Source organism: Actinosynnema sp. NPDC050801 (assembly GCF_040673975.1).
In the GTDB taxonomy this organism is placed as follows: domain Bacteria; phylum Actinomycetota; class Actinomycetes; order Mycobacteriales; family Pseudonocardiaceae; genus Actinosynnema.
The window spans coordinates 45,034-102,704 of the sequence record NZ_JBFAQZ010000014.1 but is presented as its reverse complement, the minus strand read 5'-3'; the positions used below and the strand labels follow the sequence as shown (position 1 = coordinate 102,704).

Sequence of the window (57,671 nt, the reverse complement as noted above, 5' to 3'; positions counted from 1 at the left end):
AGGTCCAGATCGGCGTGCAGTGGAACCGCGCGATCGCGTTGCGGCTGGTCGGCCGGGCCAAGGAGGCCAAGGAACGCACCGGCAAGGCGTTGCGGGACTACCGCGAGCTCCTCGGCCCGCACCACCCGTACACGCTGGGCTGCGCGCTCAGCTTCGCCGCCGACCACCGCCGGGTCGGCGTCGACCCCGAGCTGGCGGTCGAGCTCGCGCGCACCGCGTTGAACGGCTTCCAGCAGCACGTCGGGCTGCGCGACGACCACCCGTTCGTGGCGCTGTGCAAGCTGGGCCTCGGCCAGGCGATGCGCGCGGCGGGCGACGTCACCGGCGCGGTGGACCAGGTCGAGGCCGCGGCGCGGACCTTGCGCTCGCGGCTCGGCGACACGCACCCGTGGACGCTGGCGGCGGCCATCGACGAGGCACGGGTGCTCGCCGCGGCCGGCGAGGCGGACCGGGCCGCCGAACTGATCGCCGAAACCCACACCGACTGCCTGGAGTTCCTGGGGCACGATCACCCGCACACCGCCGTGGCGGCGCACGACGCGCGGCTCGCGGCGCACCCGACCGACCAGGACTGGCGGGAGTGCGATGTCGACATCCCGCACACCTGAGCGCGCAGGAGGGACCGGCGTGGAGCTGCACGAGGACCAAGCCGAGCACGTCGGCCCCGAGTTCGACCTGGCCAGGCAGGCGTGCCGGGAGACGATCACCGACAGCCCGGCGCTGCACTACCTCGCGCACTACAGCAGCGGCGTGTTCGACTTCGGCGTCGACGCCCTCGGCGACCCGGCGCCCGCGCCGGACGCGTTGCCCGGCGGCACCCGCCGCGAGGAGCTCAAGCGGCTCGGCAGGCACCTGACGTTCCAGGTCGCCACGGTGGACCGGACGTTGCAGGAGGTGCGCACGGGCCGGGTCATCCGCGCCGTGCTGCACACCGAGGAGGGCGCGCTGTTCTGCGACTCCGTGGTGCCGACCGAGCACGTCGTCGGCCTGGTGCTGGACCACGCCGGCGCGGGGCCGCTGTTCGGGCACCCGGCGGTGGACGAGGCGGACCGCGCCGTGGCCGGACTGGCCACCCGGCTGCGCGCCCAGCTCAGCCTCGGCTCGCTCAACCCGGGCGGGTGGGAGAGCGCGGTGGACGTCGTGCCGGTGGCGACCGAGGAGGACGTGCGGCCGCACGTGACGGCGGGCGACGGGCCGCTGACCGCGTGCCTGGCCGCCGTGCGGCCGGAGGACCTGCACCTGGTCGCGCACGTCGTCGACGGCGAGGTGCGGGCGATGGTCGACTGCCTCGCCGACCCGTCGCTGGCGCCGTTCTTCAAGCAGATCACCGTGGACGCGCGGCGCCGGTTCTACCACGGGTTCGTGCAGGAGCTGGGCGCGTTGACGACCAAGCTGAACCGGGCGGTGAAGCCCGTGGTCGGCGGGTTGATGGAACGGTTCGTGCTGGACGTCGAGATGGGCGCGATCTACTACTACCGGTTGCGCGCCGGGGAATACCTGGTAGGCGTGACGATCGACCAGGCACGGGTGCGAGCGGCGGATGATCGAATGTCCGCGTTGGCCGTCGAACTCACTCCAATCGGTCCTTGAACGCCCGCACACGCCTGCCTACCGTGGAATGGTGACGCCCGTGATCCGTTCGGCCGCGCTCCTCTCGGCCCTTGGCGCGGGATGGCTCGCCGCGTGGCAGTTCGGACTGCACGAAGTCGACCAATCACCGGTGTACGGGTTCTTCATCACCGCGCTGCTCGGTTTCGGTTTGTACGCGAGCACCAGCGGTATTGTGATCGCGGAATTCCGCAGGCAACTCCGCACGGTGGTCATCGCGGTCACGCTCGGTGTGCTCGCGAAAGTGGCGCTGATCTTCGGCGTGATGTTCCTCGTCTTCCGCGAGCCGAACCACCTGATCCTGGCCGTGGCGGTGGCGCAGATCGACCCGCTGTCGGTGGCCGCGATGCGGGCCAAGTCGCGGATGTCGGACTCGGCGAAGGCGCTGTTGTCGGCGTGGGCGTCGTTCGACGACCCGATCACCGTGCTGCTGACCGTGTACATCACCGCGTTCGCGTTGCGGGGCGGTGCGGTGGGCGGTGCGGGGTCGTTCGCGGTCAACCTGGTGCTGAACCTGGCGTTGGCCGGGGTGGCGTTCATGCTGTGGACGGTGGTGCGCGGGCGGGTGCGGCGGGCCGAGGCGGGCGGTCGTGCGGTCCGGTACGCGGTGCGCGCGTTGATGGTGGTGGCGGTGCTGGCCGTCGGTTTCGTCGCGGTGCAGTACGCGTTGCTGCTGGCGTTGGCGTTGCTGGGGCTGTTCTTCCGGCCGAACCTCGGGCGGTGGGTCGACGGGCTGGCGGAGGCCGGCATGTTCCTGGCCATCGCCGCGGTCGGGCTGGTGCTGGCCGCCGAGTTCAGCTGGGTGCTGGCCGGGGTCGGCGCGGTGCTGGGCGTGGCGGCGTTCGGCGCGCAGGCCGTGGTGGCGTTCGGGCTGACGGTGCCGAAGCGGTGGCGCGGGGACCGGGTGCGGTTGGCGTTGGGCCAGCAGAACGGGCTGACCGCGATCATCCTGGCGTTGCTGCTGGAACCGTCGTTCCCGGGCGCCATCGCCGTGGTCGCGCCCGCCGTCGTCGTGGTGAACCTGCTGCACGCGTTGGCCAACGGCGCCTACGACCGCCTGCCCTTCCTGCCCGCGGTCGCCCAGCGTGAGTTCGACGTCTCGGCCATTCCCGCCGTCCGCCGGCCGAGGCCCGCGCCCCGCGTGCCGCTCAACCCGGCCCCCGCACCACAGGTCGCAGCGCCCTACCGGGTGAAGCCCACCCCCTGACCGTTGAACTCACCCGTCCCGAACGTAGGACACGCCTGTCCTGAACGTAGGACACGCACGCGAGTCCTACGTTCGCGTCGCGCGTGTCCTACGTTCAGGTACCCCGAGTTCGACGTTCAGGTCAGGCGGGACGAGCGGAAGACCGCGCGGCGGACGCGGGGGCTCAGGTCGCGCAACGCCGCCTGCACGCGGGTCCGGCGTGAACCCTGGCTCACCTCGGCCACCAGGCCGCCCACCCGCGCCGACCACGGCGGCAGCTTGAACAGCGGTTCCAGCAGGAACAGCGGCAGGAACTCGACGATCCCGTCGTAGATGCCGCACAGCTCCTCCAGCCGGTCCTCCGCGTCGGTGTCCCCGGGCGACTGGTACCACTGCGACACCGCCGCCCGGAACGCCTGCACGGCCTTCTGCAGGAACATCGCCTGCGTCGCGGCCAGGGTGAACTCCGGCGTCCGCAGCCGCCGGTGCACCGCCTCCTGGGTGTCGGACGGCCCGTGGTCGAACGCCTCCTGGAACATCGCGTCGGCCTGCGTCAAGTCCTCCAACGCGTCCACCGCGTCCCGGAACAGCCGCTCCACCTCACCCGGCAGCCTGCTCGTCGACGACGAAGCGGCCGCCGACGTCGACCCCTCCCGCGTCGACGTGCCGCTGACCAACACCCCGAGCTGCCGCTGGATCGCGCCGAGCTGCCGGTCGGACGACGCCCGCACCCCGTCCACGTGCTCGGTCAGGTGCTCGATGAACCCGTAGATGCTCGACTGCTGCTTGGCCAACTGCTCCATCCGCAACCGCAGCGCGGTCAACGGGTCCGCCTCACCGCCCAACCGCCTGCTCGTCGCGCCCACCAGCGCCTTGAAGTCGTCGGCGAACGTCCGGTCGACGTACACCAGCGGCTCGCGGCCGAGCAGCTCCCGCAGCTGGATCGCCACGCCGTCCGCCACCACGCCGTTGACCACCAGGATCAGCTCGGCGTCCGGGTCGGCCTCGCGCACCGCCGAGACCCGCCGCAGCACCACGCCCAGGTCGGCGTTGTCCAGCAACGACCGGGTGATCAGCACGGCGCACCCGCCGGTGTGCTCGGGGAAGGTGACCCAGAAGTCCACCAGCGACTCCGCGGCCACGCCGAGCAGGTGCCGGTGCAGGTAGTCCCACCCGTTGGCGTCGAGCAGCCTGCGCACCACGCCGTCGATGTCGTCCGCGCTCAACGACCCGAACAGGTCGCGCGCCGCCTGCCGCACCATGTCCTCGGTGACCGCGAACTCGTGACCGGGCGTGCGGGACACGTCGTCGGCCATCCGGAACACCCGGTGGCACAACCGGATCACGTTGCGCGCGTTGCCCCGCGCGATGTCCCGCAGGTACCGCGTGGTGTCCACGGTGAACGGCGTGAGCTGCGGTGCGCCGAACACCTGCTCCTGCGCCAGCTTGACGAACTCGCGCACCTCGCCCTGGCTCAGCCCGGACATCACCACCGTGTACGGGATGCGCTGCCGCACGGCGGGCGGCAGCACGGACGTGAAGTCCGGCAGCCCGCACAGCACCAGGCACGCCCCGGCCTTGGCGAACACCTGCAACAACGTCTGGAACGCGGCCATGGTGCGGGCCTGCGGGCGGCTGTCCGCGGAGAAGATCTTGTCCAGCTCGTCGATGGCCAGCACGAACCGCCGCTGCCTGCCGCCGAACAGCAGGGCGAACACGCCCATGGCCTCCAGCGCGGCCACCTCGGTGTCGATCGGCGTGGCGATGCCCCGCTCCACCAGCACCTGGTCCGGCGCGCCGCCGAGCAGCCACGACCACACCGAGTGCTCGAACCCCGGCCGCAGCAGCAGGGTGAGCGCGGTGCCGAAGTCCTTGTTGTTGGTGACCTCGCGCAGCGTGTCCTGGACCTTGCGCAGCAGCGCGCTCTCCATCAGGCCGAGCCGCTCGACGACCTCCTGCGGCTCCAGCTGCCTGCTGCCGAGCCACTCCAGCATGTCGCTGGTCAGGCCGCTGCTCTGGAGCGAGTCGGCGACGATGTCCGCGTAGTACTCGCTGACCTGCGCGCGCACGCCCTCGCGGCCGAGCTTCTGCATGAACCGGCGGTACAGCTCGATGAAGCTCTCCGCGGTCGCGTCGAGGTACAGCGCGTGCGTCGGGTCGGCCAGCACCTGCCTGGCGTGCCGGACCAGCCGCACGGCGAGGTGCGTCTTGCCCGTGCCGTAGTCGCCGAGCACGGCCACCACGGTCCCGGTGCGGTCGCGCCCGCCACGGGCGGGTGGCGCGTCGAGGTAGGAGGTGAGGTGCGCCAGCGCCTGCCGCGTCGCGTCGGTGGTGATCGCCACGTCGACCGCGTCGGGGTCGGCGTCGAAGTCCGTGATCCGGGCGACCGCCATCGGCGAGAAGGGGTTCTTCCGCGGGGGCGGGAGATCGCTGCTACCGCTCATGGCCCATTCCCCAGTCCATTCCGGGACCTCGTGTTCAAGAACGCTCTGATGTCCTCGACGGTCACCAGATCGGCTTCGGTGTAGCCTAGCCCCGTTTCGAGTTTGTGCTCGTAGGTGCCGTGTAAAAACCTCTGCAACATCGCGACCGATTGGCAGTGCTTGGCCACCAATTCGATCGCGTCATCACTCATCCGTGGAAAAGCTCCCACTTCCGCGTGACGTGACAGCCGGTCTTCGACGAATCGCTGTGCGTCACCGGGATCGAGCGGACCGAGGTGCAGCGTGATCGGTGGCACCCAGGTTTCCAGTTGGCGCACGACGTCCGCCACTTCGTCCGTGCCCAGGTACGCCGATTCGGTCAAGAACAACACTTTCGCGTTGCTGAGCACCCGCGCATAGCGGATCACCTCGTCCACCAGCTCGTTCGGACTGGGCAGCAGCACGATCAGCGCCACTTCCGCGCGCAGCGCCCGACCCAGGCGGGGGAAGACGCGGCGCGGCACGCTGCGGTCGTCGGCCAGCCGGTCGGCCGCGTCGGGCCGCAGCGCGTCGTGGTCGACGAGCAGGTCGAACATCTGGTCGCAGACCTCGACCGTGCGCTCGTCGATGGACAGCTCCTGGTCGGTCGGCAGGCAGCCGGTCAGGTCGAGCACGACGCCGCGCATCCCGCGCCGCGCGAGCTCGCCGGCGACCCAGTCCGCGCACCGGTTGACCAGCGCGGTCTTGCCGCAGCCCGACTCGCCGGTGACCAGCACCAGGCGGCCGTACTCCAGCAGCACGCCCAGGTCGCCCATGTCCTGCCGGAACTGCTGGAACGCGTCCTCGGCGCCGTCCACGGCCACGTAGTAGTCGCGGTGCGAGGGCCGGTGCCACGGGCGCAGCGGGCGCATCGGCGTGCTCTCCCACCCGGGCAGCGGGAACGGGTTGACGCGCGGCGCGGTCACCACGCCGCCACCGTCCCGGTCGCCACGACGCCCTCCCGGTCACGCGGCAGCGCGGCGGCTCGACCGGCCCGCCCGCGGTCCATGCCCACCCCCGTCGCCTCGCGGCGGCACACCGAAAGCTTCACCCTACCGACGCAGAGTCGCACACGGGCGCGATTCCGTGAGCCCTGATACCCGATCGGCCCATTCGCATTACTACTGTCGGGAATGGACGGAATAGTCGGGTGATCGCCTCACCAAGCGGCGGGCGCGTAGTCCTTCAGGAAGCAGCCGTACAGGTCTTCGCCCAGTTCACCGCGCACGATGGGGTCGTACACCCTGGCCGCGCCGTCGACCAGGTCCAGCGGCGCGTGGAAACCCTCGGCGGCCAGCCGCATCTTGGTCGGGTGCGGCCGCTCGTCGGTGATCCAGCCGGTGTCGACGGCCGTCATCAGGATGCCGTCGGTGGTCAGCATCTCCTCGGCGCTGGTGCGGGTCAGCATGTTCAACGCGGCCTTGGCCATGTTCGTGTGCGGGTGGCCCGGCCCCTTGTAGGCGCGGCTGAACTGGCCTTCCATCGCCGAGACGTTGACCACGTACTTGCGGCGCGCGGGCGCGGCGGCCATCGCCGGGCGCAACCGGGAGATCAGGATGAACGGCGCGGTGCTGTTGCAGAGCTGCACCTCCAGCAGCTCCACCGGGTCGACCTCCTCCACCCGCTGCACCCAGCTGTTGACCGCCGCCTCGTCGGGCACCAGGCCGCCCGCGTCGATCTCCCTGGACCCGGCGGTCAGCGCCAGCGCCGTCACCGCCGGGATGGTCTCGGCCAACGTGCCGGCCAACGCCACCGGGTGCGCGGACATGGTGTGCCCGAACGTGACCAGCTCGGGCAGGGTGCCGGACGGCAGTTGCCCCGCGGTCAACGGCTCGGACTCGGCCGCGACCAGCGGCGCGTAGGCCCCCGCCGACCGGCGCACGGTCTGCGCGGCGTTGTTGATCAGGATGTCCAGCGGTCCGGCGGCGGCCACCGAGTCGGCCAGCTGCACGACCTGGGCCGGGTCGCGCAGGTCGATGCCGACCACGCGCAGCCGGTGCAGCCAGTCGGCGCTGTCGGGCATGGAGGCGAACCGGCGCACCGCGTCGCGCGGGAACCGGGTGGTGATGGTGGTGTGCGCGCCGTCGCGCAGCAGCCGCAGCGCGATGTACATGCCGATCTTGGCGCGGCCGCCGGTGAGCAGGGCGCGCTTGCCGGTCAGGTCCGCGCTCTGGTCGCGCTTGGCCCGGTTCAGCGCCGCGCAGTCCGGGCACAGCTGGTGGTAGAACGCGTCCACCTCGGTGTACCGCTTCTTGCACGTGTAGCAGGACCGGGCGCGCAGCAGCGTGCCCGCCATCGCGCCGGGCTCCGGCTCGCGCAGCAGCAGGCCGCGGGTCTCGTCGTCGATGCGGGACGGCGAGCCGGTCGCGGTCGCCTCGATGACGGCGCGGTCGGCGGCGCTGACCGAGGCTCGGCGGTCGGCCTTGCGGCGCTTGCGCAGGCTCTTCCAGATGCCGGCGGTGGCCCGGCGGACGGCTACCGCGTCGGGGTGCTCGGTGTCCAGTTCGTCCACTTGGGCGAGCACCCTTAGGGCGATTTCCAGTTCGGCGGGGTCAATCGACACGCCCAGCACTCTACCTGCGACGAAATTCGCCCCCGGACGGGTGAAATTCACGTGAGGCACCGCTAGGGTGCCCGGCATGCCTACAGCGGGTACCGGCCCACGGGTGCGGCGACTGGCCCACCCGGACGCCGACATCCGGGCGCGTGCCCTCGGCCTGCCCCGCGGCCGCCCGGTCCTCGCGGTGTTCGGCTCGGCCGACGCCCTGGACACCGGACTGGCCGCCACCGTGCTCCCGGTGCTGCGTGCGGTGCTCGCCGCGGCCGCCAGGGCGGACGCGGTCGTGGTCACGGCGGGCGCCGACGTCGGCGTCACCCACCTGGTCGGTCTGGCCGCCGAGTCGCTGGACGGCCGGTGGCCGCGGCTGGTGGGCGTCGCGCCATCCGGCCGGGTGGCCGCGGAGGACGCGGAGCCGGCCGGGTGTGAGGTACGGCTCAACGTGAACCACGACACGGCGGTGGTCGTGCCCGGCTCGAAGTGGGGCGAGGAACTGCCCGCCCTGTTCCGCGCGGTGGACGCCGTGGCCGGGTCGAAGCGCCCGGCGCTCGCCCTGCTGATCGGCGGTGACGACGTGGCGCGGGCGGCCCTGGTGGACCACCTCGGCCGCGACCGGCCGCTGCTCGTGCTGGCCGGTACCGGGTCGCTGGCCGACGAGATCGCGCTCGGCGAGGTCCGCGACACCGAGGTCCGCGACACCGAGGTCCGCGACACCGAGGTCCGCGACACCGAGGTCCGCGACACCGAGGTCCGCGACACCGAGGTCCGCGACACCGGGGTCGGCGAGGTCGTGCGGACCGACGCCGGCAGCGCTGCCACCGAGGTCGTCGTCGCCCCGGCTGCCGACATCACGGTGGACACCGCCGTCGCGACCGAGCAGCACACCGTCGCCGTGAAGCGCGACGACGACCTCGCCGTGCTGGTGCGCAGCGGTCAGGTGGCCGTGGTCCACCTGGACGAGGGCGCGGACAAGGTGGTCGCGGTGCTGCGGCGGGTGTTGGGCAACCGGCCCGGCGCCAAGCTGCACGCCGACGTGCCGCCGCCGGCGGTGTGGCCGAGGGTGCGGTTCCGGGCGCCCGAGCCGCACCCCGTCATCGACCCCGGCTACGTGCTGGACTACCCGCTGCTGGCCGACGCGATCCACGAGGCCAACCAGGTGGTCGCACCCGTGCTGCACGAGTGCGAGGTCGCCGCCCTCAGGTCACGCGAACGCGCGCGCCTGCTGGTGGTGCTCGCCCTCGCCGCCGGGTTCGGCACCACGGCGTTCGCCGCGTTGCAGGTCTGGCTGCGGGACGCGCCGTGGCCCGGCGTGCTGCTCGCGGTGTCCGGCGCGGCCGCGGCGGTGCTCGCGGTCGTGGCCCGCGCCGGTGAGGACCCGGACGCGCAGGTCCGCGCCGAGCAGTTGCGCGCCTTGTACTTCGACCACCTCGCCGCACCACCCGCCGTCGACGACGCCGAGCGCGAAGAGCGCGCCCGCGAGTTGGCGACGGCCGTGGCGCGGCTCCGGCACGAATCGGTGAGCCGTTCATGACCAGCGTCGGATCGTCCGCTCCGCCGACGGTGGTCGACGACCACCGCGAGCAGTTCCTCCGCGCCTACCTGCGCCACCGGATCGGTGAGCGGCTCGCCGGGTTCGAGCAGGCCCAGGCCCGCTACACGGCCGCCCGCCGCTGGACCACCGGCCTCACCGTGCTGCTGTTCACGGCCGCGGCGGCGCTCGGCGCGGTCGCCGTGGCCGACGATCGGCAGCGCGCGCTCTGGGCGTTCCTGGCCACGGTCGCGGCCGCCCTGGCGACGGCGATCACCGGCTACGAGTCCGCGTTCTCGTTCCGGGCGCTCTCCCGCCGCTCCGCGAACGGGGTGGCGTTGCTGCACCTGCTCCAGGCGCACGGCGCGCCGGAGGGCGAGGACGGCGTCAACGCGTTCCGCACCGAGGTGGAGAGCGTGCTCCGGCACTCGGAGCGGTAGGCGGTGGTGGCGACCGTCGACGAGGTGCGCCGGCTCGCCCGGTCGCTGCCGCGCACCGAGGAGGCGGTCGTCCGGGACCGGGTGAAGTTCCGGATCGGGCGGATCGTGTACCTGGCGCTGTCGCGGGACGAGCGGACGCTGGGTTTCGCGTTCCCGAAGGACGAGCGGGCCGCGCTGGTGGCCGCCGAACCGGCCAAGTTCCACCTGCCCGCCCCGTCCGACCTGCGCTACAACTGGGTCGAGTGCACGCTGGCGGAGATCGGGTCGGACGAGATGACCGAACTCGTGGTGGACGCTTGGCGAATGTGCGTGCCCAAGCGCGTGGCCGCCGAGCACCTCGGTCGATAGGTTCTGGCGATGGGCCGTTCGGTGGCAGTGGTTTCCCGCCCCGACGTGCCGTGGCGATAATCTCCGGCGGCCACGCCCGAGCGTTCGCCACATACAACGTCGGAATCGGTCGACGCCGGGGGAGCGCCGTGGAACACGTGGAGCCTGCCGCCGCGGTGGGGCGGTAGCCGTGGAGATCCGCCGACTCGACCCCGCGGACCTGGTCCGGGACAGCGGGCTGGTGTCCCGCAGGCTGATGCCGTGGCCGCTGGTCAACGCGCCGTTCGACGGCTCGTGGTGCTTGGTGCAGCCGGGCGCGGCGTCGAGCACGCACGCCCACCGCGAGCACGAGGTCTGGGTGGCCGTGTCCGGTGCGGCGGAGATCGTCACCGACGACGGCCGGGTGCCGTTCGCGGCCGGCGACATCGTGCACTTCCGGCCCTACGAGCGGCACCGGCTGGTCAACGACAGCGAGGCCGACTTCCAGTTCTTCGCCGCCTGGTGGGACGTGGAGATGGCCGAGCGCTTCAGCGCCCGCGACGAGGACGCGTCCTGAATCGCCCGTCCGGCGGAACCACGGCAAGGGAAATGTCGCCACAGTCGCGGCAGTGTTGGTGAAACTGCAACGCGGCTGGGGGTGGAGTGGAGTTCCGGATCCTGGGCCCGGTCGAGTTCCGGCCGGGCGGCGCGCAGCGGCACGCGTCGCCGTTGCGCCGCAAGCCGAGCCAGGTCCTGGCCGTGCTGGCGGTGCACTGCGGGAAGCGGGTGCCGGTGAACCGGCTGCTCGACCTGGTGTGGGGTGACGGCCTGCCGCCACGCGCGCGCAAGTCGCTCCAGGTGCACATCTCCGCGCTGCGCGGCGCGGGCGTGCCCGTGACGCACCAGGACGCGGGGTACGTGCTGCACGCCGAGCCGGACCAGGTCGACGCCGTCCGGTTCCGCGACCTGACCGCATCGGCCGCCGCCACCGCGGACCTCGAACACCGGCGCGAGCTCTACGCCCGCGCCCTGGCCCTGTGGCGCGGCACGCCGCTGGCGGGCGCGGAGTCCGAACCGCTGCGGGCCTGGCTCTGCGCGCCGCTGGAGGCCCACCACCTGGCCACCCTCGAAGCGGCCATCGACACCGACCTGGCGCTGGGCAGGCACGCCCAGGCGGTGGAGGCACTGACCCCGCTGGTGGCCGAGCACCCGTTCTCGGAGAACCTGCGCCACCAGCTCATGACGGCGCTGCTGGCCTGCGGCAGGCGGACCGAGGCGCTGCGCGTCTTCCAGGACGCCCGCCGCACGTTGGCCGCCGAGCTCGGCGTGCCGCCGGGGCCGCAGCTGCGCGAGCTCTACCGCGATGCGCTGGGCGTTTAGGCGCCGCTTTACCGCACGTCGTTAGCTTCACGCCGCCGGATGCCCGGCTAACGAGGACCCGGGTCGTGGGCCGGTGCCGGGCGGCACAAGACCCACGGCCCGGACCCTCGCGACGGCAGCGGTCAACTGGCCGCCACGGTCAATCCGGTGGCGGCGAGCTTCGCCGTCCGCGCGCCGTGACCCCAGGTCCGTTCCTGGTAGGCGCGCAGCAGCGCCGCGTGGATGTCGTCGACGTACTCGGCCGCGGTGCCGTCGCGCCGCCACACCACGGTGACGCGCCGGTGCACCGGGTTGCCCACGATCGGCTTCAACACCACGCCCGGCAGGTCGTGCCCGGTCGGGAAGAAGCACGCCACCGTGTGCGCCGAGCGCACCAGCTCCGCGGCCGACGCCGGGTCGACGCCGAAGTGCGCGCACCGCGGCGTGAACCCGGCCGCCTCGCAGGCCAGGTGCAGGTTGAGCCGCCCGCCGCCGTAGCTCTCGTCGGGCACGGCCCACTCCTCGTCGGCCAGTTCGGACAGCCGAATCTCACCGCGCGCCGACAACCGGTGCCCGGCCGCGATCCCGACCAGCATCGGTTCGGTCACCACGGTGCGGCAGTCCACCTGTTCGGGAATCCGCAGGGGGCTCTGCGGGAACTCCGTGACCAGTGCGAGGTCGAGCTTCCCGGTGCGGACCAGGTCCAGCACGGCGTCGCTGGTGCGTTCGATGTGCGTGGTCTGCGGGTGCGTGGGCAGCAACGAGCGCACCACGCCGACCAGCAGCGGGGTCAGCGATCCGGCCACACCGCCGAGCCGGATGCCCGTCACGTCGCTCTCCGCGGCCAGCTTGCGCGCGGTGACCAGCAGGTCGTCGAACCGTTCCACCAGGTCACGGGATCGCAGCACGACGTGTCGGCCGAGTTCGGTCAGTTCGACGCCGTCGGTGCGCCGCACGAACAACGGGCCTCCGAACCCTCGCTCGATGCGGCGCAGCTGCGCGGTCAGACCGGCCTGCGCGATCTTCAGCAGTGAGGCGGCTCGGCTGATGCTGCCCGCTTCCGCCACGGTCAGCACGACGTGGAGGTGCCTGAGCTCCATGTTCACTGCGGCAGCCTAGGGCAACCGAACGAACCGAACTTCTCCGTGCGTGTGGAGCAGGGGGCTACGCCGCGTCGCCGGGCCGGGGGTCCGGTTGCTCCAACAGGTGCATAACTGGCGAGTTATCGCCACCTCACACCTCCCGCCGCGCTCGCTGGTTCGACCACTCTGCTGACTGGTCATCGCCGAACGCCGAGGAGGAGTGAGCGACATGAGGAAAGCGTTGCGGCTGCGACGCCTTTCCCGTCCGCGCGACGACAGGTACCTCTTCGTCCCGCTCGACCACAGCGTCTCGGACGGTCCGGTGGTGCCGCGCGACCGGTGGCACGAGCTCATCGACGCGGTCGTCGTGGGCGGCGCCGACGCCATCATCGTCCACAAAGGACGGGTGCGCACGATCGACCCGGACGTGCTGGCGGGCTGCGGGCTGGTCGTCCACCTCAGCGCCGGCACCGCGCACGCCGCCGACACCAACGCCAAGGTGCTGGTCGGCGAGGTGGACGAGGCCCTGCGGCTGGGCGCCGACGCGGTGAGCGTGCACGTCAACATCGGGTCGGACACCGAGGAGCGCCAGCTCACCGACTTCGGCGTGGTCGCCAAGGCGTGCGACGAGTGGAACGTGCCGCTGATCGCCATGGTCTACCCGCGCGGGCCGCGCATCGCCGACCCCAACGAACCCGCACTGCTCGCGCACGTGGTCAACATCGCGGTCGACCTGGGCGCCGACATCGTCAAGACCAACCTCGCCCTGCCCGCCGAGCGGATGGCCGACGTCATCGCCAGCTGCCCGATCCCGGTGCTGGTCGCGGGCGGTCCGGCGACCGGCGGCAACGTGGTCGACCACGCCCGCACCGCGATGGCGGTGGGCTGCGCGGGCCTCGCCGTCGGCCGCCGCGTGTTCACCGCGCCCGCGCCGATGCCGCTGGTCGCGGAACTGGCCTCGATCGTCCACCACCACACCGGATCGGACCTGGTCCGCGCGATGACGGGCGTCGTGGCCTCGTCATGACCACGCCGCCGACGGCCGCCGTCGTCCACCGGACCGGTCGGGCCTCGGCCGTCGCCTGCCGATCGGGCTCTCACCACCCCTTGGAGAACCGTTGAAGTTCGCCTGGATCGACCTCCGCACCGTCACCGAGGCGCACCGCGAGGCCGTCGTGGACGCCGCCGTGCACGCCCGCCTCGCCGGCGTCGTGTCCGACGACCCCGCGCTGCTGGACACCCTGCCGCCCACGATCACCCGCGTGCTCGTCACCGACGCGCCGGTCGAGAGCCCGCACCTGGTCACCGCGGTCGTGGACGACCAGGACGCGCTGGACCGGCTCACCACCGACGCGGCGTTCGTGCAGGTCCGCGACGACCGCACGCTCAAGCTGGCGTGCGCCGCGGCGGTGCGGCTCGGGCACACAGTGGTCGCGTTCACCGACCCGACGAAGATCCCGCTGGAGATCGTCATCGCCGCCGCCGACGGCGCGCCCGGCAAGCTGGTCACCGTCGTGGCCGACCTCGAAGAGGCCGCGATCGTGCTGGACGTGCTGGAGCACGGCTCGGACGGCGTGCTGATGGCCCCGCGCGACGCCAACGACGTGTTCAAGCTGGCCCGGCTGCTGGAGGCGACCACCGCGCCGCTGGACCTCACCACGCTCACCGTCGACGGCATCACCCACAACGGCCTGGGCGACCGCGTCTGCGTGGACACCGCCTCCCACTTCCAGGAGGACGAGGGCATCCTCGTCGGCTCCTTCTCCTCCGGCTTCATCCTGTGCTGCAGCGAGACCCACCCGCTGCCCTACATGCCGACCCGGCCGTTCCGGGTCAACGCCGGCGCCCTGCACTCCTACGTGCTCGGCCCGGACAACCGCACCAACTACCTGTCCGAGCTGCGCTCGGGCAGCACGGTGCTCGCCGTCAACTCCGAGGGCCGCACCCGCAAGCTCACCGTCGGCCGGGCCAAGCTCGAATCCCGCCCGATCCTGACCATCACCGCGCACTCGCCCGAGGGCGTCGAGGTGAGCCTGACCGTGCAGGACGACTGGCACGTGCGGGTGCTCGGCCCCGGCGGGAAGGTCCGCAACGTCACCGAGCTGCAACGCGGTGACGAGCTGCTCGGCTACATCGCGACCGAGCAGCGGCACGTGGGCATCCCCATCGGCGAGTTCTGCAAGGAGACCTGAGCCAAGATGCGCGAGTTCGTCACCGACCTGTTGCGCCGCCAGGGCGACGACGTGCCGGTGTTCAGCCACGAGCACACCGTGACCCACGGCGAGTTGCGCGCCGCGGTCGCCGCGGAGGCGGGCCTGTTCGCCGCCTCAGGGGTGGGCGAGGGGAGCACGGTCGCGCTGCACGTGCCCCCGAGCTTCACCCACTGGGAGGCGGCGCTGGCGCTGTGGAGCCTCGGCGCCCGGGTCGTCTCGGTCGACCACCGGCTCAAGCCCGCCGAGGTCGACGTGCTCCGCGACCTGACCAGGCCGCAGTTCGTCGTGCGCGCGTCCGGCCGGTCGGACGGCGCCTTCCGCGAGCGCCACGAGCTGGTGATCGAGCCCGTGGCCGACGGGCGGCCCGCGGCGACCCGGCACCGGCTGGTCCAGTTCACCTCGGGCTCCACCGGTCGGCCCAAGGTCGTCGGGCGCAGCACCGAGTCGATCATCCGCGAGGTGATGCGGATCGGCGCGGCCGAGGGCATGCCGCAGCGCGGCGAGCGGTTCCTGATGCTCAACTCCACGGCGCAGAGCTTCGGCATCGTGGGCGGGTTGCTGCACGCGTTGGCGGCCGGCGTGCACCTGGTGTTCGCCGAGCGGCCGTCGGCCGAGCACGTGCTGCGGACCGCCGCGCGGCACGAGGTCGACTTCATCACCGGCGTGCCGTTCCACTTCGAGCTGCTCGCCGCCGCCGCGGACCGGAGCGCGCTGCGGACCGTGCGCGGTGCGTTCGCGGGCGGTGAGCTGATGCCGCCCGAGGTCGCCGACCGGTTCGCCGCCGCCTACGGCTTCATGGTCGGCGAGTGCTTCGGCACCACCGAGACCGGCGCGCTGGCCATGGACGTGGCGGGCGCGACCCGGCCGTCGGTGGGCAAGCCCCTGTCCGACACCACGATCCGGGTGCGGGACGGCCTGGTCGAGGTGGCGCTGGACCAGTCGCCGTACCTGGACGGCGGCGAGCCCGGCCGTTACCTGGACGGCTGGTTCCGCACGGGTGACCGGGGCGAGTTCGACGCCCGCGGCAACCTGCGGCTGCTCGGCCGGGCGGACTCGCTCGTCGTGGTGCGGGGCAGCAACGTGGACCTGACGCAGGTCGAGGCGGCGCTGCGGTCGCACCCGCTGGTCACCGAGGCGATCGCGGTGCACGACGCGGCGATCGAGGCCTACGTCTCGACCGGGTCGGAGGCGCTCACCCCGGACGTGCTGGCCACGTGGTGCGCCGAGCGGCTGGCGGAGTTCAAGCAGCCGGCGCGGTTCCACGTGCTGCCGGCGTTGCCGCGCACGCCGAGCGGGAAGCTGGTGCGCAACCCCGAGGTGCTCGCCGACGCGCGGTGATCGGGTGTGTGGGAAGGTGGGCGGGTGGAACAAGTCGTGCTCCTGGACGAGTCCGGTGCCGGGATCGGTGTGGCCGAGAAGGCTTCGGTGCACCACGCGTCCACCCCGCTGCACCTGGCGTTCTCGTCGTACCTGTTCGACGGGGCCGGCCGGCTGCTGCTGACCCGGCGTGCCCTGCACAAGAAGACGTGGCCGGGGGTGTGGACGAACTCGTGCTGCGGCCACCCCGCGCCGGACGAGTCGATGGTGTCGGCCGTGACGCGCCGCCTGGTCGACGAGCTCGGCCTGGCCGAGGTGACCCTCGACCTGGTGCTGCCCGCGTTCCGCTACCGCGCGGAGATGGAGAACGGGGTCACCGAGAACGAGATGTGCCCGGTGTTCCGCGGCCTGGTCTCCGGTGACCCGGTGCCCAACCCGGACGAGGTGGACTCGTTCGAGTGGGTGCCGTGGGCGGAGTTCGCCCCGGCCGTCCTGGCCGGCGCCCGCCCCGTCTCGCCGTGGTGCGCCCTCCAGGTGGCCGAGCTGTGGACCCTGGGCCCGGACCCCCTGACCTGGCCCACCGCCTCACCGACCACCCTCCCCACCGCCGCCCGCCTCACCTGACCACTCACCTCGCGCGTTCTGAACGTAGGACACGCGCGACGCGAACGTAGGACACGCGCGCGAGTCCTACGTTCAGGTCGCGCGTGTCCTACGTTCAGAACAGGCGTGTCCTACGTTCAGGTACCCCGAGTTCAACGCTCAGGAGTGAGAGAGCGCTCTCTCTGCCGGTGTTACGGGATGACCGGAACTCGGTCCTTTCCTTGACTGATACAGGGGGCCGTCTTACGTTCCGCTGTGAGAGCGCTCTCCCAACCTCCCTGCAACGCCCTACGAAAGGGGAGTCGTGATCCCCACCATTCGCCGATGGCGTCGTCTGGTCACCGCTACCACGGTCGCGGTGCTGACCGCGTCCGCACTGACCTTCGTCACCACTCCCGCCTCCGCGGCGCCGGAACTGCTGTCCCAGGGCAGGCCCGTCTCCGCCTCCTCCACCGAGAACGGCGGCACGCCCGCCTCCGCCGCCGTCGACGGCAACGCCGGCACGCGCTGGTCCAGCGCCGCGGCCGACCCTCAGTGGATCCGGGTCGACCTCGGCACGTCCACCGCGATCAGCCAGGTCGCGCTGAACTGGGAGAACGCCTACGCGCGCTCCTTCCAGCTCCAGGCCTCGGCCGACGGCAACGCCTGGACCACGATCGCCACCGCGTCCGGCAACGTCGGCGTGCAGAACCTGACCGTCTCGGCCACCACCCGGTTCGTCCGCGTCTACACCACCGCCCGCGCCACCCAGTACGGCGTGTCGCTGTGGGAGTTCCAGGTGTTCGGCGTGCGCAACGCCAGTGGCCCGATCGTGCGGGTCGCCGAGTTCCTGGCCGACTGCCCGTACAGCCACCGCCTGCCCGACGACCCGATCGTGGCGCCGAACCTGCCCGGCGGGTCGCACATGCACAGCTTCTTCGGCAACACCACCACCAACGCCCGCTCCACCGTCCAGTCCCTCCTGGCGGGCACGAGCAACTGCAACCCGGGCACCGACCTGTCCTCCTACTGGGTGCCCACGATGTACCAGGACAACCAGCCCGTGGAGCCGACCGGCACCACGTTCTACTACCTGGGCGAGGGCGTGCGCGACGACGTGATCGCACGCATCCAGCCGTTCCCGCTGGGTCTGCGGATCGTCGCGGGCAACGCCAAGGCCACCCAGCCCGACGCCAGCACGATCTCGCGCTGGTCCTGCCTGCACGCCGGGCACGTGGGCGCGTCCAAGGACTTCGTGAACTGCCCGGCCGGCACGATGCTGGAGTCCTACCTGGACTTCCCGCAGTGCTGGAACGGCCGCGACCTGGACTCGGCGGACCACAAGAGCCACATGGCCTACCCGGTGAACGCGGACTGCCCGTCGACCCACCCGGTGCCGGTGCCGAAGCTGCGCCAGGTGCTGCGCTACCCGGTGAACGGCGACCCGTCGCGGTTGCGGCTGGCCTCCGGCGCGGGGTTCACCATGCACGGCGACTTCTTCAACGCGTGGCCGGAGGCCGAACTCGCCCGCCGGGTGCGCGACTGCATCAACCCGATCATCAAGTGCGGCGCGGACGGCCGCCCGTGAAGCGCCTGATCACCGCCATCGCACTGCTCGGCGCGCTGGTCGTGCCCGTCGTCACCGCGCGGGCGGCCGAGTGCGGCACGGCCAACGCCGCGCTCAACGCACCGGTCACCGCCTCCTCGGTGGAGACCGGCAGCCCGTTCGTGGCCGCCTCGGCGGTGGACGGCAACGCGGGCACCCGGTGGTCCAGCGCGTTCAGCGACCCGCAGTGGCTGCGGGTCGACCTGGGCGCGAGCCGCGAGGTGTGCGGCGCGACGTTGCAGTGGGAGGCCGCCCACGCGACGGCGTTCCAGGTCCAGACCTCCGCCGACGGCAACGCCTGGACCACGGTCTACCAGACCACGACCGGCGCGGGTGGCACGCAGAACGTCACCTTCGCCGGCACGGGCCGCTACGTCCGCGTCCACACCACGGCGCGCGCCACGCAGTACGGCGTGTCGCTGTGGGAGTTCGCCGTCCGGACGGGCACGACCGGTGGCAACCCGCCCGGCGAGCAGCTGCTGTCCTACAACAAGCCCGCGTCCGCCTCGTCGTTCCAGGACGACGGCGCCTGCCCGGGGTGCACGCCCGCCAAGGCGCTGGACTTCAACCCGGCCACCCGGTGGGCCACCAACGCCACCACCGGCTGGGTCGACCCGGGCTGGATCTCGGTCGACCTGGGCGCGACCGCGCAGGTCAGCAAGGTCGTGCTGCAGTGGGACCCGGCGTTCGCCACCGGGTTCGAGATCCAGACCTCGGCCACCGGGTCGAGCTGGACCACGATCCACACCGTGGCGAACGGCACCGGCTTCAAGCAGACGTTCACCGTGTCGGGTACGGGTCGGTACGTCCGGGTGAACCTGACCAAGCGCAGCGGGCAGTACGGCTACTCGCTGTGGGAGTTCCAGGTCTACGGCACCGGCGGCAACCCCACGCCGCCACCGCCGCAGGCCCCGGACCCCGGCAACCCGCTGCGGCTGGTGTGGAGCGACGAGTTCAACGCGCCCTCGGGCACGAGGCCGGACGCGGGCAAGTGGCGGCCGGAGATCGGCACCGGGCAGAACGCGGAGCTGCAGTACTACACCGACAACCGCAATGCGTTCACCGACGGCGCCGGGAACATGGTGCTGGAGGCCAGGCGGGAGGTCACGCCGGGCTCGGCGTGCCCGGTCGACCCCGTCAGCGGCTCCGGTACGTGCCAGTACACCTCCGCCCGCCTGATCACCGAGGGCAAGGCGTCCTGGACCTACGGCCGCATGGAGGCCCGCATCAAGGTCTCCGGCACCAAGGGCCTGTGGCCCGCGTTCTGGATGCTCGGCAACGACATCTTCCAGGGCACGCCGTGGCCCGCGAGCGGCGAGATCGACATCATGGAGCACCTCGGTCGCGAGCCGAACACGGCGTACCAGACGATCCACGGCCCGGCGTACTTCGGAGGTGGCGGCATCGGCCGGATGCGCGACATCGGCCAGGACTTCGCCAACGCCTTCCACACGTTCCACGTGGACTGGAACAGCCGGGGCATCACGTTCGGCATCGACGGTGTGACGGTCATCTCCATCGACAAGGCGACCGTCGAGGCCACGCGCGGTCCGTGGGTGTTCGACAAGCCGTTCTTCATCCTGCTCAACAACGCGGTGGGCGGTGAGTGGCCCGGTCCGCCGGACGCCACCACGGTCTTCCCGCAGCGCATGCTGGTCGACTACGTCCGCGTCTACCAGTGACGGGGTGGGTGCGGCCACGCCTCGCGTGGCCGCACCTCCCGGTATAAAGACGGACGTGGACCGCAGACCAGTCACGTTGGAAGAGGTCGCGCGGATCGCGGGGGTTTCCCGGGCCACGGTGTCCCGGGTCGTCAACGGGGTCGCCACGGTGGACCGTGAGCTGCGCCAAGTCGTGGAGAAAGCGATCTCCACGACCGGGTACACGCCGAACCGCGCGGCGCGTTCCCTGGTCACCCGCCGGGCGGGTGCGATCGGGCTCGTCCTGCCGGAGGAGGGCCGCACCGTGCACGACCCGTACTTCGGTCGGGTGGTCAGCGGTGTCCTGCCGGTGATCCGACCGCTCGGCGTGCAGCTCGTGCTCACCACGGGGGACCACCGCGAGGTTGTGGACGACATCCGGCAGCACCGGCTGGACGGCGTGATCCTGATCCACACCCACGGCGCGGACCCGCTGCCTCGGCAGCTGATCGAGGCGAACCTGCCGGTGGTGCTGGCCGCGCGCCCCGTCCGGCCCATGTCGATCACCTTCGTCGACGTCGACCAGGCCGCGGGCGCGGGACTGGCCGCCGACCACCTGGTGTCGTCCGGGTGCCGACGGCTGGCGACCATCACCGGTCCGCTGGAGACGCCCGCGGGTCAGGACCGGCTGCGCGGCTTCCGCGAGGCGGTGGCCCGGCACGGCCTGCCCGAGCCGGTGGTGGTGGAGGGCGACTTCTCCCGCGAGGGCGGGGCCGAGGCGGCCCGGAAGCTGCTGGCCGGACGGCTGTCGGGGCTGGACGTCGACGGCCTGTTCGTGGCCTCCGACCTGATGGCGACCGGCGCGCTGCCGGTGTTGCGCAACGGCGGTCGGCGGGTGCCCGAGGACGTCAAGGTGGTCGGCTTCGACGACAGCAGCCCGGCGGTCGAGTGCGACCCGCCGCTGACCACGGTGCGCCAGCCGGTCGAGGACATGGCCGCCGAGATGGCCCGCCTGCTGGTGGAGCGCGTCGACCGCCCGGACCGCCCGGTGAGCTCCGTCGTGTTCGCGCCGACGCTCGTGGTCCGCCAGTCCAGCTGATGTCCCTCCAGTCCAGCTGATGTCCCTCCAGTCCAGCTGATGTCCCTCCAGTCCAGCTGATGTCCCTGCGGCGGGGTGGTCGCCGCCGGGCCGGCCGTTTTATCCGGCTAACGTGAGACATGCGGTTCAGGTTGTCCTGGGTTGCACACTTCGCCCGGCCGAGTGAGTCTGGTCGCCATCAGGGCAGAGGGCGGGGCGGCTGTCGGCGAGCTGTCGATTCGCCGGCTGCGGAACAACGTGGTGGTCGCCGTCCGTTCTGTCCGTTGTGCTGACCGCTGAGCCCACCCCGACCCGTTCCCCGGCCCGCTTCGTCGCCCTCGGGGGCGCTGTCGCCGTGCTGCTGACCGTCGCCCTCGTCGGCGGGATGGACCTCTACCGGCTCGGCGAGTCGGGCAGACACCTGCGCCGCACCATCAGCGAGTACGCCCTCGGGCCGCAGCGCTGGGTGTTCGACACAGCCGTGCTGCTGCTGGTGGCCGGGTCGGTCGCGATCCTCGCCGTGCTGGTGCGGCGCGGGGTGGCGAAGTGGAACTCGGTGGGCGCGGTGGCGTTCGCGGCGTGGTCGGTCGGGTTGACGCTGGTGGTGGTCTTCCCGAAGAACGACTGGGCGCTCGGCCCGAGCACGAGCGGCAGCATCCACCGCTTCGGCAGCCTGGTCGCGTTCGTCGCCCTGCCGATCGCCGCGACGCTGCTGGCCCGGCCGTGGCGGCGCGACCCGGTGTGGGGCGCGCACGCCCGCCGGACGTTCCGGCTCGGCCTGCTGTCGGCCCTGGCGTTCACGCCGATCCTGTACGCGATCGGCGTGAACGCGGTCGTCGGCACCTCGTGGTGGCGGGTGTTCCCGCTCGGGTACGTGGAGCGGGTGCTGGTGCTCACCGAGGTGCTGGCGGTGCTGGTGGCCGGCGCGTGGGCGATTGCGGCGGCCCAGCGACCCGTCAAGGCGCCCGAAGCCCAGGAGCTCGAAGCCCGGGAACCCGGGGTTCAGGAGCCCTGGGTTCAGGAGTACAGGCCGTCCAACACGTCCCGGTAGCGGGTCTCGATCTCCTTGCGGCGCATCTTCAGGCTCGCGGTGAGGGTGCCGTCGTCCACCGAGAAGTCCTCCGGCAGCACGGCGAAGGACTTGATCGTCTCGTGCCGGGCCAGCTTGGCGTTGGCGGCCTCGACGGCCCGGCCCACCTCGGCGTCCGCGTCGAGGTCGGCGGGCGCGAGGTCGGGGTCGATGGTGACCAGCGCGACGCAGTACTTGCGGCCGTCGCCGTGCACGAGCACGTTGCCGATGTACGGGCTGTTGGCCTTGACCAGGCCCTCCACCGCCTGCGGCGCCACGTACTTGCCGCCGGAGGTCTTGATCAGCTCCTTCTTGCGGTCGGTGATGCGCAACCGGCCCGCCTCGTCCAGCTCGCCGATGTCGCCGGTGTGCAGCCAGCCGTTCTGAAGCGTCTCGGCGGTCTCCTCGGGCAGGCCGCGGTAGCCGCGCATGATCCCGCGACCGCCGATCAGCACCTCGCCGTCGTCGGCGATGCGGACCTCGGTGCCGACCAGCGGCTTGCCGACCGTGCCGAGCTTGTTCGCACCGGGCCGGTTCACGAACGACGCGGCCGACGACTCGGTCAGGCCGTAGCCCTCCAGGATCGTGATGCCCGCGCGGTCGAAGAACTCGCCGACCGGCCGCGACAGCGGCGCCGAGCCGGACACGAAGTACTTGATCCGGCCGCCGACCCGGTCGCGCAGCTTGCTGAACACCAGCTTGTCGGCGATCTTGCGGCGCAGCGCCCACTCCGGGTGCTCGGCCACGGTCAACGCCCAGTCGAACAGCTTCGCCTTCACCCCGCCCGCCTCGCGCATCGACGCGACGACCCGCTGGTGGATCTTCTCGAAGATGCGCGGCGCGGCGGCCACCACGGTCGGCCGCAGCTCCAGCAGGTTGGCCGCGATCCGGTCCACATCGCCGTCCACCGCGGTGGGCACGCCGGTCGCGAGCATGCCGACCTGGAGCACCTTGCCGAACGCGTGGGACATCGGCAGCCACAGGAAGTGCAGGTCCTGCGGGGTCAGCACGCCCAGCTCGCGGATCGCCTCGGCGGTGTAGAGCCAGTTGTCGTGGGTCAGCTCGACGCCCTTGGGCGTGCCGGTGGTGCCGGAGGTGTAGATCAGCGTGGCCAGCCGGTCCGGCGTCAGCTCGTCCACCATCGCGTCGTAGTCGCCCTCCCCGTCCGAGCCGGGCACCGGGTCGGGCTCCCAGTCGGGCGTGACGACCTTCGCGTCGACCTTGCCCGCCAGCTCGGGGTCGGCGACGACGAGCACGCTCTCGGAGTCGCGGACGATGTGCGCGACGACGTCCGGCGTGCTGCTGGGGTAGATGGTCGTCGTCACGCCGCCCGCGGCCAGCACGGCCAGGTCGGTGAGGATCCAGTCCACGCTGGTCGCCGCCATGATCGCGACCCTGGCCTCGTCGCGCACGCCGAGCCCGCGGAACCCCAGCGCCCGCCTGCGCACGTGCTCGCCGACCTCGGCCCAGGTCAACGACGTCCACGTGTCGCCGGTGCGGTGGCGCATGGCCTCGGCGTCCGGGGTCTCGCGCACGCGTTCGCGCAGCAGATCGGGGATGGAATGGGCCACGGTGACCTCCTGGGGAGCGACGCTCTAGAGCGGTACTCTAACCCCATGGGATCGACTGGTCGGCGAGCCGTGCTGGACGCGGCGCTCGCGCTGGTCGACGAAGGAGGGCTGGACGCGGTCACGATCAGCGCGCTGACCGCCCGTTCCGGGGTGTCCAACGGCAGCGTCTACCACCACTTCGGCAGCCGGGCGGGTCTGTTCTCGGTGCTGTACGGGGAGAGCTTCGCGCACTGCGTCGCCGCGATGGTCCCGGCGCTGGACGCCGGTGACGCGCAGCGGGCCGTGCGGGCGGTGGTGGCGCGGTACCTCGGGTGGGTCGCCGAGCACCCCGGCCGGGCCCGGTTCCTCTACGCCGCGCCGGCCACCGCCGACCCGGTGGTGAAGGCGGAGGTGTTCGAGCCGGTCGCGCGCTGGTTCGCGGTGCGGATGGCGGCGGGTGAGGTCCGCGAGATCCCCTTGTGGGCACTGGATCCGGTGGTGATGGGTCCCGCGCACGAGTGCGCCCGGCGTCACCTGATGGGCGCGCTCGACCTGGCCGCGGCCACCGATGTGGTCGGTGATGCGGTGTGGGCGGCCGTCGCGCCCGTAGGGTGATCGCATGGCCACTTGGGGCGACCTCGCCGCATACGTGCACGACACCTATGACGTGATCGCGGAGAACGAGGACGAGATCCGGATCCTGTTCAACTTCGAGCAGTTCGACGAGGACGACGAGCGGACCCAGGTGGTCATCCTGGTCCGCGAGGTGCTCGACAAGCTGCACGAGTGGGTGCAGATCGCGTCGCCGATCGGGCTGGCGGCGAACGTCGACCTGCACGCGTTCCTCACCGAGGTCGGCAACTCGACCATCGCGTGCGGCGCGGCGATCATGGGTGACCACGTGGTGCTGCGGCACTCGTTGCCGTTGGTGGACCTGGACATCCACGAGTTCACCGAGCCGCTGGCGCTGCTCGCCGGCACGGCGGACCGGCTGGAGGAGACGTTCTTCGGTGGGGACGACTACTGATGCGGGAATGAGCACTGGTGCTAGGTTAGCCTTACCTAAGTGCGAGGAAGGGCTCACCGCGTGTCCACACGGCCTGTGTCTGTAGCCGGGTACGAGTGCATGACCGTCCAGGTGCGTGCGGGTCTGGGTGAACGACGGCTGGTCGCGGCCGTGCGGTCCCTGTTCGTGCGGCACGAGGTGTTGCGGGCCGACGGTGTCACGGCCGAGTCGTGCGTCCACCGGGTGGTGCTGCCGCCGGGTCTGGTGCCGTTCGCCGCCGTGCAGGACGTGCCCGGTCGGGCGCCCCTGCGGGTCGTGTGGTTCGACGGTGGCGCGGTGGGTCGGATCGTGCTGGCCGTGCGGCGTGACGTGCTGGTCGGGCTCCCGTGGCACGTGCTGCTGCCGGGTCTGGTGTCGGCGTGGAGCGCGAGCACCCACCTCCGGGTGCGTCGGCCGGTGCCGGTGTCGGGGCTGCCGGTGGCCAAGCTGCCGGTGTCGACGCCCTGAATCGTTGACACGTGGTGCCCGGGGGTGCTGTGATCCACGCGACAGATAGGAAACTTTCCTAACTGAGCCGCCGCCAGCGTGTTCCACCTCACCCCGTGACCCGTGGGAGGCACCCTGTGGCACCCCGATGGCCCGTACTCACCCTGCTCGCGCCGCTCGTCGCGGCCGTCTTCACCGTGCCGACGGCCTCGGCGGACGTCGGCGCGGCGGCCGTCACCGAGCACCAGGCGGAGAGCGCGACGATCTCCGACGGCCTGGTCGAGTCCAACCACGCGGGCTACACCGGCAACGGCTTCGTCAACTACGACAACGAGTCCGGCTCGTACGTCGAGTTCACCGTGACCGCCGCGACGGCCGGCCCCGCGACCCTGTCCTTCCGGTACGCCAACGGCACCACCGCCAACCGGCCGACGAGCGTCACGGTCAACGGCGGCGGCACGGCCGGCATCACGTTCCCCGGCACCGGCGCGTGGTCGACCTGGGGCACCGGCTCCACGACCGCGTCGTTGGCCGCCGGCGCGAACCGCGTGCGCGTCACCGCGACCACCGCCAACGGCGGCCCGAACCTCGACCGGCTCACCGTCGACACCGGCACGGTCGGCGCGGGTCGGCCCGCCGACGTCAACGGGCAGCTGCGCGTGTGCGGCGTGAAGCTGTGCAACCAGTACGGGAAGCCGATCCAGCTGCGCGGCATGAGCACGCACGGCATCCAGTGGTACGCCCAGTGCGTGAAGCCCGCGTCGCTGGACGCGTTGGCGGGCGACTGGGGCGCCGACGTCCTGCGGATCTCGATGTACGTGCAGGAGGGCGGGTACGAGACCGACCCCCGCCGGTTCACCGACCTGGTGCACGGCTACATCGAGGAGGCGACCCGGCGCGGCATGTACGCGCTGGTCGACTGGCACCAGCTCGACCCGGGCGACCCGAACGCGAACATCTCGTCGGCCCGCACGTTCTTCACCGAGGTCGCGCAGCGCCACCGGGACAAGACCAACATCATCTACGACATCGCGAACGAGCCGAACGGCGTGTCGTGGGCGGGGATCAAGTCCTACGCCGAGCAGATGATCCCGGTGATCCGGGCGCAGGACCCCGACGGCGTGGTGTTCGTCGGCACGCACGGCTGGGGATCGCTCGGCATCTCCGACGGGCGCAGCGAGCAGGACATCATCGCCAACCCGATCAACGCCACGAACTTCATGTACACCTTCCACTTCTACGCGGCGTCGCACCAGGACGAGTACTTCGCCGCGTTGCAGCGGGCGGCGGCGCGGCTGCCGATCTTCGTGACCGAGTTCGGCACGCAGACCTACACCGGCGACGGCGGCAACGACTTCGCCTACAGCCAGAAGTACCTGGACTTCCTGGCCGCGAACAAGATCGGCTGGACGAACTGGAACTTCTCCGACGACTTCCGCTCGGGCGCGGTGTTCAAGGAGGGGACGTGCGCCGGTTCCACGTTCACCGGCACGGGTGTGCTCAAGCCGGCGGGCGTCTGGATCCGCGACCGGATGCGGACGCCCGACGACTTCCCGACCAGCTGAGGGTTGCCACCCGTCGGCGGCACCGGGCGCCGGTCCGCCGCGATGCGGTGCCGCCGACGCGGTGGACCAACCCCCTTGCACCACCAGGACCACGGCCCGTGAGCAGTAGGTCTACGCGGTAACGACGTCGTGCCGGGCCCCGATCACCGGCGTGACCGGGGCCGTCCGAGGCCCCGCGACACCGGGCGGGCCGAATGTTCCCCACCGACACGGCAAGGCGCAGGGCCGGCACGGCGACGGCCCGGGTGTTCGCGGTAGCCGTCCTCATCCTCGCGCTGGTGGTCGCTCCGACCACGTGGCGCGCACCGACGGCGGTCGCCGCGACGGCGACCGCGTTCACCGACGTGCCGGAGACGGCGACGGTCGGCGCGCGGTACACCTTCTCCGGCACCGTCACCGACGAGAGCCCGGTGGCCGGCGTCGAGGTGTCGACCGACGCGGGCGCGACGTGGGACGCGGCCACGTGGCAGACCGGGCGGACGACGTGGAGCCACACGTTCACGCCGTCGGCGTCCGGCACCGCGCAGCTGCACGTCCGCGCGCTGGACGCGGCGCTCGGCACCGTCGACGAGGCGTCCGCGCAGACGTCGGTCGCCGCCAGGGTCTGCCCGTGCGGCCTGTGGTCCGACGCCGACGTGCCGTCGACGGTCGAGGCGGCCGACAGCACGGCCGTGGAGCTGGGCGTGAAGTGGCGGTCGACGTACGACGGCCACGTGCGGGGCGTGCGGTTCTACAAAGGACCGAACAACACCGGCACGCACACCGGTTCCCTGTGGACCGCCCACGGGGTGCGGCTGGCGACCGGCACGTTCCGCGGCGAGACGGCCGGCGGCTGGCAGACCCTCGTCTTCCCGGAACCCGTCGCGGTCACCCGCGACACCACCTACGTCGCCTCCTACTTCGTCCCGGCCGGGCGCTACTCGTACGACCACGGGTACTTCGACCGGTCCTCGCGCTACCTGGAGCCGCTGACCGGGCTCCAGACCGGGGTCGACGGCCCCAACGGCGTGTTCCGCGCGGGCGGCGGTTTCCCCGACACCGCCTCCGCCGCCACGAACTACTGGGTCGACGTGGTGTGGGCGCCGGAGCCGGGCGCGGACACCAGGGTGCCCGACCTGGTCCGCACCGGGCCGGTCGACGGCGCCGGCAGCGTCGCCCTGTCCGAGGCCGTGACGGCCGTCTTCGACGAGCCGGCCGCACCGGAGTCCGTTGAGTTCACGCTCACCGGCCCGGAGGGCCCGGTCGACGGGGGACCCTCGCAGTCCGGCACCGGGCGGACGGTCCACTTCCAGCCGCACCGCCCGTTGGCCGCGGGCACGACGTTCACCGCGTCGGTGCGCGTCAGCGACGCCGCCGGCAACCGGACCGACGCGCACACCTGGCGGTTCACCACCGGCACGCCGCGCGCGGCCGGGTGCCCCTGCACGCTGTGGGACGACTTCACCACCCCGGCCGTCACCGCCGTGCCCGACGGGCAGCCGGTCGAGCTCGGGGTCAGGGTCCGGTTCGCGGGCCGGGGCGAGGTGCTCGGCGTGCGGTTCTACAAGGGCGAGGGGAACACCGGCACCCACACCGGCTCGCTCTGGACGTCCGCGGGAGTGCTGCTGGCCACCGGCACGTTCACCGACGAGACGACGACCGGGTGGCAGGCGCTGACGTTCGCCGCGCCGGTGCCGGTCCAGGCCGCGACCACCTACCTGGTGTCCTACTACGCACCCCACGGCCGATACGCGGCCACCCAGCGGCACTTCGAGGCGCAGCCGACGACCCACGGCCCGATCACCGCGCCCGGTGACGGCGCGAACGGCGTGTTCCGCTACGGCGGCGGCTTCCCGAGCGCCGGCCACCTCGCGTCCAACTACTGGGTGGACGTGGTGTACCGCAACGGCCTCGACGGCGACCACACCCGACCCACCCTCGACACCCGCACGCCCGGACCGGACGCGACCGACGTGCCGCTGGAGGGTGCGCTGACGCTCGGGTTCAGCGAACCGGTCGACCCGGACTCGGCCGTCGTCACGCTGGCCGACGGCGCGGGCGCGCTGCTGCACGGCACGTCGGCGTTCTCGGCCGACCGCAGGACCCTGACCTGGATGCCGAACGGTCGGCTCGCACCGGGCACCCGGTACTCGGCCCGCGTCGAGGCGGCCGACGTCAACGGCAACACCCTGGAGTCCGCGGCCACCTGGACGATCACCACCCGGGCCGCGGCGGCCTGCCCCTGCTCGCTGTTCAGCACCGCGACCGTGCCGCGCACCCCGTCCGCGAACGACGACGGCTGGTACGAGTTGGGCGTCCGCTTCGCCACGACCCGCGGCGGCTGGGTGAACGGCGTGCGGTTCTACAAGGGCGAGGGCAACACCGGCACCCACACCGGCTCGCTGTGGACGTCCGCCGGCGTGCGGGTCGCGACCGGCACGTTCACCGACGAGACCGCCACGGGCTGGCAGACGCTCGTGTTCGCCGAACCGGTGCCCATCGCCGCCGACACGACCTACGTGGCCTCCTACACCGCGCCCAACGGGCACTACGCGGCCGACCACGAGTACTTCACCCGCCGCGGCCCGGTCGTCTCGGCGCCGTTGAGCACGGTCACGGTCGGCACGGCGGGCGTGTTCGCCCCGGGCGGCGGTTTCCCCCACCGGTCGCACCTGGGCAGCAACTACTGGGTGGACGTCGACTTCACGCCGTCCACCGACACGGCGCCGCCGGCGCACACCGGGCACACGCCGACCGACGGCGCCGGGGACGTCCCGCTGGACGGCGCGCTCACCGCCACCTACGACGAGCGGGTGAGCGCGGTGGGCACGACCTTCGGCGTGGTGGACTCCCGCGGCGTCACCATGCGGGGTTCGCTCACCCGCGCCGACGGCGACCGCACGCTGGTCTGGACGCCGGCCGCACCGCTGGTCCGGGGCACCACGTACACCGCGACCGCGCGGGCGGTCGACGTCTTCGGGAACGCGGCGACCGAGGCCGTCACGTGGTCCTACACCACCGGGAACCCGCCGTGCCCCTGCTCGTTGTTCAGCGAGGCCGCGGTGCCGGAGGTGCTGGAGGGCTCCTACTTCGGTGGCGCGGGCATCGGCGTCAAGTTCGTCCCCGCCGTCGACGGCTTCGTGACCGGGGTGAAGTACCACAAGTCGCGGGCCAACGGCGGCACGCACACCGCCGCGCTGTCGTTGCCGGACAACACCACCCTGGCCACCGGGACGTTCACCGCGGAAACCGAGTCGGGCTGGCAGCGGATGACCTTCGCCACCCCGGTTCCGGTCACCGCGGGCACCACCTACCTCGCCTGGTACACCACCTTGCAGGGCCGCCAGTCCGAGACGCGGGACTACTTCCGGTCCGGTGGCGTCACCACCCCGCAGCTGACCGCGCCCGGCGGCCCCGGCTCGCCCAACGGGATGTTCGGCCGCATCCAGGGCTACCCCGACTTCCCGCGGACCGCGGACAACCACAACTACTGGGTCGACGTCGTCTTCACGACGGCCTGACCGATCGGAGGACCACGGCGACGCGGGGTGCGGCGGACACCGGTGGTGCGGGAGCATCGGTGGGGGACGCGACATCCGGGGGGCGCACGTGCGGGACAAGTCGGGCAGCGGTGACACGGCGGCGGTGGTCGGTTTCGGGGTGGCCGCGGCGCGCGGCGGCAACACCGAGGAGGCGGAGGTCTGGTACCGCGCCGCCGCCGACCGCGGTGACGTCGACGGCATGAACCTGTTGGCGCTGGCCTGCGAGGGGCGCGGCGCGCTCGCCGAGGCCACGCGCTGGTACGCCCGCGCGGCGGGCGAGGGCGACACGGTCGCGATGCACGGCCTGGCCCGTCTCGCCCGGCAGGACGGACGCCTGGACGACGCCGAGCGCTGGTACCGGGAAGCCGCCGAACGCGGTGACCAGGAGGCCATGATGGCGTTGGCCGACCTGATCTCGGCGGCGGACCGGTCGGGTGACGACGAGTGGTACCGCCGTGCCGCCGAGTCGGGCAACCCGCGGGCCCTCGCGGTGATCAGCACCCGGCTGCGGGCCAGGGGTGAGACCGACGAGGCGGAGCGGTGGTTGCGCCGGGCCGTGGAGACGACCGGTGAGCCGTTCTTCATGGCTGAGCTCGGCTCGGTGCTCGCGGGACGTGGTGCGGTGGACGAGGCGGAGACGTGGCACCGGCGTGCCGCCGAGGCCGGTGACGTCGACGCGATGGCCGGGCTGGGCGCGGTGCTGGTCGTCGCGGGTCGGGCGGCCGAGGCCGAGGAGTGGTACCGGAAGGCGGCCGGCGCCGGTCGGACGTCCGCCATGGCCGACCTCGCGGTGCTGTTGGTGCACCGGGGCGAGACCGCCGAGGCCGAGATCTGGCTGGAGCGGGCGTCGAACGCGGGCGGGGTGGAGGTGGACCACGACCTGTGGGCCTCGCTGCCGCCCCTGGATCCCGCTGCCCTCGGCCGCCTGCGACGTGACGCCGCCACCCGCCGCCGGGTGCTCGTCGTGCTGGGCGCCCTGGCCCGGCGGCGCGACGACCTCGACGAGGCCGAGGACTGCTTCCGGCGTGCCGCGGACGCGGGTGACACGCAGGCGATGTACGAGTTGGGGATGCTGCTGACGCGGTGGGGGAGTGCGAGCACCCGTGCCTCGGCCCACCGCCCGGGCCGGCGGGTCGAGCCGTCGTCGGAGCGGGCGGAGACCTGGTTCCGCCGGGCGGCCGAGGGCGGCCACCCGGACGCGATGTTCAGCCTGTCCGCGCTGCACAAGGGGCTTGCGGAGGGCGAGCGGTGGTGGAACCGCGCCGTCGAAGCCCGGCAGGCCGACGCCATGAAGGCACTGACCGCCCTGCAATCACCACCTGACCACCCCTGACCCCGACCCCGGCCGCGCACGCCCCACCTGACCGCGTGCCACCTGACCGCGCACCACCTGACCGCGCGCCACCTGGCCAGTCACCGCCCGCCCGGCTGCTCACCGCCCGACCGCGCACCGACCGACCATTCGCCGCCCGGCTGCTCACCGCCCGGCCACTCACCGCCCAACCGCGTACCGCCCGGCCACTCACCACCCGGCCACTCACGGCCCGGCCGGCCGCGCACCACCCGACTCGAATGCTTCGCAGGGGTCCTCGCCCAGGGGACCCCTGCTTTTATTCTGCCGGCGGGGTCCGACAATTTCCGGCGTCAGGACACCGGCCAGGTGTGCACGGGTTCGTTGCTGTGCATCAGGTCCCGGTACGTGCGCAGCATCCGGCGCAACGCCTCGGGCCGGTCCAGGGCGGTGTGGTCGTAGTGGCGGTGGAACGAACGCGCCTGCCACGTCGCGCCGTTCACGCCGGTCAGGCAGCGCTGCTCGATCACACCAAGCAGGCGGTCGCGTTCGGCCGCCTCGACCTTCATCCGCACCAAGCCCTCGTGCGCCATCGGCAGCAGGCGGCGCAGCACCAGTTCCGCCACCGGCACCGTGCCCAGACCCGGCCAGTACACCTGCGCGTCGATCCCCGCCCGCGCGCCCGAGGTGAAGTTCTCCTCCGCCGCGCTGAACGACATCTGCGACCACAGCGGCCGCTCCTCCTCGGCCAGCACGCGCACCAGGCCGTAGTAGAACGCGCCGTTGGCCAGCATGTCGACCACCGTCGGCCCGGCCGGCAGGGTCCGGTTCTCCACCCGCAGGTGCGGCTGGTCGCGCACCACGTCGTACACCGGCCGGTTCCAGCGGTAGACGGTGCCGTTGTGCAGCCGCAGCTCCGCCAACGACGGCGTGTCCCCGCGCTCCAGCACCTGCAACGGGTCCTCCTCGTCGCAGATCGGCAGCAACGCCGGGAAGTACCGCACGTTCTCCTCGAACAGGTCGAAGATCGACGTGATCCACCGCTCCCCGAACCACACCCGCGGCCGGACGCCCTGCTCCTTCAGCTCGTCGCTGCGCGTGTCCGTGGCCTGCTGGAACAACGCGATCCGGGTCTCCCGCCACAGTTCCTTGCCCATCAGGAACGGCGAGTTGGCGCCGATGGCGACCTGGACCCCCGCGATGGCCTGCGCCGCGTTCCAGTACGCCGCGAAGTCCTCGGGCGAGACCTGGAGGTGGAACTGCGTGCTCGTGCACGCGCCCTCCGGCACGATCGAGTCCGCCGTCATCTGCAACCGCTCGACCCCGCTGATCGCGATCTGCAGGTCCTCGCCCCGCGCGGCCAGCACCTGCTCGTTCAGCAGCGCGTACCGGGGGTTGCCCGACAGCGCGCTCACCGCCAGGTGCTTGGGCTGCAACGTCGGCAGGATCCCGATCATCACCATGTGCGCGTCCACGCCGCGGGCCTTGTGCTCGGCCTCGTTCAGCGATCGGCGCACGACCTCCTCGAACTCGGTGATCCCGCCGCCGGTCAGCAGCCGGGGCGCGACGTTGATCTCCAGGTTCCACTGGCCGAGCTCGGTCACGAAGTCCGGGTCGGCGATGGCCTCCAGCGCCTCGGCGTTGCGCATCGCCGGGTCGCCCGCGTCGTCGACCAGGTTGAGCTCGATCTCCAACCCGGTCGTCGGCCGGTCGAACTCGAACCGCGACTCGCGCAGCATCCGGGCGAACACGTCCAGGCAGCGGCGCACCTTGGTGCGGTACCGCGTCCGGTCATCGCGGGTGAACTCCTGTCGCCCGACGTCGTCGCCCATACCGCCGCCTCCCCAACCCCGATCAGCGCGCGGGTACCGCGATCGCGGTGACCACAAACCCCTCCCGGGCCAGCCAGCGACCGGTGAACCCGTCCAGCGGCACGCCGTGCACCACCGGCGGCTCGATGAGGATCCGCGCGGTGAACGTGCCGTCGTCCGGGTTGATGGTCACCTCCGCATCCTCGAACCCCAGCCACGTCCGCGCCAGCGGGAACCATGCCTTGTACACCGTCTCCTTCGCGCTGAACAGCAGCCGGTCCCACGCCACCTTGTCGCCGGCCGCCCCCAGCTCGACCATCCTGGCCAGCTCGCCGGGCACCGCGATCGCCTTCAGCACCCCGTCGGGGGTCGGCTCGTTCGGTTCGGCGTCGATCCCGATGGTCCACACCTCGGACGTGCGGGCGACGGCCGCGGCGCGGTAGCCCTTGCAGTGCGTGATGCTGCCCACGACCCCGTCGGGCCAGGTCGGCTCGCGCTTCGGACCGGGCAGCAGCGGCGCGGGCGGGAACCCCAGGCCGGCCAGCGCCGTGCGCGCGCAGTGCCGACCGGTGGTGAACTCCCTGCGCCTCTTGTCCACCGCCCGGGCGATGTGCTCTTCCTCCTCGGGGAACAACACCACCCCGTCGGGGTCGCCGAACGACTCGAACGCGGACACCGGCGGCGCGAGCAGGTCGGTGATCATCGCGCGTCCCCCTCGCGCAGCACGTCCAGCAGCGGCGCCGCGGTCCAGCCGCGTGGCTGCCACTCGCGCGGGTAGCCCAGCGACACCTCGTCGAAGCGGACGCCGTCCTTGCGGATCGTGCGCGGGATGTGCAGGTGGCCGTAGACCATTGCCGCGGCGCGGAACCGCAGGTGCCAGTCAGCGGTCCGCTCCGTGCCGCACCACAGGGCGAATTCGGGGTACCGCAGCACGAACGTGGGATCACGGACGAGTGGCCAGTGGTTGATCAGCACGGTGCGCAACGAAGGGTCCACGGCGCGCAACCGGCGTTCGGTCTCCTCGATCCGCGCCGCGCACCACGCCTCACGGCTCGGGTACGGGTCGAAGTGCAGGAAGTACTCGTCGGTGCAGATGACACCGGCCTCCTGGGCGGCGGCGAGCGCGGACGCCTTGTCCGTGGTGCCCGCCGGGCGGAACGTGTAGTCGTAGAGCGTGAACAGCGGCGCCACCGCCACCGGCCCGCCCTGGCCCTCGAACACCGCGAACTCGTCCTCGGGCGTGAGCACGTCGATGCTCCGGCACAGCTCCACCAGCTGCTTGTAGCGCACCTCGCCGCGCGCCTGCGCCGGGTCGTCCTTCGTGGTCCACAGCTCGTGGTTGCCCGGCGACCACACGACCCGGGCGAACCGGCCGCGCAGCACGCCCAGCGCCCACTCCACGTCGTCGAACCTCTCCGCCACGTCACCCGCCACGATCAGCCAGTCGTCGGGCGAGCGCGGCCGGATCCCCTCGACGAAGTCGCGGTTCTGCTGATAGGTCACGTGCAGGTCGCTGGTGGCGAGGAGACGCGGCGGCGTGGTCACGCTTTCGAGCGTATCCGTGGTCGGCAGCCTCCGGGGAGTGACGACCGCTCATCCGCTCGTCGCTCCTGCGTTGCCGTTCGGCGGAGTTCGGGTGGCCGCGTGACGCTGGACCACTCCCGTTCGTCGCGCGTTCCCTTACCAGGGGGCTTCGGTGTTCCTAGCGTGATGGGCATCACGACAGTCCTGGGCGGAGGACCTGATGACCAACTACGTACGACCAGCGCAGCCGTTCGGTCGAACGGTGGGCGCGGAGATCGCCCGCCAGGTGCAACAGCACTCGCACCCCGCGGTCGCTCCCAGGCGCACGGACGACGCCGCCCTGGCCATGTTGCTGCGCGCCCGCCAGCGCGGCGACGCCCAGCGGCAGGAGCCGTGGGTGCGCCGGGCGCCGGAAGCGCCTCCCCGTCCGCCGCACGCCGACGTGATCGAGCAACTGGCCGTGCGCCTGGTGCCGCCGTCGCTGTGGGCGGTGGTGGAGCCGCTGCTCCCACCCGCGAAGGTGCGTCGCCAGGGCGGCGGCCGGGGCCGGGTGTCGGACCGGGCCATCTTCACCGCGATCGTGTTCGTCCTGACCAGCGGTTGCGCTTGGCGGCACCTGCCGCCGACGTTCGGCGTGACCGTGCCGACCGTGCACCGCCGGTTCCAGGAGTGGAGCGAGGCGGGGCTGTGGCTGCGGCTGCGGCGGGTGGCGATGGAAGGCGCGGCGACCGACGCCGAGTGGTTGCGGCTGGTGTTGGAAGCAGCGGAACGACGCGGCGCGCGCGCCGCTGGTTGAGCTCAACGGGAACGACGGTGGCAACGCGGACGTCCCACGAAGTGAACCGGGACGTCCGCTGCGCCGTTCGTCCCTATGGAGGTGTAGTTCATGAAGGAGCTGTCCAGACGTGAGATCGCCCTGCTGAGGGCGACCGTCGCGAACCGGGTCGACCTGACCCGCAGCGCCGAGCCGGACGTGCGGGTGGACGGTCTGCCGTTCTGCGACCCGACCACGGCGCGTGCGCTCGTGCACGCCGGGTTGATCGAGGCGGCGAGCCCGGTCGCGCCGGGTGACCGCGCACCCGCCCGCCTCACGGCCGCCGGCGCCGCGGCCCTGGGACTGGCGGTCCTCGCGGCCTGACCGACGCGCTCAGCCGAGCAGGTTCGCCAGCTTGGCCGCCAGGTCGGCCAGCACCCGTTCGCCGTCGTGCGGCGGCAACTCGCTCAGCGTGGTCTGCGCGGGCACGCCCTGGAACCGGTTGAGCGCGGGCGTCTCGTCGAACAGGCTCGGCCCGACCAGCACCGGGATGACCCGGCAGCCGCCCTCCTCGGCGGCGGCCAGCAGTCGTGGCAGCTCCTCGGAGTTGATGTAGTCCGAGGCCAGCGAGTCCGCGCTGACCAGCACCAACGCCACCTTGGCGCGGGCCAGGGCGGCGGTGATCTCCCGGTGCCACTGGTCGCCGAGCTCGATCCGGCGGTCCGACCAGACGTCCAGCCGCAGTGGCTTGAGGTGCACCTGGAGCCGGTTCAGCCAGTAGGCGTCCTGGTGGCTGTAGCAGACGAACACCTGGTCACGGGCCACGGGCAAACGCTTGCCGGCCAGTTCGAGCAGGTCGTCGCGGCGCAGTTGGCCGAGGTAGAACCGGAACTGCGGGTCGTCCGCGACCAACCGCCGCCCGCGCGGATCGTGGAACAGGTGGTCGCCGCGCAGGCCCTCGAACAGCTCCGCGCGCTGCCCGTCCAGCTTGAGGATCCCGTCCGGGGTGCGGGCCAGCTCCAGCAGCAGGTCCACGCACACCGCCTCGTCCGGCCGGTCGCGCGTGACGAAGTCGACCACCACGTCGTGGTACTTCAGCTTCAGCCGTTCGGTGACCTTGGCGCGGGCGTGGGCGAGGTCCGTGCGCACCGACTTGCGGCTGGGCTCGGTCTGCTCGACCCCCGCCGTGACCGCGATCTGCCAGCACAGCATCTGCGCGGTGAGCAGGCTGCCCGCCGAGGCGCGGGAGATCTCGGCCTTGCGGTCGAACGCGATGTTCAGCGCGTTCTCGCCCTGCTCGATCATCTTGATGACAAGACCTTCGACGGCCGCCCCGAGCCGGAACACCCGGATGCGCGTCGCGACGTCCGTGCCGACGGAGACCAGGTTGCGCGCCGTGCCGGGGATGCCGAGGAGCACCAGCTGTCGCCCGGAGGAACCGTTGTCCGCCAACAACTTCAGGTAGTCGGCCAGCCTGTTCTGGAGGTCCTCGGGTAATCGCTGGAAGTCGTCCACCGCGACCAGCCCGGTGTGCTTCTCGGGTAACGCGGTGATGGCGGGCAGGTCGGCCGGGTTGCGCGCGCTGAGGACCGTGACGTCGCCGAGCCTTTCCTCGTCCAGCGCGACCGCGTTGCGCAGGAGAGTCGTCTTCCCGATCCCGGACGGCCCTTCGAGCACGATGCCCAACCCCGGTTGGCGCAGGGACATCCGGAACTCGGCGAAGTCGTCCGGCTCCACGAACGTCACCGTCGGCACACCTGCCACGGTGAACACCTCGCCCAGGCTCCGGGGTTCCGCCACGGTCTTCGCGTCCACGGGCAGCGGCGGCTCACCACGCAACTGCTGCACCGCGAACCGCACCCCTTCGACCACGCTGAGCAGCGCCTCGTCCTGGCTCGGCCAATCGACCACCGGCCGACCACCCGTGGGCAGCGGCGCCAAGGAGCCGAACGGCTGCTCCTCCCACGACGTCGGCCGGTACACCACAGGCAGCACCACGGCGGCTTCACGCCGATGCCGTTCCATGGCCACCCCGAGTTCACGGCTGGCCCCGTACCCGGTGGCCAGCAGGTGGCGACTCACGATCAGCAGCACCAGGTCCGCGTCCCGGACCGCAGGCACGACCACGGTGTCGAAGTCGAAGCTCTCGTCCACGAACCGCAGGTCCACGTGCGACAGCGTCCCCTCCGACAGCAGTCCCGCCAGCGACTCCCTCAGTGCCTTGGCGAACACGTGGTCCGGCTTGGTGACCACCACGGCGAGCTTCGGCGCCCGGGGCTCACTGCGGACCACGGGCAGGGTCGCCGGACCGGGCTCACCGGGGTATCCCGGCGCCTCCTTCGCCCCGACCGCGATGCCGAGCGCGGCGAACAGCCGATCACGGGCGGCCTGCGATTCCAGCCCGACGAGGTCGCACGTGCGGTCGAACAGCTTCGTCGCGGTCCTCACCGCCACTTGGACCGCGACGACCTCACCAGGCAGTTCCAGCGCGGCGGAGACCTCCTCACGCGACAGGTTCTGCGACAGGACCACCAACACCCTGTCGACGCGGTCGAGCACCGGCGTGAAGTGCACCCGTGACAGCCGCAAAGCTCGCGCGTCCAAGACGGCGGAGTACCCGGCCTGCCGGAGCTGGTAGGCGATCCACTCGGCCCACTCGGCGTCCTCCGAGTCGTACAGGACCGCGAAATCCGCCCACTCGGCCTGCACCGCGCCAGGCTCACCTGTGCGGATCCAGGCGACGGCACGGGTCCCCTCCACCTCGATGGCAACCTTCCGGAATGCGGCGGCTCCCGCGGTGTGCTCGAAGGCTCTCTCGAAGAACGACTCGGAGACGATGAGGCTCAACCGGTGGGGCGCTGTCCTCGCAGCGACACGCATCGCCGCCGAATCGAGGAGCCGGTAGGCGAAGGCGACCTCCGAGCCGATGAAGCCGAGGTCGGCGATCAGCACCTCGCCGAAGTCCAGCGCGACGCGCATGCGCAGGTCGAAGAGGGTCTCGTCGAGGCGCCGTGCGAGCGCGGCGAACCACTGTTGCGCGACGATCCCCATCGGCACCTCTGCGGGGAGCGCGAACAACATCCCGTCACCGCGGTTCTCGTATTGCGCCTCCTCCCAAGGCAGGCCCACGTCGCCGAACGACGCCCGCACCAGCTCGAACACCACTCGTTGGACCGATCGCAGCCTGTGCGCGCCGCCTTGGCCCATGGCGGAGACGTCGATGGCGATGATGGTGCCGTGCAGTGCGTATCCAGTCGACCCTGCCATCGGCCCCACCCTCGTCCGTGCGGCTAGGCGTGCACGCCCGCCTGGTACTTCGGCACCCTCACGCTGATCTTCGTCCCCAGCCCCTGTGCCGTTTCCACGACCAGACCGTAGTCGTCGCCGTAACAGCGCCGGAGCCGCTCGTCGATGTTCCCCAGCCCGATCCCGGCGGTCTCGCCGACCTGGCCGGCCAGCGTGCGGCGCAGCGCGTCGGGGTCCATGCCGATGCCGTCGTCCTCGATGGTGATGTGCGCCTCCGCGCCCGCGTCCGCCGCCAGGATCGAGATGTGCCCCGGCCCGACCTTGCCCTCCATCCCGTGCCGCACCGCGTTCTCCACCAGCGGTTGCAGGCACAGGAACGGCACGGTCACCGGCAGCACCTCGGGCGCGATCTGCAACGTCACCTTGAGCCGTTCGCCGAACCGGGCCCGTTCCAGCGCCAGGTACTGGTCGATCGACTTCAGCTCCTCCGACAACGTGGTGAAGTCACCCGCCCGGCGGAACGAGTAGCGGGTGAAGTCGGCGAAGTCCAGCAACAGCGTGCGAGCGCGCTCCGGGTCCGTGCGCACGTAGGACGCGATGGCGGACAACGAGTTGTAGATGAAGTGCGGCGAGATCTGCGCCCGCAGCGCCCGCACCTCCGCCTCGACCAACCGGGTCCGCGACCGGTCCAGCTCGGCCAGCTCCAGTTGGCCCGACGCCCACCTCGCCACCTCGTTGGTCGCCCGCACGAGCCCCGCCGACGCCTCACGGCTGTACGCCGCCAGCACGCCGACCACCCGCCCCTCCACGGTCAGCGGCGCCAGGACGGCCGTGTGCACGGGGCAGTCGGGCGCGTCGCACGTGATGTCGAACGCGCGGGTGCGGCCGGTGTCGAACACGTCGGCGGCCAGGGTCATCGCCTCGGCCGCGTGGTGCTCGCCGTCGCCCTCCCACGCCACGACCTCGGTCTCGTCGGTCAACGCCAGCGCGGGCGTGCCCAGCAGCGTGCGCAGGTGCTTGGCCGACTTCTTCGCCGCCTCCGGCACCAGCCCGGCGCGCAGCGGCGGAGCGGCGGACCACGCGGTGTGCAGCGTCTCGAACGTGATGCGCTGCTCGTGGGTGAGGAAGTCGTTGCGGGTGCGGGAGGTCCACCACAGCGTGCTCACCACGGCCAGGCCGACGAGCAGGATCGCGCCCGCCGTCCACAGCGCGGTCACAACCGGTCCTGACTGCGCAGACCCAGGTTCTCCGGCGCGTGCAAGCGCACCATGACGTGGTTCACCCCCGGTGGCACCTTGCGCGGTGTCAGCAGCGACACCACGTACATCACGACGAAGCCCAACGGCACGGTCCACGCGGCGGGCCGGGCCAGGAACACGTGGTACCACTCGTCGCGGCCACCGGCGCTGATCGTCACCAACCCGGCCACCAGCGCGGGCATCCCGCCCGCGACCATCCCGGCGACCGCGCCGACCGTGGTGATGCGCGTGCTCCAGATGCCCAGCACCAGCAGCGGGCACAGCGAGGACGCGGCCACCGCGAACGCCAGGCCCACCATGTCCGCCACCGGCACCTTGCCCACCAGCCACGTCATGCCCAACGGCACCAGCACCGCGAGCACCGTCGACACCCGGAACCCGCGCACACCGCGCAACCGCAGCACGTCCCGGCTCAGCACGCCCGCCAGCGACACCATCAGCCCGGACGACGTGGACAGGAACGCGGCGAACGCACCACCGGCCACCAGCGCGCCCAGCAACTGCCCGCCCAGCCCGTCGATCATCCGGCTCGGCAGCACCAGCACCACCGCGTCCGTGTCACCGGTCATCAGCAGTTCCGGTGTGTACAGCCGACCGAGCGCGCCGTAGATCGGTGGCATCAGGTAGAACACGCCCAGCAGCCCCAGCACGATCAACGTGGTCCGCCGCGCCGCGCGGCCGTTCGGGTTGGTGTAGAAGCGCACGATCACGTGGGGCAGGCCCATGGTGCCCAGGAACGTGGCGATGATCAGCGAGTACACCGCGTACAGGGGGAACCGCTCGCCACCGCGCATCGGCAGCGCCCACACGTCGTTGGTGTTCGAGGGGATCGACCGCACGTGCGGCACGGCCGCGCCCTCGGGGAACGTGAGCCGCGTTCCGGCGGCCACCTCGTGCCGACCCGCGGTCAGCTCGCCGCCGCCCTCGACCGGCTGCCCGTCGACCCGGCCGGCACCGGTGTAGGGCGTGGCGCGGGAGGCGTCGAACGTCGTGTCGGTGTCGAACGTGACCGTGGTCTGCTTCGGGAACTCGGGGAACTGCGGCCCGGTCAGGTCACGCGCGCCGTGCGCGTGCCAGGCCATCACCAGGAACACCACCGGCACCGCGATCGCGGTCAGCTTGAGCCAGTACTGGAACGCCTGCACGAACGTGATGCTGCGCATCCCGCCGGAGATCACGTTCGTGGTGACCACCACCGCGACCACCAGCGCGCCCACCCAGTCCGGCGCGCCCGTGACCGTGTGCAGCGTCAGCCCGGCGCCCTGCAGCTGCGGCAACAGGTACAGCCACCCGATGGCCAGCGCGAACACGCTCGCCACCGCGCGCACCGCGGGCGAGGCGAACCGCGCCTCGGCGAAGTCCGGCAACGTGTACGCGCCGCTGCGGCGCAGGGGTGCGGCGACCAGCGCGAGCAGCACCAGGTAGCCGGCCGTGTAGCCGACCGGGAACCACAGCATGTCCGGGCCGTGCGCGAAGATCAGCCCGGCGATGCCGACGAACGACGCCGCCGACAGGTACTCGCCGCCGATGGCGGAGGCGTTCCACCACGGCGAGACGGTGCGCGAGGCGACGAAGAAGTCCGACGTCGTGCGCGAGATCCGCAACCCGTACGTGCCCACCAGCATGGTGCCGACCGCGACGACCAGCACCGCGACGATGCCGTACCCACTGCTCACGAACGTTCCACCAGTTCGGCGAACTCACGCTCGCTGCGCTCGGCCTGGCGCACGTAGAACCAGCCCGCGAGCACGAACACGGGGAACACCAGGAAGCCGAGCAGCAGCCACGGCAGCGGCAGGCCGAGCAGTCGCTGCGCGCCGACCTGCGGCGCGAACGTGAACACCAGCGGCAGCGCGGCCACGCTCCCGCACACCACCGCGCACAGCAGCAGCCCGAGCCGTCGCTGGGTCCGGATCAGGGACCGCATGTAGACCGCGCCCAGCTCACTCTGTTCGTCGATCTCGCGTGACGCGGGGTACGGGCGGGGGGCGCGCGGCGCGCGGGTGCGCGGGCTCGTCACCACGACGCGCTGGGTGGGCGGTCGCTGCGGCGAGGTCACGACGGCTGCCGGTTGCGGCGCACCAGCAGCTGCCGGAGGTGCCGGGCGTGCCGCCGGCTGACCGGCAGCACCGCGCCGCCGATGTTGACGCTCAGGTGACCGTCCTCCAGCCGCAGCTCGTCGATGTGCCCGAGTGACACGAGGTGACTGCGGTGGATGCGGACGAACCCGGCGGAGCGCCACCGCTCCTCCAGCCCGTTGAGCGCGGCGCGGACCAATCCGCTTCCGGTGGCGGTGTGCAGCCGGGCGTAATCACCGTGCGCCTCGACGTACCGGATGTCGGCCAACCGGATGAACCGGGTGATACCGCCCAGTTCGACCGGAATGACCTCGTCGCCCACGTCGGGTGTTTTCTCGGTGGGCGCGGCGACGGCCGGTTCCGCCGTCTTCGAATGGAGCACTTCGTGCACGATCCGGTGCACCGACTCGGCCAACCGCTCCGCCCGGACCGGCTTGAGCAGGTAATCGAGCGCTTTCAGCTCGAATGCCTCGACCGCGGGTTCCTGGTGCGCGGTGACGAAAACAATCCGCGGCGGCTGGGCGAACCGGGACAGCACGCGGGCCAGGTCCAGCCCGTCCAGGCCGGGCATCCGGATGTCGAGGAACACCGCGTCGACCGGCTGGCCCGCGTCCATGGCGCGGTGCAGCGTGCGCAACGCCTTGGTCGCGTCCGTGACCGCTTCGACGTGGGCGACGCGCGGGTCGGAGCGCAACAGGTAGACGAGGTCTTCGAGCGCGGGGGCCTCGTCGTCCACGGCGAGCACCCGCAGCGTGCGCTCAAGCGCCCCACGGCGCTCCGGGCCCTCGCAGAGAGGGCAGGGAAGTCCTGAGGTCATGGAGTTCCAATGCGGGTCGGCAGCGTCGGCGATTAGACCACCGGACGCCTATCCTCGCCCGTCGGGGTGGCCAAGGGCAATGACCGCCGCGCGGCCTGCGCGTCACCGAGCGTCATCTCCAGTTCGAGGAACGCCTCCTCGGCCCGCCGCGCGGCCAGCGACACCGACGCCGCCGCCGCGCTGCCCACCAGCCGGCGGGTCGGTTCGTGCAGGCCGCGCACCACGTCGGACCACTCGTCGGCCAGCCGCGCCAACTCGGTGAGCGCGCGGACCAATTCGGCGGAAGTGCGTGGCGTCGGGTCCGCGATCCGCGCCAGGTCGACGTGCGGACCGTATTCCATGACATCCCCCACGAGTGAGCCGCCGAAGTAACGAAACCCGATGCTCCCGTTGATCGACACACCGGTCAACGACCCGGAGGAGTGGTCTCAATTGGACCGCGAAACAAAACGCACCGACCGGTCACGGGTGGCATCCGATGCGCTCGAAGTTCAGCATTCCAGCCCGGGCTGGACCTGAGCACTCCGATCGGTCACGGTGCCGGGTGAAGCGAGAGTGGTCACGCTCCGTGTAGTCTCGAATCGGCTCAGTCATGTTCGGAGGTGAGGGATCCGTAGCCCATTCGGGTGGAATCCAACTCATCCGCCGGGTAATGGTCCTGGTCGTCGAGGTGGCTCGTCACGCGTCGTTGGTGTGCCGGTAACACCCCAATGGGGGGCGACTATATGCATCGACAGGGTGGTGCGTGTACCAGGCCGAAGTGGGAGTTCCGCGTCGTGAACGCGGCTCCGCGAAGGCCGCTCGCGCCGTGAGCGGCGAGAACATGAGGTCAGTGTCATGAGCGGGTGGACTGAGGGCGTTCCGACGGACGGCACTGTGGAACTACCGCCCGATCCCCGCGCCTTGGACGCCATCGGGAGGAACCACAGGCTCGAAACCGCTCTCGCGGACCTCGTGGACAACTCCATCGACGCCGGTGCCTCGCACGTGTTGATCAGGATCGTGCGGGCCGCCGGCAGGCTCCGGTCCCTCTACGTGGTCGACAACGGACGCGGCATCACTCCGGAGGCGATCAACTCGGCGATGACCGTAGGCGGCCGCCGGTCCTACGGCGCGGACGACCTCGGTCACTTCGGGCTGGGGCTCAAGGCGGCCTCGTTCAGCCAGTCAAGGGCATTCTCGATCATGTCGCGGGCCGTCGGAAGCGCCGCTGTGGGGCGTCGGTGGCGGCTGGACGGGGCGGTGACGGGCTTCTACTGCGACATCGTGTCCGAGCGGTTCGCGGCCGACGAGGTAGACGGTGACTGGGACATCCCCATGTCCGGCAGCGGCACGGTCATCCGCTGGGACGAGGTCGGCGCCTTCCCGGTCAGTGACGAACCGGCCCGCGTCGAGCGCTTCATCGAGCACACGGTCACTGCGGTCGGCGAGCACCTCGGCCTGGTCTTCCACAGGTTCTTGGAGAAGGGGCGCGTCAACATCGAGTTCGAGGTCCGCGACGCCGAGACGGGGTACAGCGGCGTTCGGGTACCGGTCGCCCCGCTCGACCCGTTCGGCTACACCCGTCCCGGCCGGGTCGATTTCCCCAAGGTCGTCAGGGCGACGAGTGGCGGCGTCGAGGTGTCGTTCCGGTGCCACATCTGGCCAGGACGGTCCACGAGCCCGGCCTTCAAGCTGCCGGGCGGCCACGTCGAGCGACAAGGTCTGTACTTCTACCGCCACGACCGACTGCTGCACGCCGGTGGCTGGGACGGGGTCCACGCACCGCACCCCAGGCTGCAACTGGCCAGGGTCGAGGTCGACATCGACGACGGCATGGTCGGCTTCTTCCGGATGAACCCCGAGAAGTCGCGGGTGCAGGTCGGTCCGGAGTTCGCGAGCCTCTGCGAGGCCGCCCGGTCCGACGACGGCATGTCGTTCACCGGCTACCTCGACATCGCCGAGCAGGTGTACCGGAAGTCGCGCGAGCGGGACAAGAACCGCAAGGCGATGATCATGCCCGGTTCCGGGTTGCCCCCTCGGGTGCGTGCCACGATCGAACACGAGATCCCGACGGTGGCCGGCAGCGAGGCGATCGACATCCGATGGCGCCAGTTCACCGACGAGTCGTTCTTCGAGGTCGACCGGGCCGCGAACACCCTGTGGCTGAACAAGCGCTACCGCAAGGTGCTCCTGGGCGGCAAGCATGGCGGGCTCAACGACCTACCCCTGATCAAGACACTTCTCTACCTCGTCGTGGAGAGCGTCTTCGAAGGTGACAGGCTCGGTGCGAGGGACAAGGACAACATCGACCTGTGGCAGGAACTCCTCACCACGGCGGTCAAGGCCGAGCGCCAGTGAGCCCTCCGAACGATGAACGCCACCTCTCACCGGCAGGACTGCGCAGGTACCTGGACGAGGGGATCCCCATCGTCCTGCGTGTCCCAGGTGATCCGCACGTGGTGCTGTTCATCACCCCGAGTGCCCGTGAACTGGGGCTGCGGGTGCGCACCACCTCGGAGGACCGACCGCCCGAGACGAATCTGAGGCACCTGGTGGCTCGACGCACCTGGAACGACGGCCATCAGTGCCTGGAGGTGGTCGTCACCGATCCGGCGCTGTACCGCGACGCCTACCCGTTGCTGTGCGCCATGTCGGACAGGATCCAACTCGACGGGATGCGTCCCGCCGACGCGCTGCGCCTCACGTTGCGACAGCTCTCGCTGCTGCTGCAACGGACCGAGCGCTTCTCGCCGGAGAAGGAGATCGGCCTCCTCGGTGAACTTCTGGTGCTCGGTGGGCTGATCGGTTCCTTGGGACCGGATGCCGCCGTGCGCGCGTGGCGGGGCAGTGCCTTCGAGGAGCACGACTTCGGCCTGGCGGTCCTCGACGTCGAGGTGAAGACGACCAGTGGTGAGAGGAGGAGCCACTGGATCGAGTCCTGGACGCAGTTGCTGCCCACCGGTGACCGATCACTGTGGTTGGTCTCCCACCAGATCACCCAGGCGGGCCTCGGCTCCGGAACCAGTCTGCCCGAACTGATCGACGCGGTTCGCCGGGCGGTCGGCGCGGGAGCGGCCGGTGACGAGTTCGAGGCCGGGCTCGGCATGGTCGGGTGGACCGACCGCCTCGCACCGACTTGCGACACGAAGTGGACCAGGCGGACGCCGTCGCTCGCCTACGCGGTGGACGGCGGATTCCCGCGGCTGACACGCGAGGGCTTCGCCGCGGGCGCGGCCGGTCTCGTCCACGTGCCGGAGATCAAGTACCGGGTCGACCTCACCGGGGTCGCCCACGACGAGCCGGTCGACGTGTTGCGCTCGGCCCTGGCCTTCGAAGGACAGTGATGACGGAGCCACTCGCCGACGCCTACATCAGCGCGCTCGACGCCATGAGGCGACTCGGTCCCGGTAACCTGCACGACAAGGCCGGCAGCGCGGCCGAGGAACTCGACGCCTTCGTCGACACGTCCGACGCGGCCCTCCGCGACTATCTCGCGGACGCAGGCCCGGATGACGAACTACGCCTGGCCCTGCACCTCAGGATCGCCGCCTGGGACGGTGCTCGTCCCGAGGACGTGCGTTGGGCCGAGAACACCGGACCCCACACCCGCGCGCGTCGTGAGGTGATCACCCGCCGGTTGAAGGTCGACGAGGCCACCGCGAACCTGTTCGACGAGTTGTTCCCGATCGCGGATCCGGACGGCACCGTGGTCATCGCGGACGACTGGGAGCCCTGGTACACGGCTCAGGTGCGCCAGAAGCGCGACTTCTACTGGACCCACTACGCCGACTACCTGACCGAACGGCGGGGCTGGTCACCCGAGGCCGTGACCAAGCTCGACACCGCCACGACCCATGTCGTCGAGCGACTGAGCGACCCGACCAGGAAGGAGCCGTACCAAGCGAAGGGTCTGGTCGTCGGTTACGTGCAGAGCGGCAAGACGGCGAACTTCACCGGCGTCATCTCCAAGGCGGTCGACGCGGGGTACCGGCTGGTGATCGTGCTCACCGGTACCACCAACCTCCTGCGGGAGCAGACTCAGCGCCGGATCGACATGGAACTCGTCGGTCGCGAGAACATCCTGCGCGGCATCGACCTCAACAACCCCGAAGCCCTCGTGGACGTCGACTACCAGGCCGATCAGGACTGGGCGGACGGCCGGTTCGTCAGCCACGGCGCGCAACCGGCCGACATCGGGCGGCCCGACATCCACCGCATGACGACGTACCGGTTCGACTACCGCAGCCTCAAGCAGGGGATCAAGGCGCTCGACTTCGAGCGGTTCGACCGCGCCAAGCCGCTGAACCACCCGGACAACCTGTTCCGCGCCGACGCGCGCCTGGTGATCGTCAAGAAGAACAGCGGCGTCCTGGAGAAGCTCGCCAAGGACCTCGGCGCCATCACCGCGAAGTTGCAGGACATCCCCACCCTGATCATCGACGACGAGTCCGACCAGGCATCGATCAACACGACCAACCCGAAGCGCTGGGACGACGGCAAGACCGAGCGCACCAGCATCAACCGGCTCATCTCCAAGTTGTTGGGGATGCTGCCGCGCGGCCAGTACGTCGGCTACACGGCCACGCCGTTCGCCAACGTCTTCGTGGACCCGGGCGACGCGCAGGACATCTTTCCGAAGGACTTCCTCATCTCCCTGGAACGACCGCCCGCCTACATGGGCGCGGCGGAGTTCCACGACCTCGACCTCGCGGTCCCCCTGGAGGAACGGACCTACGCCAACTCGAAGGAGAAGGCCCACGTCCGGCTGCTCGCCGCCAGTGACGAGCACGCGGACCTCCAGGAGGCCATGGACTTCTTCGTCCTGGCGGCCGCGGTCAAACTGTTCCGGAAGAACCGGGGCGCCGGTTCGTACAAGCACCACACGATGCTCGTCCACGAGGCCATGAGGACGGCCGTGCACCGCGACACCGCCGGGATCATCAAGCGAACCTGGGCGGAGGCCGGCTACTACAGCCCGAGCAGCCACCCGCGGTTGCGGGAGCTGTACGAGCGAGACCTGCTGCCCGTGTCGCGCGCGATAGAGCCGGAGCTGCCCACGCCTGACTCGTTCGAGGAGTTGGCACGCCACCTCGGCGAGGCGATCCGACGCATCAGCCCCAAGGGCAACCCGGTCCTCGTGGTCAACAGTGACAAGGACATCGAACAGGACGACCTCGACTTCGGGCAGCACGATGTTTGGCGGATCCTCGTCGGAGGCAACAAGCTGGCACGTGGCTTCACCGTCGAGGGCCTCACGGTGTCGTACTACCGACGTGACGTTAAGGACGCCGACGCGCTGATGCAGATGGGTCGCTGGTTCGGATTCCGAGCCGGGTACCGCGACCTTGTCCGCCTGTACGTCACGCGAGGGCTCAGGGATGCGTTCGAGTCGATCTGTCGCGATGAGGAGGAGTTCCGCGCCGAGTTGCGCCAGTACGCCAAGATGATCGACGGCCGCCCGGCGGTGACGCCCGCGCAGGTGCCTCCTCTGGTGACGAGCAGGGTGTTGCGTCCCACGGCGGCGGCGAAGATGTACAACGCGGTATTGGTGGAGCGCCGCACCCTCACCAAGGAACCCAGTTCCGGTTACCCGGAACTGAGCAGGACTGACGTCCTCGAAAGCAACATCGATGCCTGTGTTCCACTGTTGGTGGCCGCCGTGAACGAAGGCAGTCTGGTCTCGCTGAGGGGAACGACCCAGGGTTTTCTGGGCACTGTCACGCACAACAAGATGATCGCTGCCCTCAGCAAACTGCAATGGGCGCACGAGGACACCTTCAAGCCCGACCTGGCCTGGCTCATCGGCCTGGACGAGGATCAGATCCGCGACTGGAAGGTCGTCATGCCGCAGCAGAAGGGCGGCCGCCGGGGAATCCTCCGGGGTATCGGTCCGTTGAGCCTGCACGGTCGCGCGTTGGACCCGACGGCGGGAACACCGCGTTTGCGCGGTAACTCCACGAGCGCCGACCGCGCCGGGGTCGAATCGCTCAAGACCCAGAACCCCTCCAGCGGTGTGATGCTCCTGTACCCGGTTGTCAGCACGGAACCGGATTACGATCCCGGGTCGGTCGACGAGGATCCGCGGGAAGTCGTGATGGCGATTCGACTGGAGCTTCCGGGGGACGCCGCGCCGTCGGACAGGAGGCCGCTCGCCTACAGGACGCAGGATTCCGGCAGGCCGCCGTACTCCGTCCTGGATGAAGCCAGAGCCGGTGTGACGGGGACGCCGCCGGCATTGCCTCGGGGAGCGGGGTGAGAGGTCCCGTGACCTGGGGTGCCACCGCCCCCGCTGCAGAGATCGGCGGGATGGTCTGCGCTAGGCTGCCCGCCGTGCCGCGACGCCCGAGGAAGCCTGCGCAAGACCGGACATCGGTCGAGTTGTTCGCGGGGGGTGGCGGCCTCGCCATGGCCGTGCACAACGCCGGGTTTCGGCCTCTGCTGCTCAACGAGTTCGCCAAGCACGCCTGTGACACCCTGCTGGCCAACGACATGGAGTTGCGGGGCGAGGAGGAACGGATCCCCGGTCCGGAGGACCCCTGGTTGGTCGTGCCCGGGGACGTGCAGGAGCTGAAAATGGGCTACCTGCACGGGAAGGTCGACATCATCGCCGGCGGACCACCGTGCCAGCCCTTCAGCCTGGGCGGCGTCGCCAAGGGTGACGAGGACAGGCGCAACATGTTCCCGCAGATGTTCCGCGCGGTGCGCGAGATCCAGCCCAAGGCCGTGATCTGCGAGAACGTTCGTGGTCTGCTCCGCCCTTCGTTCAGGCCCTACTTCGACTACATCCTCCGGGAGCTGTCGCTCCCCTTCAAAGAACGCGACCCGGCGTCGACGTGGCTGGAGCACGACGCCGTGCTGAAGGGGATCGACGAGGATTCCGTCGACCCGCAGATGCGCTACGAGGTCGTCATGACCCAGGTCAACGCTGCCGACTACGGCGTTCCTCAGATCAGGAACCGGGTCATCATCGTCGCGTTCCGCGCGGACCTCGGGGTCGATTTGGACGCCTTCAGGAAGGCAGTGCGACCGACCCATTCGGAAGCGGCGCTTATCCACTCCATGCACAGCGGTGAGTACTGGGCGAGGCACCCGGAGGTACCCGACCACGTGCGTCAGCGAGCCATGAACCGGTATACCCAGGTTCCACTGGCGAACGACGGCCTCCTGCCCTGGCGGACGCTCAGGGACGCCGTCATGGGCGTGGACGGTAATGAACCGCTTCAGCCGATCACCTGGGACAGGTTGGACCGTCGCGAGTACTTCCCCGAGGGACCGATCACCGATCACATCGGGTGGCCGGACGCGAGAATCTACCCTGGACACACCCCGAACGAGTTGGACCGGCCGGCCAAGACCGTGAAGGCCGGTGTCCACGGTGTACCCGGCGGCGAGTCCGTGATGCTTACCGACGACCTCCTCGACGAGGCCGCGTCGCTCGAGGACCGGGTGTACCGCCACCGCTACATGACCGTCCGGGAGACCGCGCGGGTCATGACCTTCCCGGACAGCTGGAAGCTCAGCGGCCCGAGGGGGGAGAAGATGCGCCAACTTGGCAACGCCGTGCCGGTTCGATTGGGCGAGGTGTTCGCGAAGGCGGTCGCCCGGAGCCTCGACGAGGTGGCGAACGGATCGTGACCGGTGGGGGACGGGCCGCGGCTGCCCGCGTCGATGAACGCCCCCTGCCCGAACGGGCGTGGAAGGCACCCAGGGGGCGGAGCCGTACCGCCGCGTCCGCGGAGCAGGACCGGGTCGCCGGAGGCCGTCACCGCAGGGTCGTCCCCATCGCGGGAGGGGAGGCGCTGGGCACCGTGGAACTGAGGCGCCGTGCCTCCGGCTCCGTGCACGCCTATTTGCGTTGGACCGACGGCGGCCAGGTGCGTGCCAGATACCTCTGTGCCGTGGACCAGCCCTCGCGGATCAAGAACCTCGCCGCCGGATGGGAGCACGCCCGGATCGCAGGGCTCGTACGAGACGAGACGCGAGCGGAGGGGTCTTGGGCGTCCTCGCCCGATGTGCGCGCCTCGATGCGCGGCAACAGGGGGCGGGACACGGCTCCAGAGATGCGGTTGCGCTCACTGCTCCACGCGCGTGGCCTGCGGTACAGGGTCTCGACACGACCCGTGGCCGAGGTCCGGCGGACCGCCGACGTGGTGTTCCCACGCGCCAAGGTCGCGGTGTTCGTCGATGGTTGTTACTGGCACGGTTGTCCGGAGCACTACCGACCGGCATCGACCAACGCGGAGTTCTGGCGGCGGAAGATCGAAGGCAACAAACAGCGCGACGAGACGACCAACCGGTTGCTGGGCGATGCCGGCTGGACGGTGATCCGGGCGTGGGAGCACGAGGACCCGGTGACCGTCGCCGAGCAGGTGGCCCGAGCCGTCCGAACCGCCGGTGCGCGCTGACGTCAGGCGCGTCGACGTGGAGGGGGAGTGTTGACCACGGATCTTGAGATACCGAAGGCCGTTCGCGAGGCGGTGGTCCGGGAGTTGTACCTGCAGGTGGAGTCGCTCGACTGGGAGGCGATGTCGGCGCGCGACAAGACCCGGCAGTACGCCCGGTGGATCGAGGATCCGGCCATCGGCGGTGAACTCGCGGACTGGTACACCGCCGAGCACATCAGGGTCTGGCTGAAGGACGGCCCGCTGAAGGAGTACGCCCGTGCGCTCGAGGGCGTGGGACCGTTCGCCGAGTACACCAGCAAGCGCCTCACCGACCCGGCGGAGCTGGTGCGTCGCTCCTTGGGTGACGGTTGGACCATCGTGTCGAACACGATCCGGGAGAAGCCCATGCACTGCCACGCGGTCCTCAGTGGTGCGCGGAGGTACGTGTGCTGGGGCAAGCCGGGCACCTTCCGGGATCTCCTGTGGGCGGCCGTGAACGCGGCCGTGGCGATGTCCACGAGGCCGATGGTCGTGGTCACCCCGCGCGAGGGGCAGACGATCGATCCTCTGCTGCGGCGCAAGCACGAGCGTCTCGCCGACCACTGCTCCCTCGACCTGGCCTACGTCGAGCGACGCCTCGTCGCGAAGACGACTGCCAGCTGACCTCCCCACCGCTCGGACCAGGTCGCGTCCGGGGTCAGGTGAGTTCGGACAGGGCGGTGGTGGCCATGGCCTCGAACTCGCCGAAGCCGCAGCGCAATGCCAGGTCCCGGCCGACGCGGGCGTGCCGGAGGGCTTCCGCGCGGCGGCCGTCGACGGCCATGGCGCGGATCAGGTGGACGTGGGAGCGGGCGATGCCGTAGCGGTAGTCGGACGACGTGGCCAGTTCCAGCGCGCGCAGGTGGGCCGCCAGGGCGCGGGTCGGTTTACCGAGGTGGCACAGCACCACGCCGAGGGCGTTGTGCACCTCCGACTCGATGCGCGGGCTGCCGCCCAGCTCCTGCACCAGCGCCAACGACCGCTGGGCCGTCCGCAGCGCCTCCGCGTGCTCACCGCCCAGGCACAGTGCCGCCGCCAGGTGCGCCATCGCCTCGGCCCGCGCGTGCCGCGCCCCGGTCCGGTGCCACGCCGCCAACGCGTGCCGCAGCAGCTCCACCGCCCGCTCGTACTCGCCGACCGCCGTGTGGCACCGCCCCAACAACGCCGCGCAGGCCGCCTCCAGGTTCACCCCGTCGGCCGACCTCGCCAGCTCCAGCCCCTCGGCCAGCAACGACTTCGCCGCCACCGACTCGCCGCGCATCAACCGCAGCGCACCGAGCCCGGCGAGCGCCCCGATCCGCACGTGCGGCCCGGCCCACTCCTGCCCGCTCAACGCCATCAGCCGCTCGAACGAGGCGAACGCCGACGGCAGCTCGCCCAGCTCCAGGTGCACCACCCCGTCCAGCCCGGCGTGCAGCCACACCGTCCGCCCGACCGGTCGCGCCGACCGCAGGTACCGCTGCGCCGACCGCAGGTTGCCCAGGTTGCGGTGCTCGGCCGCGAGCCACACCAGCATCAACGTCTCCGCGTCGTGGTCGCCCTCGGCCCGCGCGGCACCCAGCGCGGCGTCGATCGCGTGCACGAACTCCACGTGGTGGCCGTGGGAGCCGAAGTACCCGCCGACCGCGTCGATCAGCCGCCACGCCATCGGCAGCGGACCGTGCGCCGCGCAGTGCTCGGTCGCCGCCAGCACGCTGGGCCGTTCCGCGTCCAGCCACGCCCTGGCCACGTCCGGCGTCATCCGGGGCGGCCCGGACGCGCCCAGCTCCGGGTACAGCACGTCGCCGACCTCCAGCGACGTGCGCAGGTACCAGTCGAACAGCCGTCCCCGCGCCGCGACCAGGTCCTCACCGGCCGCCTCGGCGCGGTCGGCCGCGTAGTCGCGCAGCAGGTCGTGCAGCGCGAACCGGTCCACCCCGACCCGCTGCACCAGGTGCGCCGACGCCAGGTCCTCCAGCAGCCCGCGCGCCACGTCCTGCGACGCGTCCAGCAGCGCCGCCGCGCCGAACACGCTGAAGTCCGGCCCCGGCAGCAGCCCGGTCAACCGGAACAGCCGCGCCGCCCCCGGCGCCAACGCCGCGTACGACAGGTCGAACGCCCGTCGCACCGCCGCCGTGTCGTCGTTGTCCACCGCCAGCGCCGCCAGCCGGTCACCGCCGCGCAGCTCCTCGACGTACGACGCGACGTCGACGTGCGGCGCGCCGACCAGGTTGCCCAACGCGATCCGCAGCGCCAGCGGCAGGTACCCGCACAGCCGGGCCAGCTCGCCCAGCGCGTCGAACTGCGCCACCGCCGCCTCCGGCCCCAACGACCGCGCCAGCAGCTTCCACGCCTCGTCGCCGCGCAGCACGTCCAGCCGCACGGTCGTCGCACGCAGCCGCAGCTCGTTGCGGCTGGTGATCACCACCGAGCAGCCGGGGTCGCCGGGCAGCAGCGGCAGCACCTGCTCCACCGACGCCGCGTTGTCCAGCGTGATCAGCACCCGCCTGCCGCGCAGCCGGGCCCGGTAGCCGCGGACCAGCTCCTCGGTGTCCACCGGGATGTGGTCGGCCCGCACGCCCATCGCCCGCAGGAACCGCGCCAGCACCGCGGAGGTCGGCAGCGGCGGCGACGAGGCGTGCCCGCGCAGGTTCACGTACAGCTGCCCGTCGGGGTACCGGTCGCGCACCGCGTGCCCCACCGAGGTGGCGAACGCCGTCTTGCCCACACCCGGCGGCCCGCTCACCACGACGGTCGCCGTCGCCCGCGTCAGCAGCCCCGTCACCCGGGTCAGCTCCGCGGCGCGGCCCACGAAGTTGCCCACCGGCGCGGGCAGCTGCGACACCGGCGCCCACGTGCTCGCGGCCGGCTGGTGCAGCGCCGGGTCGCCGGTGAGGATCGCGTGGTGCACCGCGCGCAGCGAATCGCTCGGGTCCACGCCCAGCTCCCGCGCCAACGCCGTCGACGCCTGCCGGTAGGCGTCCAGCGCGTCGGCCTGCCGGTCCACCCGGTACAGCGCCACCATCAGCTGCGACCAGAACCGCTCCCGCAACGGGTGCTGCGCGGTCAGCCTGCGCAGGTCCGCGATCACCTCGTCGGACCGGCCCAGCCGCAGCTTCACGTCGACCAGCTCGGAGATCACCCGCAGCCGCTGCTCGGCGAGGTTCGGCACCTCGGTCTCGTGCAGCGACTCCGACGGCACGTCGGCCAGCGGCGGACCGTGCCAGCACTCCAGCGCGCGTTCGTAGGCCTCGGCGGCGGCGGTGAAGTCCTCGGCGGCGGCGAGCTTCGCGCCCTCCTCGGCCGACGTGGCGAACCGGTGCAGGTCCAGCGCCTCGGGCGGCACGTCGATCCGGTAGCCGGTCGGCGTGGTGTGGATGAGCTGCGGCTCGCCGAGCGTGCGCCGCAACCGCATCACGTACACCGGCAGGGTCTGCGCCGCGCGGTCCGGCGGCGTCTCGCCCCACACCCGGCGGATCAGGTCGCTCGCGGGCACCGAGCGGTTCGCGTCCAGCAGCAGGGTCGCCAGGACGATGCGGTGCTTGGCGGCGGTGACCGGGACCGAGCGGCCGTCCCGGCGGACCACGAGGGACCCCAGCACGCCGAACTCGTCCTGAGACAGGGTCAACCGCCTCCGTTCTCTCCCGACCTTGACATGCTCGTACGCAGGTCCGGACCGCAGTACCACCGGATGGACCCCAGGCCTGCTACAGCCTGCCCACTTCGGTGATCCGCAGCGCCGCCGTGCCGATCTCGTCGGACCCGGCCAGGTCGACCTCGGCGGTGAAGCCCCAGTCGTGGTCCTTCGCCGGGTCGTCCAGGATCTGCCGGACGCGCCACAGCCCCGGCTCCTCGGTGATCACCAGCAGCGCCGGCCCGCGCGCGTCCGGCCCCATGCCGATCTCGTCGTGCTCCTCGAAGTACGGCTCCAGCGCGTCCTGCCAGTCCTCGGCCGACCAGCCCGCGTCCCCGTCCAGCTGACCGAGCTCGTAGTAGTTGCGCCTGGCCGCCAGCTCCACCCGCCGGAACAACGCGTTGCGCACCAGCACCCGGAACGCGCGCACGTTGCCGGTGACGGCGGGCGGCGCGTCGTCGGTGGAGGCCTCCGCGGTGTCCTCGGAGGGGTTGCGCAACTTCTCCCACTCGTCCAGCAGGCTGGAGTCGACCTGGCGGACCAGCTCGCCCAACCACTCCTGGAGGTCGCTGAGCTCCTCGGTCTTGGCGTCCTCGGGCACGGTCTGCCGCAGCGCCTTGTACGCGTCGGCGAGGTACCGCAGCACCAGGCCCTCCGACCGCGCCAACTGGTAGTGCGAGACGTACTCGGTGAAGGTCATCGCCCGCTCGAACATGTCCCGCACCACGGACTTCGGCGACAGGTGGTGGTCGGCGACCCACGGGTGCCCCCGCCGGTAGGTGGTGAACGCGGCCTCCAGCAGCTCGGCGAGCGGCTTCGGGTAGGTCACCTCCTCCAGCAGCTCCATCCGCTGGTCGTACTCGATGCCCTCGGACTTCATCGCGCCGATGGCCTCGCCGCGCGCCTTGTGCTCCTGCGCGGACAGCACCTGGCGCGGGTCGTCCAGAGTGGACTCGACCACCGACAGCACGTCCAGCGGGTACGACGGCGACTCGCGGTCCAGCAGCTCGATCGCGGCCAGCGCGAACGGCGACAGCGGCTGGTTGAGCGCGAAGTTCACCTGGAGGTCCACGGTGAGCCGGATCTCGCCGCCCTGCCGCTCCACCACGCCCGCGGCCAGCAGGCCCCGGTACATCTGGATGGCGCGCAGGATGTGCCTGCGCTGCGCGGGCCGGTCCTCGTGGTTGTCCTCCAGGAGGTGCCGCATCGCGCCGAACGCGTCGCCGGGCCTGCCGATCACGTTGAGCAGCATGGCGTGGCTGACCTGGAAGCTCGACGTCAGCGGTTCCGGCTCGGCGGTCTTGAGCCGTTCGAAGGTCTGGTCGCTCCACGACACGAAACCCTCGGGCGCCTTCTTGCGCACCACCTTGCGCCGCTTCTTCGGGTCGTCACCCGCCTTGGCCAGCGCCTTCTCGTTCTCCACCACGTGGTCGGGCGCCTGCACCACGACCGTGCCGACGGTGTCGTAGCCCGCGCGGCCCGCCCGTCCCGCGATCTGGTGGAACTCGCGCGCCTTGAGGTGGCGGGTGCGCTGGCCGTCGTACTTCGACAGGGCGGTGAACACGACCGTGCGGATCGGCACGTTGATGCCGACGCCGAGGGTGTCCGTGCCGCAGATGACCTTGAGCAGGCCCGCCTGCGCCAGCTGCTCCACCAGCCGCCGGTACTTCGGCAGCATCCCCGCGTGGTGCACGCCGATGCCGTGCCGGACCAAGCGGGACAACGTCTTGCCGAACCCCGACGTGAACCGGAAGCGGCCGATCATCGACGCGATGGCGTCCTTCTCGGCGCGGGTGGCGACGTTCACGCTCATCAGCGACTGCGCGCGTTCCAGGGCCGAGGCCTGGGTGAAGTGCACGACGTAGACCGGGGCCTCGCGGCCGTGCAGGAGCTCCTCGATCGTCTCGTGCAGCGGGGTGGTGACGTACTGGAAGTTCAGCGGCACCGGTCGTTCGGCGGAACGCACGACCGACGTGGTGCGGCCGGTGCGGCGGGTCAGGTCCTCCTCGAAGAACGCGACGTCGCCCAGGGTCGCGGACATCAGCAGGAACTGGGCCTGCGGCAGTTCGATCAGCGGCACCTGCCACGCCCAGCCGCGGTCCGGCTCGGAGTAGAAGTGGAACTCGTCCATCACCACCTGGCCGACCTCGGCGCGCGTCCCGTCGCGCAGGGCGATGTTGGCCAGGATCTCGGCGGTGCAGCAGATGATCGGCGCGGTCTCGTTGACGCTGGCGTCACCGGTCATCATGCCGACGTTGGCCGCGCCGAAGGTGTCGATCAGGGCGAAGAACTTCTCCGACACCAGGGCCTTGATCGGCGCGGTGTAGAAGGTCCGCTTGCCCTCCGCCAGGGCGGCGAAGTGCGCGCCGATGGCGACCAGCGACTTGCCCGAGCCGGTGGGCGTGCTGAGGATGACGTTCGAGCCGGAGACGATCTCTATCAACGCCTCCTGCTGCGCCGGGTACAGCGACAGCCCCCGTTCCCCCGCCCACTCGGCGAAGGTGTCGTAGAGCACGTCGGGGTCGGGGGTGGCCGGCAGGCGGTCGGTGAGAGTCATCGCAGGCAGAGCATAGTGGCAACCTCCTGTGACGGTAGGTGACGGCAACGCCCGTCGGGCGGGGGCCGGGGGGGGGCGGGCCCCCCCGGGGGGGGGGGGGGGGGGAACCGGCGATTGAGATAGCGTGGGGGGGGTCGTGGGGGCGGTGGTGGGGC

46 protein-coding genes and 1 pseudogene (1 of these 47 running past the window's edge) are annotated in these 57,671 nt (G+C 71.4%); 30 read left to right on the top strand and 17 right to left on the bottom strand.

What is annotated here, in order from left to right; all coding sequences use genetic code 11:
- The 3 genes in view from fxsT to AB0K14_RS27695 are tightly spaced (at most 40 nt apart) and all read left to right on the top strand, a layout consistent with a single transcriptional unit that may run on beyond the window.
- Positions 1–608, top strand: partial view of an FxSxx-COOH system tetratricopeptide repeat protein gene (gene fxsT, locus AB0K14_RS27705; protein ID WP_360449451.1) — the 3' end only. Its footprint begins 3,127 nt before the window's first position; 608 of the gene's 3,735 nt are visible here — the last part of the coding sequence; the start codon falls outside the window, past its left edge; its stop codon occupies positions 606–608.
- A 19-nt stretch (positions 609–627) separates the two neighbouring features.
- Positions 628–1,590: a hypothetical protein gene (locus tag AB0K14_RS27700; protein ID WP_360449453.1), complete on the top strand. Its 963-nt coding sequence runs from the start codon at positions 628–630 to the stop codon at positions 1,588–1,590.
- Between the two features lie 40 nt (positions 1,591–1,630).
- A complete protein-coding gene (locus AB0K14_RS27695; RefSeq protein WP_360449456.1) occupies positions 1,631–2,815 on the top strand; it encodes a hypothetical protein in 1,185 nt (394 codons plus the stop codon).
- Positions 2,816–2,931: 116 nt separating this feature from the next.
- Here AB0K14_RS27695 and AB0K14_RS27690 read toward each other — a convergent pair whose 3' ends face one another.
- From AB0K14_RS27690 to AB0K14_RS27675, 4 genes are all read right to left on the bottom strand, one after another.
- Positions 2,932–5,238 (bottom strand): hypothetical protein, encoded by a 2,307-nt coding sequence (locus AB0K14_RS27690; RefSeq protein WP_360449459.1) that lies wholly within the window; start codon positions 5,236–5,238, stop codon positions 2,932–2,934.
- Positions 5,235–6,074, bottom strand: a complete 840-nt coding sequence (locus AB0K14_RS27685; RefSeq protein ID WP_360449462.1) for a hypothetical protein — start codon at positions 6,072–6,074, stop codon at positions 5,235–5,237. The genes AB0K14_RS27690 and AB0K14_RS27685 overlap by 4 nt, the downstream gene beginning before the upstream one ends.
- Before the next feature lie 104 nt (positions 6,075–6,178).
- Positions 6,179–6,307 (bottom strand): hypothetical protein, encoded by a 129-nt coding sequence (locus AB0K14_RS27680; RefSeq protein WP_360449465.1) that lies wholly within the window; start codon positions 6,305–6,307, stop codon positions 6,179–6,181.
- Between the two features lie 108 nt (positions 6,308–6,415).
- Complete coding sequence (locus AB0K14_RS27675; protein WP_360449467.1) at positions 6,416–7,819, bottom strand: SDR family NAD(P)-dependent oxidoreductase; 1,404 nt, start codon at positions 7,817–7,819, stop codon at positions 6,416–6,418.
- A 76-nt stretch (positions 7,820–7,895) separates the two neighbouring features.
- Here AB0K14_RS27675 and AB0K14_RS27670 point away from each other — a divergent pair, with 76 nt between their 5' ends.
- The 5 genes from AB0K14_RS27670 (at position 7,896) to AB0K14_RS27650 (ending at position 11,467) form a co-directional block, all read left to right on the top strand.
- On the top strand, positions 7,896–9,344 hold the full coding sequence (locus AB0K14_RS27670) for a hypothetical protein (protein ID WP_360449470.1): 1,449 nt from the start codon (positions 7,896–7,898) through the stop codon (positions 9,342–9,344).
- Positions 9,341–9,781 carry a hypothetical protein gene (locus AB0K14_RS27665; RefSeq protein WP_360449472.1) on the top strand — a complete coding sequence of 147 codons (441 nt, stop codon included), beginning with the start codon at positions 9,341–9,343 and terminating at the stop codon, positions 9,779–9,781. Before AB0K14_RS27670 ends, AB0K14_RS27665 begins: the two co-directional genes overlap by 4 nt.
- Before the next feature lie 6 nt (positions 9,782–9,787).
- Positions 9,788–10,129, top strand: a complete 342-nt coding sequence (locus AB0K14_RS27660; protein ID WP_360449475.1) for an MmcQ/YjbR family DNA-binding protein — start codon at positions 9,788–9,790, stop codon at positions 10,127–10,129.
- Between the two features lie 169 nt (positions 10,130–10,298).
- The gene (locus AB0K14_RS27655; RefSeq protein ID WP_360449477.1) at positions 10,299–10,664 is read left to right on the top strand and encodes a cupin domain-containing protein; all 366 of its coding nucleotides are present in this window, start codon (positions 10,299–10,301) and stop codon (positions 10,662–10,664) included.
- An 86-nt stretch (positions 10,665–10,750) separates the two neighbouring features.
- Positions 10,751–11,467 (top strand): AfsR/SARP family transcriptional regulator, encoded by a 717-nt coding sequence (locus AB0K14_RS27650; protein WP_360449480.1) that lies wholly within the window; start codon positions 10,751–10,753, stop codon positions 11,465–11,467.
- Positions 11,468–11,589: 122 nt separating this feature from the next.
- On the opposite strand, the gene AB0K14_RS27645 is transcribed toward AB0K14_RS27650, so the two are convergent.
- Positions 11,590–12,546, bottom strand: coding sequence for a LysR family transcriptional regulator (locus AB0K14_RS27645; protein ID WP_360449921.1), 957 nt, complete (start codon positions 12,544–12,546; stop codon positions 11,590–11,592).
- Between the two features lie 211 nt (positions 12,547–12,757).
- Here AB0K14_RS27645 and AB0K14_RS27640 point away from each other — a divergent pair, with 211 nt between their 5' ends.
- From AB0K14_RS27640 to AB0K14_RS27605, 8 genes are all read left to right on the top strand, one after another.
- The gene (locus AB0K14_RS27640; RefSeq protein WP_360449482.1) at positions 12,758–13,555 is read left to right on the top strand and encodes a 2-amino-3,7-dideoxy-D-threo-hept-6-ulosonate synthase; all 798 of its coding nucleotides are present in this window, start codon (positions 12,758–12,760) and stop codon (positions 13,553–13,555) included.
- A 91-nt stretch (positions 13,556–13,646) separates the two neighbouring features.
- A complete protein-coding gene (locus AB0K14_RS27635; RefSeq protein WP_360449484.1) occupies positions 13,647–14,720 on the top strand; it encodes a 3-dehydroquinate synthase II in 1,074 nt (357 codons plus the stop codon).
- Between the two features lie 6 nt (positions 14,721–14,726).
- Positions 14,727–16,079 carry a class I adenylate-forming enzyme family protein gene (locus AB0K14_RS27630; protein WP_360449486.1) on the top strand — a complete coding sequence of 451 codons (1,353 nt, stop codon included), beginning with the start codon at positions 14,727–14,729 and terminating at the stop codon, positions 16,077–16,079.
- A 24-nt stretch (positions 16,080–16,103) separates the two neighbouring features.
- Positions 16,104–16,682 carry an isopentenyl-diphosphate Delta-isomerase gene (gene idi, locus AB0K14_RS27625; RefSeq protein WP_360449488.1) on the top strand — a complete coding sequence of 193 codons (579 nt, stop codon included), beginning with the start codon at positions 16,104–16,106 and terminating at the stop codon, positions 16,680–16,682.
- Positions 16,683–16,965: 283 nt separating this feature from the next.
- Complete coding sequence (locus AB0K14_RS27620) at positions 16,966–18,228, top strand: DUF1996 domain-containing protein (RefSeq protein WP_360449491.1); 1,263 nt, start codon at positions 16,966–16,968, stop codon at positions 18,226–18,228.
- Entirely contained in the window at positions 18,225–19,928 is a 1,704-nt protein-coding gene (locus AB0K14_RS27615; RefSeq protein WP_360449494.1) for a discoidin domain-containing protein, read from the top strand. Before AB0K14_RS27620 ends, AB0K14_RS27615 begins: the two co-directional genes overlap by 4 nt.
- A 55-nt stretch (positions 19,929–19,983) precedes the next feature.
- The gene (locus tag AB0K14_RS27610) at positions 19,984–20,985 is read left to right on the top strand and encodes a LacI family DNA-binding transcriptional regulator (RefSeq protein WP_360449496.1); all 1,002 of its coding nucleotides are present in this window, start codon (positions 19,984–19,986) and stop codon (positions 20,983–20,985) included.
- 265 nt (positions 20,986–21,250) lie between these two features.
- The gene (locus AB0K14_RS27605; protein ID WP_360449498.1) at positions 21,251–22,015 is read left to right on the top strand and encodes a DUF998 domain-containing protein; all 765 of its coding nucleotides are present in this window, start codon (positions 21,251–21,253) and stop codon (positions 22,013–22,015) included.
- On the opposite strand, the gene AB0K14_RS27600 is transcribed toward AB0K14_RS27605, so the two are convergent.
- Complete coding sequence (locus AB0K14_RS27600) at positions 21,982–23,604, bottom strand: AMP-dependent synthetase/ligase (RefSeq protein WP_360449501.1); 1,623 nt, start codon at positions 23,602–23,604, stop codon at positions 21,982–21,984. The two genes, AB0K14_RS27605 and AB0K14_RS27600, sit on opposite strands and share 34 nt — an antisense overlap.
- A 45-nt stretch (positions 23,605–23,649) precedes the next feature.
- Between AB0K14_RS27600 and AB0K14_RS27595 the strand changes: the two genes are divergently transcribed.
- From AB0K14_RS27595 to AB0K14_RS27570, 6 genes are all read left to right on the top strand, one after another.
- Positions 23,650–24,198 carry a TetR/AcrR family transcriptional regulator gene (locus AB0K14_RS27595; RefSeq protein WP_360449504.1) on the top strand — a complete coding sequence of 183 codons (549 nt, stop codon included), beginning with the start codon at positions 23,650–23,652 and terminating at the stop codon, positions 24,196–24,198.
- A 4-nt stretch (positions 24,199–24,202) separates the two neighbouring features.
- A complete protein-coding gene (locus tag AB0K14_RS27590; RefSeq protein WP_360449507.1) occupies positions 24,203–24,610 on the top strand; it encodes a hypothetical protein in 408 nt (135 codons plus the stop codon).
- Positions 24,611–24,709: 99 nt separating this feature from the next.
- Complete coding sequence (locus AB0K14_RS27585; RefSeq protein WP_360449510.1) at positions 24,710–25,096, top strand: hypothetical protein; 387 nt, start codon at positions 24,710–24,712, stop codon at positions 25,094–25,096.
- 116 nt (positions 25,097–25,212) lie between these two features.
- Complete coding sequence (locus AB0K14_RS27580; protein WP_360449512.1) at positions 25,213–26,640, top strand: cellulase family glycosylhydrolase; 1,428 nt, start codon at positions 25,213–25,215, stop codon at positions 26,638–26,640.
- 278 nt (positions 26,641–26,918) lie between these two features.
- Positions 26,919–30,140 (top strand): DUF4082 domain-containing protein, encoded by a 3,222-nt coding sequence (locus AB0K14_RS27575; protein WP_360449515.1) that lies wholly within the window; start codon positions 26,919–26,921, stop codon positions 30,138–30,140.
- Positions 30,141–30,228: 88 nt separating this feature from the next.
- Positions 30,229–31,494 carry a tetratricopeptide repeat protein gene (locus AB0K14_RS27570; RefSeq protein WP_360449518.1) on the top strand — a complete coding sequence of 422 codons (1,266 nt, stop codon included), beginning with the start codon at positions 30,229–30,231 and terminating at the stop codon, positions 31,492–31,494.
- 311 nt (positions 31,495–31,805) lie between these two features.
- On the opposite strand, the gene AB0K14_RS27565 is transcribed toward AB0K14_RS27570, so the two are convergent.
- Genes AB0K14_RS27565 through AB0K14_RS27555 form a run of 3 tightly spaced genes read right to left on the bottom strand, consistent with a single transcriptional unit; the run spans position 31,806 to position 34,808 of the window.
- The gene (locus AB0K14_RS27565) at positions 31,806–33,284 is read right to left on the bottom strand and encodes a glutamate-cysteine ligase family protein (RefSeq protein WP_360449521.1); all 1,479 of its coding nucleotides are present in this window, start codon (positions 33,282–33,284) and stop codon (positions 31,806–31,808) included.
- 22 nt (positions 33,285–33,306) lie between these two features.
- Positions 33,307–33,966: a 4'-phosphopantetheinyl transferase superfamily protein gene (locus AB0K14_RS27560; protein ID WP_360449524.1), complete on the bottom strand. Its 660-nt coding sequence runs from the start codon at positions 33,964–33,966 to the stop codon at positions 33,307–33,309.
- Positions 33,963–34,808 (bottom strand): metallophosphoesterase, encoded by an 846-nt coding sequence (locus AB0K14_RS27555; RefSeq protein WP_360449527.1) that lies wholly within the window; start codon positions 34,806–34,808, stop codon positions 33,963–33,965. The genes AB0K14_RS27560 and AB0K14_RS27555 overlap by 4 nt, the downstream gene beginning before the upstream one ends.
- A 421-nt stretch (positions 34,809–35,229) precedes the next feature.
- Here AB0K14_RS27555 and AB0K14_RS27550 point away from each other — a divergent pair.
- Both AB0K14_RS27550 and AB0K14_RS27545 read left to right on the top strand, forming a co-directional pair.
- A pseudogene (locus tag AB0K14_RS27550) lies at positions 35,230–35,562 on the top strand (transposase); the annotation flags it as partial.
- A 111-nt stretch (positions 35,563–35,673) separates the two neighbouring features.
- The gene (locus AB0K14_RS27545; protein ID WP_360449529.1) at positions 35,674–35,925 is read left to right on the top strand and encodes a hypothetical protein; all 252 of its coding nucleotides are present in this window, start codon (positions 35,674–35,676) and stop codon (positions 35,923–35,925) included.
- Between the two features lie 9 nt (positions 35,926–35,934).
- On the opposite strand, the gene AB0K14_RS27540 is transcribed toward AB0K14_RS27545, so the two are convergent.
- From AB0K14_RS27540 to AB0K14_RS27515, 6 genes are read right to left on the bottom strand one after another with little or no spacing between them, the layout of a single operon-like run.
- The gene (locus AB0K14_RS27540; RefSeq protein ID WP_360449532.1) at positions 35,935–38,808 is read right to left on the bottom strand and encodes a TIR domain-containing protein; all 2,874 of its coding nucleotides are present in this window, start codon (positions 38,806–38,808) and stop codon (positions 35,935–35,937) included.
- Positions 38,809–38,831: 23 nt separating this feature from the next.
- Positions 38,832–40,004: a histidine kinase gene (locus AB0K14_RS27535; RefSeq protein ID WP_360449535.1), complete on the bottom strand. Its 1,173-nt coding sequence runs from the start codon at positions 40,002–40,004 to the stop codon at positions 38,832–38,834.
- On the bottom strand, positions 40,001–41,722 hold the full coding sequence (locus AB0K14_RS27530; RefSeq protein ID WP_360449538.1) for a cation acetate symporter: 1,722 nt from the start codon (positions 41,720–41,722) through the stop codon (positions 40,001–40,003). Before AB0K14_RS27530 ends, AB0K14_RS27535 begins: the two co-directional genes overlap by 4 nt.
- Complete coding sequence (locus tag AB0K14_RS27525; RefSeq protein ID WP_360449541.1) at positions 41,719–42,105, bottom strand: DUF485 domain-containing protein; 387 nt, start codon at positions 42,103–42,105, stop codon at positions 41,719–41,721. The genes AB0K14_RS27530 and AB0K14_RS27525 overlap by 4 nt, the downstream gene beginning before the upstream one ends.
- Entirely contained in the window at positions 42,102–42,941 is an 840-nt protein-coding gene (locus tag AB0K14_RS27520; protein WP_360449544.1) for a LytTR family DNA-binding domain-containing protein, read from the bottom strand. The genes AB0K14_RS27525 and AB0K14_RS27520 overlap by 4 nt, the downstream gene beginning before the upstream one ends.
- A gap of 32 nt (positions 42,942–42,973) precedes the next feature.
- A complete protein-coding gene (locus AB0K14_RS27515; protein WP_360449547.1) occupies positions 42,974–43,282 on the bottom strand; it encodes a hypothetical protein in 309 nt (102 codons plus the stop codon).
- A 496-nt stretch (positions 43,283–43,778) separates the two neighbouring features.
- On the opposite strand from AB0K14_RS27515, the gene AB0K14_RS27510 reads away from it, so the two are divergent.
- From AB0K14_RS27510 to AB0K14_RS27485, 6 genes are all read left to right on the top strand, one after another.
- A complete protein-coding gene (locus AB0K14_RS27510; protein WP_360449549.1) occupies positions 43,779–45,281 on the top strand; it encodes an ATP-binding protein in 1,503 nt (500 codons plus the stop codon).
- A 98-nt stretch (positions 45,282–45,379) separates the two neighbouring features.
- Entirely contained in the window at positions 45,380–46,267 is an 888-nt protein-coding gene (locus AB0K14_RS27505; RefSeq protein ID WP_360449551.1) for a PD-(D/E)XK motif protein, read from the top strand.
- On the top strand, positions 46,267–49,179 hold the full coding sequence (locus tag AB0K14_RS27500; RefSeq protein ID WP_364339207.1) for a Z1 domain-containing protein: 2,913 nt from the start codon (positions 46,267–46,269) through the stop codon (positions 49,177–49,179). The genes AB0K14_RS27505 and AB0K14_RS27500 overlap by 1 nt, the downstream gene beginning before the upstream one ends.
- A 50-nt stretch (positions 49,180–49,229) precedes the next feature.
- Complete coding sequence (locus tag AB0K14_RS27495) at positions 49,230–50,558, top strand: DNA cytosine methyltransferase (RefSeq protein WP_360449926.1); 1,329 nt, start codon at positions 49,230–49,232, stop codon at positions 50,556–50,558.
- A 389-nt stretch (positions 50,559–50,947) separates the two neighbouring features.
- Positions 50,948–51,328 (top strand): very short patch repair endonuclease, encoded by a 381-nt coding sequence (locus tag AB0K14_RS27490; RefSeq protein WP_360449554.1) that lies wholly within the window; start codon positions 50,948–50,950, stop codon positions 51,326–51,328.
- A 30-nt stretch (positions 51,329–51,358) separates the two neighbouring features.
- Positions 51,359–51,970 (top strand): hypothetical protein, encoded by a 612-nt coding sequence (locus AB0K14_RS27485; protein WP_360449557.1) that lies wholly within the window; start codon positions 51,359–51,361, stop codon positions 51,968–51,970.
- Between the two features lie 34 nt (positions 51,971–52,004).
- On the opposite strand, the gene AB0K14_RS27480 is transcribed toward AB0K14_RS27485, so the two are convergent.
- Complete coding sequence (locus AB0K14_RS27480; protein ID WP_360449559.1) at positions 52,005–54,953, bottom strand: BTAD domain-containing putative transcriptional regulator; 2,949 nt, start codon at positions 54,951–54,953, stop codon at positions 52,005–52,007.
- Positions 54,954–55,032: 79 nt separating this feature from the next.
- Positions 55,033–57,516 (bottom strand): DUF3516 domain-containing protein, encoded by a 2,484-nt coding sequence (locus AB0K14_RS27475; RefSeq protein WP_360449561.1) that lies wholly within the window; start codon positions 57,514–57,516, stop codon positions 55,033–55,035.
- Positions 57,517–57,671: the final 155 nt, after the last annotated feature.

Bases quoted from the DNA above. Each gene is read 5' to 3' on its own strand.
- AB0K14_RS27690 (WP_360449459.1), bottom strand. From the start codon at position 5,238: ATGAGCGGTAGCAGCGATCTCCCGCCCCCGCGGAAGAACCCCTTCTCG.
- AB0K14_RS27670 (WP_360449470.1), top strand. From the start codon at position 7,896: ATGCCTACAGCGGGTACCGGCCCACGGGTGCGGCGACTGGCCCACCCG.
- AB0K14_RS27665 (WP_360449472.1), top strand. From the start codon at position 9,341: ATGACCAGCGTCGGATCGTCCGCTCCGCCGACGGTGGTCGACGACCAC.
- AB0K14_RS27645 (WP_360449921.1), bottom strand. From the start codon at position 12,546: ATGGAGCTCAGGCACCTCCACGTCGTGCTGACCGTGGCGGAAGCGGGC.
- AB0K14_RS27640 (WP_360449482.1), top strand. From the start codon at position 12,758: ATGAGGAAAGCGTTGCGGCTGCGACGCCTTTCCCGTCCGCGCGACGAC.
- AB0K14_RS27630 (WP_360449486.1), top strand. From the start codon at position 14,727: ATGCGCGAGTTCGTCACCGACCTGTTGCGCCGCCAGGGCGACGACGTG.
- AB0K14_RS27595 (WP_360449504.1), top strand. From the start codon at position 23,650: ATGGGATCGACTGGTCGGCGAGCCGTGCTGGACGCGGCGCTCGCGCTG.
- AB0K14_RS27590 (WP_360449507.1), top strand. From the start codon at position 24,203: ATGGCCACTTGGGGCGACCTCGCCGCATACGTGCACGACACCTATGAC.
- AB0K14_RS27585 (WP_360449510.1), top strand. From the start codon at position 24,710: ATGACCGTCCAGGTGCGTGCGGGTCTGGGTGAACGACGGCTGGTCGCG.
- AB0K14_RS27565 (WP_360449521.1), bottom strand. From the start codon at position 33,284: ATGGGCGACGACGTCGGGCGACAGGAGTTCACCCGCGATGACCGGACG.
- AB0K14_RS27560 (WP_360449524.1), bottom strand. From the start codon at position 33,966: ATGATCACCGACCTGCTCGCGCCGCCGGTGTCCGCGTTCGAGTCGTTC.
- AB0K14_RS27545 (WP_360449529.1), top strand. From the start codon at position 35,674: ATGAAGGAGCTGTCCAGACGTGAGATCGCCCTGCTGAGGGCGACCGTC.
- AB0K14_RS27540 (WP_360449532.1), bottom strand. From the start codon at position 38,808: ATGGCAGGGTCGACTGGATACGCACTGCACGGCACCATCATCGCCATC.
- AB0K14_RS27520 (WP_360449544.1), bottom strand. From the start codon at position 42,941: ATGACCTCAGGACTTCCCTGCCCTCTCTGCGAGGGCCCGGAGCGCCGT.
- AB0K14_RS27515 (WP_360449547.1), bottom strand. From the start codon at position 43,282: ATGGAATACGGTCCGCACGTCGACCTGGCGCGGATCGCGGACCCGACG.
- AB0K14_RS27510 (WP_360449549.1), top strand. From the start codon at position 43,779: ATGAGCGGGTGGACTGAGGGCGTTCCGACGGACGGCACTGTGGAACTA.
- AB0K14_RS27500 (WP_364339207.1), top strand. From the start codon at position 46,267: ATGACGGAGCCACTCGCCGACGCCTACATCAGCGCGCTCGACGCCATG.
- AB0K14_RS27495 (WP_360449926.1), top strand. From the start codon at position 49,230: ATGGTCTGCGCTAGGCTGCCCGCCGTGCCGCGACGCCCGAGGAAGCCT.
- AB0K14_RS27490 (WP_360449554.1), top strand. From the start codon at position 50,948: ATGCGCGGCAACAGGGGGCGGGACACGGCTCCAGAGATGCGGTTGCGC.
- AB0K14_RS27475 (WP_360449561.1), bottom strand. From the start codon at position 57,516: ATGACTCTCACCGACCGCCTGCCGGCCACCCCCGACCCCGACGTGCTC.